This is a genomic window from Massilia sp. P2_C2 (assembly GCF_056404615.1).
Window position 1 is genome coordinate 1 of sequence record NZ_JBFUDR010000005.1, and the last position, 51,999, is coordinate 51,999.

Here is a 51,999-nt window from a genome sequence, read left to right on the forward strand (position 1 = left end):
GTCCAGGCGATGATCGTCGACACGCCCGTGCGCGCCGGCCAGCGCATCTACGCGCGCGGTACCGACCTGATCGTGACCGCCGTCGTGAACAATGGCGCCGAGCTCATCGCCGACGGCAGCATCCACGTGTATGCGCCGCTGCATGGGCGCGCACTGGCCGGGGCCTCGGGCAATGCGGGCGCGCGCATCTTCGCGCTGCAGTTGCAGCCCGAACTGGTGTCGATCGCGGGTGTTTATCGCACGTTCGACGAAGGTTTCCCGGCGGAAGTGGCGCGCCAGCCGGCACAAATCCGTTTGGTCGGCGACCGAATCGATATATCATCGCTGGGTTCGGCGACCCGCAACTAGAGCGCCTCCCGTACCAGCACTGACCAGATAGTGAAAAGGACACATATTTTTCTATGGCAAGAATTATCGTTGTAACGTCCGGCAAGGGCGGTGTGGGCAAGACCACTTCGAGCGCAAGCTTCTCGACTGGCCTCGCATTGCGCGGCCACAAGACCGTCGTCATCGACTTCGACGTCGGCCTGCGCAACCTCGACCTGATCATGGGCTGCGAACGCCGCGTCGTGTACGATCTGATCAACGTGATCAATGGCGAAGCGAGCCTGAACCAGGCCCTGATCAAGGACAAGCACTGCGACAACCTGTTCATCCTGCCGGCCTCGCAGACGCGCGACAAGGACGCGCTGACCGAGGAAGGCGTGGAAAACGTGTTGAACGAGCTCATCAAGATGGGCTTCGACTACATCATCTGCGACTCGCCGGCCGGCATCGAGCACGGCGCCCTGATGGCGCTGACCTTCGCCGACGAGGCGCTGATCGTCACCAATCCGGAAGTGTCGTCGGTGCGTGACTCCGACCGCATCCTCGGCATCCTGCAGGCCAAGTCGCGCCGCGCCCAGAGCGGTGGCGAGCCGGTCAGGGAGCACCTGTTGATCACCCGTTATTCGCCGCGCCGCGTGGAAAACGACGAGATGCTGTCGTTCCAGGACGTGCAGGAAATCCTGCGCATCCCCCTGCTCGGCATCATTCCGGAATCGGAAGCCGTGCTGCACGCGTCGAACCAGGGCAACCCTGCCATCCATTTCAAGGACACGGACGTGGCCCTGGCCTACCAGGACGTCGTCGCCCGCTTCCTCGGCGACGAAATCCCGCTGCGCTTTACCAACTACGAGAAGCCGGGCTTCCTGCAGCGTCTGTTCGGAGCAAAGTGATATGCCCTTGCTTTCATTCCTATTTCCCAAGAATCAGAAAAGTGCGACAGCGGCCAAGGAAAGGCTGCAGATCATCATCGCCCGCGAACGCGGCGGCCGCGCCGGTCCGGATTTCCTGCCGGCCCTGCACCGCGAGCTGATCGAAGTGATCTCCAAGTACACCAAGGTCAACGCCGAGGACATCAAGATTTCCCTCGACCGCCAGGGCAATCTGGAAGTGCTTGACGTCAACGTCGTTCTGCCGGACGCGTAGGGTGGGCGCCCTGTGCCCACGCGACGTTAGCGAACCGCATACGTTACGCGTGGGCTCGGGGAGCCCACCCGCTCACGCCGGCGCGGACGCCACCTCGCGCGCGACGCGCGTGCAGGCGTCGATATGCTGGTATCCCATCTGCCTGAATAGCGCGAAACCGATCACCGCCGAAGCGACCTGCCCCGCCAGCGGCACGATCTTCGCCGCCGACTTGGCCGCCAGCCTGGCGCCCGACTTCTGCAACAGTTTCAGGACGAGTTCCTTCGTCACGATTTTACCTACCAGCGTACCGCCCAACGCCGCCACGGCCTGATAGGCGGCGATGCGCATGCGCGGCTGCAGCCGGTCGATCTGGTCGGGCGACAGGCCGAACGCCTGGTTGATCTCTTCCACCATGACGGCAAAGCTGGACAGGTCGGCCACGACATCTACGCCCGGCAATGGAATCACAGACACGCCTGCCGAAATGGCCGCGCGCTTGCGCACGAGGGCGCGGCACCGGTCGCGTACGCGTTCGAGGTCCTCGCTGGAAACCGGCAGCATGGCCTGCACCTCGGCTTTCCCTCTCTTATTGAACATATTTACTCCTGAACCATGGGTTGGTCACAGTGTAACCGTGAGTTTGTCGTTGAGCCGCCACGACTATGACGTAATTACCCAACGAAAATGTGAATTTATCTGCAGCATTGATAGCTTTGCGTTTTAAAAGTCTGATATATTTAGTGACATTGTAGGAATGTTCCTACATCAACGTTTTACAGTCCCACAGCCCGAGACAGCGTGAACATCATGAGAATATCCATACTGGACAACGACACGACCCAGGCAGAACTCATCTGCCAAGTTCTGAACGGCGCTGGACATAGCTGTCAAGCTTATGACAGCGGTAAAGATCTACTGGGGCAATTGCGCAAAGACAGTACCGACCTCCTGATCGTCGACTGGCAAGTGACCGACGTTCCGGCGGCCGAGCTGCTGCGCCGTGCCAAGGAAAAGCTGGCGCCGAATACACCGACGATGTTCCTCGCGGGCAACGCGGCCGAGGATGATATCGTGGCTGGCGTCACGGCCGGCGCCGACGACTACCTCGTCAAGCCACTGCGTCGCGGCGAGTTGGTCGCACGCACGCAGGCCCTGCTGCGCCGAGCGTATCCATCGCAGAACGGCGCCGAACAGCTGCAATTCGGTCCGTACGTCTTCGAAACGCGTCCGGGACGCCTGTTGATGGACGGCGAGCAGATCGAGGTCACGCACAAGGAATTCAACCTGGCGTTGCTGTTTTTCCGCAACCTGGGCCGTCCGTTGTCGCGCGCATATATTCACGAATCGATCTGGGTACGCGAGACGGCCGTCCCGTCGCGCACGATGGACACCCACGTTTCGCGCGTACGCAACAAACTGCGCCTGCGTCCGGAAAACGGGTTCCGCCTCGTGCCGGTCTACAGCTACGGCTATCGGCTGGAAAAGCTGGGCGCGTGAAACCCTGCCCCGGTTGGGGTTATAATGGGAGCGCTGCCCATTTTTTGATCACCCATGCAACTGCTCGCCGTCGGCCTCAATCACACCACCGCACCGGTCTCGCTGCGCGAGCAACTGGCGTTGGCGCCCGAGCAGCTCGGGGCGGCGGTGCAGGCGGCACGCGGCTGGTTTGCAAGATTTGACACGCGCGGCGAAGACGAAGCCGCGCTGCTCTCGACGTGCAACCGCACCGAGATGTATGCGGCGAGCTGCGCGCCCGATCCGCTCGACGCGTCCGCGCGCTTTCTCGCGAATTATCACAACCTGAATTTCGCCGAGCTGCGTCCGCACCTGTACATGCTGCCGCAGCATGACGCCGTGCGCCATGCGTTCCGCGTCGCCTCCGGCCTCGATTCGATGGTGCTGGGCGAAGCGCAGATCCTGGGCCAGATGAAGGACGCCGTGCGCGTCGCCGACGAAGCGGGCGGCCTCGGCACCTATCTGCACCAGCTGTTCCAGCGCAGCTTCGCCGTGGCGAAGGAAGTGCGCACGACCACCGAGATCGGCGCACACAGCGTGTCGATGGCCGCCGCCGCGGTGCGTTTGTCCGAACGCATTTTTGACCGCGTCAGCGAGCAGAACGTGCTGTTCATCGGCGCCGGCGAGATGATCGAGCTGTGCGCCACGCACTTCGCCGCTCACAATCCGAAGTCGATCACGATCGCCAACCGTACGCTGGTGCGTGGCGAGATGCTGGCCGCGCGCTTCAACGGCCACGCGATCGGCCTCGCCGACCTGTCCGAGCGCCTGCCGCAATTCGACATCGTCATCTCGTCCACCGGATCCACGCTGCCGCTGATCGGCAAGGGCCTCGTCGAACGCGCCATCAAGGCACGCCGCCACCGTCCGATGTTCATGGTCGACCTGGCGGTCCCGCGCGACATCGAACCGGAAGTCGGCCGCCTGAACGACGTGTTCCTGTACACGGTCGACGACCTCGCCGAGGTGGTGAGAAGCGGCGTCGAAAGCCGCCAGGCCGCCGTCGCCCAGGCCGAGGCCATCATCGAGACGCGCGTGCAGTCGTTCATGCACTGGATCGGCGACCGCGCCGTCGTGCCCGTGATCCGCGACCTGCACGAATCGAGCGAAGCGATGCGCCTGGCCGAGCTGGAACGGGCCCGCAAGCTGCTCGCGAAAGGCGAAGACATCGACACGGTGCTCGACGCCCTGTCGAAGGGTCTCACCGCCAAATTCCTGCACGGCCCGCAACAGGCCCTGCACCGCGCCCAGGGCGACGAACGCGCGCGCCTGGCAAGCCTGCTGCCCCAGCTGTTCCGCGGCCGCCGTTAGCGGCCTGCTATCCTTCGTCTGCGCCGCCCGGCATGCTTGACGCCGCCGTGCGGCTTGTCCGTCGTTATTCCTGATAAGAACACTATGAAACCATCCATGCTGGCCAAGCTGGACCAACTGGCCAACCGCCTCGTCGAACTGGACGAACTCCTGATGTCCGAAGGCGCCACCGCGAACATGGACAGCTTTCGCAAGCTCAACCGCGAACATGCCGAGCTGAGTCCGCTGGTCGCCGTCTATCGCCAGTACCAGACGGCGCAGGGCGACATCGCCGCCGCGCAGGAAATGCTCGCCGACCCGGACATGAAGGATTTCGCCCAGGACGAGATCGACGCGGCCAGGGCGCGCATGGCCGAACTCGATCTCGAGCTGCAGAAGATGCTGCTGCCCAAGGACGAGAACGACGAACGCAACATCTTCCTCGAAATCCGCGCCGGCACGGGCGGCGACGAATCCGCGCTGTTCGCCGGTGACCTGCTGCGCATGTACACCCGCTACGCCGAACGCAACCGCTGGCAGGTCGAGATGGTGTCGGAATCGCCGTCCGACCTGGGCGGCTACCGCGAAGTCATCGTGCGCATCGTCGGCCAGGGCGCCTATTCGAAGCTGAAATTCGAATCGGGCGGCCACCGCGTGCAGCGCGTGCCGGCGACGGAAACGCAGGGCCGCATCCACACGTCGGCCTGCACCGTCGCCGTGATGCCGGAGGCGGACGAGGTCGAGGACGTGCAGATCAACCCGGCCGACCTGCGCATCGACACCTACCGCGCCTCGGGCGCCGGCGGCCAGCACATCAACAAGACCGATTCCGCCGTCCGCCTGACGCACTTGCCGACCGGCATCGTCGTGGAATGCCAGGACGACCGCAGCCAGCACAAGAACAAGGCGCAGGCGATGAAGGTCCTGGCCGCGCGCATCAAGGACGTGCAGTTGCGTGAGCAGCAGAGCAAGGAAGCGGCGACGCGTAAAAGCCTGATCGGCTCGGGCGACCGCAGCGAACGCATCCGCACTTATAACTTCCCGCAGGGACGCCTGACCGATCACCGCATCAACCTGACGCTGTATAAACTGGACATGATCATGGACGGCGACCTGGGCGAGCTGACGGGCGCCCTGTCGGCCGAGCACCAGGCGGAACAGCTGGCCGCGCTGGGCGACTGACAACCTGTAGGGTGGGCACCCCTGTGCCCACCAAACGCATGCCGGTCCGCAAACATTCGGGGTCAGAGCACGCTCTGACCCCGAATTAAGACGGTTATAAGTTGCTAGACTGAAAATAACTTTTTCGATAACGTCCACAGGAAGCCCATGTCCTCGTCCCGCAATCTCCTGCTCGCCATTGCCGCCGTCAGCCTCGCCCTGATCGGCGCCGCCCTGTACCTCCAGCACGTGAAGGACATGCTGCCCTGCCCGCTGTGCGTCATTCAGCGCTACCTGTTCCTCGGCATCGCCGTCTTCAGCCTGATCGGTGCGCTCGTGGGCAAGATCCGCGCCGGTGCCGGGCTTGCGCTGCTGTGCGGGCTGGGCGGCCTTGCCGTCGTCGGCAAGCATTTATATGTGCTCGCGCACCCGGGCTTTTCGTGCGGCATCGACCCGATGGAGACGACGCTCAACAAGATCCCGACCGCAACCATGCTGCCGTGGATGTTCCGCGCCGACGGCCTGTGCGAGGCGGCGCAGGAGACCGTGTTCGGCCTGAACGTGCCGCAGTGGTCGGCCGTCTGGTTCACGATCCTCACCCTGGCCCTCATCTGGACCCTCGTGCGGCGCGCGCGTTGATGACCATCCTGCCCGGCACCAGCATCGCGGCGGTGCAGGCCGGCCTGCCGCTCGATCCGCTGGAAAACCGCATCCTGCTGTGCCACGCGACGGGCCTGACCCGCGTCCAGCTGATCACGCAGGGCGACCGCCCGCTGTCGTCCGACGAGGCGGCACGCCTGGCCGACCTCGTGGCGCGCCGGCTGCGCGGCGAACCGATCGCCTACATCGTCGGCCGGCGTGAATTCTTCGGCCTCGATTTCCAGGTCGGCCCCGCCGTGCTGATTCCCCGTCCGGACACGGAACTGATCGTCGAACTGGCGCTGGCACGCCTCCCACAGGATGCACCCGGCCTGCTCGACATGGGCACCGGCAGCGGCGCGATCGCCGTCGCCGTCGCGCACACCCGGCCCGACGCCGCCGTCACCGCGCTGGACGTCAGCCCGGATGCGCTGGCTGTGGCGCAGGCCAATGCGGCCGCCAACGGCGCGCGCGTGCGCTTCCTGCACAGCAGCTGGTTCGATGCACTCGATGCGGGAGAAATCTTCGACGTCATCGCCTCCAACCCACCCTATATCGCGGCCGGCGACGATCATCTTGCCCAGGGCGACCTGCGCTTCGAGCCGGTCGGCGCGCTGACCGACCATGCGGACGGCCTGTCCGCGCTGCGCACCATCGTCAACGGCGGCCCGCGCCACCTGGTGCCCGGCGGCTGGCTGCTGCTCGAACACGGCTACGACCAGGCGGCGGACGTGCGCACGCTGCTGGCGGACGCCGGATTCACCGAGGTGCAGAGCTGGCAGKACCTGGCCGGCATCGAACGGGTCAGCGGCGGCCGGTTCGGGCATTGACGGTTCGGGATTGACAGCGCGGCGCGGCGTCCACGCTCGCTTTGTTACAATTCCGGGTCCACCACCCGGAGCCACATCATGCGTCGACTTTTCGCGACCCTGATCCTGCTGGGCCCCCTGGTTGCACTCGCGGCGGACGTGGCCGGAACGCCGGCCGGCGCCGCCGAACAGGCGCGTGCCCTGTTCGAGCGCGACTGGCAATGGCGCCTCAAGCACCAGCCCGAATTTGCCACCAGCGTCGGCGACGACCGCTACGCTGGACAACTGTCCGACACGTCGCTCGCCGCCAGCGCCGCCGTCGGCGACCACGCGCGCCGCATGCTCGACCTCGCGCGCCAGATCGACCGCGCGCAACTGACCGGCCAGGACCGGCTGTCCTGGGACGTGTTCACCGCCGACCAGGAACGCATCCTCGCGCGCGCCGCGTTCGTCGCCTTCGACCCGCAACCCATCAGCGCCCAGGATGGCCTGCAGATCCGCTTCCCGCAACTGGTCGCGCAGATGCCCTTCTTTACGGAAGACGACTACCGCAACTACATCGCGCGCATCAAAGCCCTGCCCAACCACGTCGACGGCATCATCGAACAGATGCGCGAAGGGATGCGCACCGGCTGGACGGCGCCGAAGGCCATCATGGCCGGCCTGCCCGCGCAGCTGCGCGCCATGCGCGAACACCTGCCGGACGGGGCGCTCGGCGCGCCGTTCCAGCRCCTGCCCGCCACCATCCCCGAAGAGACGCGCACGAAGCTCGCCGCGGACGGCGCCGCCGCCCTGCGCACGGCCGGCGCGGCGCTGCAAAAGCTGGACGACTTCGTGCGCACCGAATACCTGCCGGCCGCGCGCACGACCATCGGCGCCTCCAGCCTGCCCGACGGCGCGGCCTGGTATGGGTACCTCGTGAAGGCCGCGACGACGACGGCGCTGACGCCGGCCGAGATCCACGCGCTGGGGATGAAGGAAGTCGCGCGCATCCGCACCGAAATGGAGACGACGGCAACCCGTACCGGCTTCAAGGGCAGCTATCCGCAATTCATCGCCTTCGTGCGCAGCGATCCGCGCCTGTTCCCGACCAGCGCCGACGCGCTGCTGGAGCGCTACCGGCGCACGATCGCGCGCGTGGTTGCGCAGCTGCCGACGCTGTTCGGCGTCATTCCCGAGGAAGAGCTGGCCGTCAAACCCGTGCAGCAGGCAAGCGCCGATACGCAGGGCGGCGCCTATTACGAAGCCGGCACACAAGGACGCACCGCGGCCCTCGCCGTCAACACGAGCCGCCTGGACACACGGCCGCTGTGGGAAGTCGAGACGCTCGCCCTGCACGAGGGCGTCCCCGGCCACCACCTGCAGGTCGCGCGCGCCCACGCCATCGACGGCCTGCCGGCATTCCGCCGCCATGCCTGGTATCCCGCGTTCGGCGAGGGCTGGGCGTTGTACGCGGAGGGCCTGGGCGCGGAGCTGGGCCTGTTACGCGACCCGTTCTCGCAGTTCGGCCGCCTGGCCGACGAGCAGCTGCGCGCGGCCCGGCTCGTGGTCGACACGGGCATCCACGCGCTGAACTGGTCGCGCCAGCAGGCCATCGACTACCTGAACGCGAATACGGCCAATCCCCCGGCCGACAACGAGGTCGAAGTCGACCGCATGATCGCCCAGCCGGGCCAGGCACTGGCCTATAAAATCGGCCAGCTGCGCATCGTCGCGCTGCTGGCCCGGGCGCAGGCGGCACTGGGTGCGCGCTTCGACATACGTGCCTTCCACGACGCCATGCTGGAAAACGGCGCCCTGCCTCTGGACCTGCTGGAGCGGCGCGTCGACCGCTGGATCGTCGCGCAGAACGCGGCGCCGGCACCCGCTCCCGCTGCTGCTGCGGCGGAACCGGCCCTGTTCCAGTAACCGGAAAGTCATATTGCGGGGGGCCCGGCGCGCTTGGCCGTTTTCGGTTACTCTCTGCGTCTCAAGGCAGTATACGAAAGGAAATCTCGTGTCGAACCAACTGACCCGCCGCCTGGCCCTGCTGGACGACGATGCCCACCGCGGCCTGCTGCTGCAAGGCCTGCGCGGCATCGAGCGCGAGACTTTGCGCGTCGACAACCAGGGCCACCTGGCCCGGACGCCGCATCCGATCCGGCTCGGCTCGGCCCTGACCCATCCGCAGATCACGACGGATTACGCGGAAGCGCTGCTCGAATTCATCACGCCGGCCGAACACGACATCGCGCTGGCCCTGCACCGCCTGGACGCGGTCCACCGCTTCGCCTATGCAAAGCTGGACGGCGAGATGCTGTGGAGCCAGTCGATGCCCTGCGAGCTGCCGTCGGAGGAAGAGATCGAGATCGCCTGGTACGGCAAGTCGAACATCGGCATGCTCAAGCACGTGTACCGGCGCGGCCTGGCGCTGCGCTACGGCAAGGCCATGCAATGCATCGCGGGCATCCACTACAATTATTCGCTGCCGGAAGAACTCTGGAAGCTGCTGGCGCAGCACGAAGGCATCGCGGAAGAGCGCCGCAACGCCCTGCGCGACTTCCAGTCCGAAAGCTATATCGCGACGATCCGCAACTTCCGCCGCTACAGCTGGCTCCTGATGTATCTGTTCGGCGCCTCGCCCGCGCTGTCGAAAGGCTTCCTGCGCGGCCGCCCGCACAACCTCGAGACGCTGTCGGACGACACGTTGTATCTGCCGTATGCGACGAGCCTGCGCATGAGCGACCTCGGTTACCAGAACGATGCCCAGTCCGGCCTGCGCCCGCACGAGAACAGCCTGGAAAGCTATGTGACGTCGCTGATGGACGCCGTCCAGCGCCCGTATCCGCCGTATGCGGAAATCGGCACGAAGAAGGATGGCGAGTGGGTCCAGCTGTCCACCAACATCCTGCAGATCGAGAACGAATACTATTCAACGATCCGCCCGAAGCGCGTGATCCGCACGGGCGAGCGTCCGGTGCAGGCGCTGTGCAACCGCGGCGTGCAATACATCGAGGTGCGCTGCCTGGACGTCGATCCGTTCGAACCGGTCGGCATCGCGCTCGAGACGGGCCGCTTCCTGGACGCCTTCCTGCTGTTCTGCGCCCTCGAAGAGAGCCCCATGATCAACGCGATGGAAGGTCAGGTCCACGCGCGCAACTTCGCACGCACCGTGAAGGAAGGCCGCCGTCCGGACCTGACCCTCACGCGCAACGACCACGACGTGCTGCTCAAGGATTGGGCGGAAGACCTGCTGGAACGCATCCGCCCCGTCGCCGAACTGCTGGACCACGAACACAATTACAAGGGCGCGCACATCGACGCCCTGGACGCGCAAAAGGCCAAGGTGCTCGATCCGGACAAGACGCCGTCCGCGCGCGTGCTGCAGGAAGTGCGCACGCTCGGCTCCTTCGCGACATTCGGCCTGCGCCAGAGCGAGCTGCACGCGCAGGCCTTTCGCGCCGAGCCGCTGATGCCGGCCGAGACGGCGCTGTTCGACGAGATGGCCCAGGCGTCGCTGGCCGAGCAGGCGCAGATCGAGGCGACCGACACGGGGTCGTTCGACGATTTCGTGGCAGCGTACAACAGTAGTACACTGTGCCGTAACAGCTAACCCAGGCTTCGACATCGCCGGGCAAGCGGTTCGCACCGCCTGCCCGGGCGTCACGCCTCCGCCCGAGGCTCTCTTGCTCACCTTTTTCAACGAACACCATACGCAGCACGACGGCAGTTTCGCAAGCGATCCGGCATCGGAGCGGCCCGAGCGCATCGACGTCGTCGCGGACGAATTCACGCGGCGCGGACTCGGGCGCATCGTCACGCCGCACGGTGTGCCGCTGACGTCGCTGGAACGTATCCACACGCCGCGCTACCTGCACTTCCTGCGCAGTGCGTGGAGCGAGTGGCTCGCACTCGACCCGGCCAACGCCGAACGCGATCCGCTGCCATCCGCGTGGCCCGTGCAGGGCATGCGCCGCGACGTCGAACCGGACAGTTTTACGGGCCGCCTGGGCCTGTACGCCTTCGACGCCGACACGCCGCTGACGGCCGGAACGTGGACAGCGGCCAGGACGGGCGCCGACTGCGCGATCAATGCCGCGCACGCGCTGCGCCTGGGCGAACGCGGCACGTTCGCCCTCACGCGTCCACCCGGCCACCATGCGGGCGCCGATTATTTCGGCGGCTTCTGCTTCCTGAACAACGCGGCGCTGGCAGCCCAGCACCTGCTCGACGACGGCCTGCAGCGCGTGGCCATCCTCGATATCGACTACCACCACGGCAACGGCACGCAAGACATTTTTTATCAACGCCGGGACGTGTTGTTCATCTCCCTCCACGCCGATCCGCGCGCCGACTATCCCTATTACAGCGGCCACGCGGACGAGACGGGCGCCGGCGCGGGCACGGGCTGTAACCTGAACATACCCTTGCCGCGCGGGACCGGCGCGACACAGTGGTTCGCCGCGCTGGAGACCGCGTGCATCCGGATGGCCGCGTTCGCCCCGCAGGCGCTCGTCGTCTCGCTCGGCGTCGACGGTTTCAGCGGCGACCCGCGTTCGCACTTCGGCCTGTCGAGCGGCGATTTCCTGCGCATCGGCGAGCGCATCGGCTACCTCGGCCTGCCGACCGTTTTCGTGTTCGAAGGCGGCTCGGTCGTGCCCGAGCTGGGCATCAACGTGGTCAACGTGCTCGAAGGTTTCGAACCATGATCGAATGGCAGTGGAGCAGCTTCGCCGGCCTCGCGGTGGCGGACCTGTACGAGATGCTGGCGCTGCGCCAGCAGGTGTTCGTGCTGGAGCAGACGTGTCTGTACCCGGACATCGACGGCCTCGACCCGGACGCGCACCACCTGCTCGGCTGGCGCACCGTCGACGGCAAGCGGAAACTCGCGGCCACCCTGCGCTGCCTGGCGCCGGGCGTGAAATACGACGAGATGTCGCTGGGCCGCGTCGTCACGAGCCCCTCCGCGCGCGGCACGGGCCTGGGACGCGAACTGGTCGCGCAAGGCATCGCCTGCGCCGAGCGGCTGCACCCGGGCCACGCGATCCGCATCGGCGCACAGGCCCACCTGGAAGCCTTTTATGCCGGCTTCGGCTTTCGCACGGTGTCGGCACCGTACGACGAGGACGGCATCCCGCACATCGACATGCTGCGCCCGGCCGCCGTCATTTGAGCAGGCCGGATTTCGTCGGATCGGGCATGCGGATCGCGACGAGGCAGGCCAGCGCGCACATCACGCTCACGTACCAGTAGAAATACGGCTCGTGGCCGGCCTGCTTGAACCACAGCGCCACGTATTCCGCCGAACCGCCAAAGATCGCGTTGGCGACGGCGTACGACAGGCCCACGCCCAGCGCACGCACCTCGACGGGGAACATCTCCGCCTTGATCAGGCCGCCGATCGACGTGTACAGGCTGATGATCGCCAGCGCGCAGATGATCAGCGCGCCGGCCGTCAGCGGACTCGTCACGTTGCGCAGCGCCATCATGATCGGCGTCGTGAACACGGCGGAAAGCAGCCCGAACCAGATCATCGACGTGCGTCGTCCGATGCGATCGGACAGCGCACCGAACGCCGGCTGCAGCAGCATGTAGACCAGCAGGCAGACCGTCATGATCCGGCTCGCCGTCTCGGTGCTCATGCCGGCCGTATTGACGAGGTATTTCTGCATGTACGTGGTGAACGCATAGAAGATCAGCGAGCCGCCCGCCGTGAAACCGAGCACGGTGACGAAGGCGCGCCGGTGGTGGCGCAGCAGGGAAGCGACACTGCCCGCGGCCTCGCTCTTGCGCCCGGAGGCCGTCGTCGTCTCGTGCAGCGAGCGGCGCAGGTACAGCGACACGAGGGCAGCAAGCGCGCCGACGACGAACGGGATGCGCCAGCCCCAGGCTTTCAGTTCGTCGTGCGAAAGGAATAGTTGCAGGACGCCCAGCACGAGCAGGGCTGCCAGCTGGCCGCCGATCAGGGTCACGTACTGGAACGATGCAAAAAAACCCTTGCGGCCCGGCTCGGCCACCTCGCTCATGTAGGTGGCGCTGGTGCCGTATTCCCCGCCCACCGACAGGCCCTGGAACAGGCGCGCCACCAGCAGCAGCGCCGGCGCCGCCGTGCCGATGCTCGCATACGTCGGCAGCGCGGCGATCATCAGCGAGCCGCCGCACATCATGAGCACGGAAATCATCATCGCGTTGCGCCGGCCGTAGCGGTCGGCGACGCGGCCGAACAGCCAGCCGCCGATCGGCCGCATCAGGAAGCCGGCGGCGAAGATGCCGGCCGTGTTCAGCAGCTGGGTGGTGGGATTTCCTTTCGGGAAAAAGGCCGACGAAAAATACAGCGCGCAGAACGAATAGATGTAGAAGTCGAACCATTCGACCAGGTTGCCGGACGAGGCGCCCACGATGGCGAAGACGCGCTGACGCGGTGTAAGGTTCTCGATGGCGTGCGCGTCTGCCGTTTCCATCGTGGTCATGGCATTTCTCCGAGTCAGCGATGGCGAGGCCGCGGCTGGGCGAACCCGGACAGGTACGCAAGGCCCACCTGGCCGGCACAGCCGGAGACCCACAATAGCAGTTTCCCAGTTTTGCTGTCGCCACGGGTCAGGGACGTGCCCGCTGGCGGCGCCACAGCAGCACCGGCATGCCTGCCAGAAGCAGCAGGGCCGTCGACGGTTCCGGCACCGGCGTCAGCAGCACCGGTGCGCAATAACCGAATTTCGTTGCAACTGGAAGAACGGTTCAGAACGTGATGACGAAGCGCGCCCCGCGGCTCACCGGACGCGCGTAGCGCACCGTGCCACCATTGCCATGCACTAATTGACGCACCATCGCCAGGCCGATGCCACCGCCCAGTTTCCGCGTTGTAAAGAAGGGCGTGAAGATGTGCGCGACCAGCGCGTCCGGCACGCCGGGACCATCGTCGTCCACCTCGATGCGCAGGCGGGCGCCACGCGCCAGGCGGGCGCCGACGCGCGCGCGCCCGCCCGGCCCCGTGGCCTCGAACGCGTTCTTGAGCAGATTGATCAGGACCTGCTCGAGCTGTCCCGGATCGACCATCAGTTCCAGCGACGCCGGCTCCACCGCAAACTCCACCGCGCCGCCCCGCGCGCGCCAGGCCGGGCCCACCAGCGCATCCAGCCGCGCGAACACGGCGGCCAGCGCCACCCGTTCCGGCTGCGCCACCGGCACGTTCGACAGGCTGCGGTAACTGGCGACGAAATCGGCCAGGCTGTCGGCGCGGCGGCCGATGGCGTCGAGCGCCGTGGCCAGGTCAGCCGCCACGTCGGCCGGCAGCGCGGGACGCGCTTCCTCGACCAGGTCGCGTGCGGTGCGCGACAGCGACGCCACGGGTGTCAGCGAATTCATGATCTCGTGCGTGAGCACGTGCACCAGCTTGCGCCAGGCGTTCAGGGTCTCGGCTTCCAGTTCGCTCTCGACCGGCATCAGGGCGGCGAGTCGTTGCGGGCGGCCGTGCAGGGTCAGCACGGACACCGTCGCCAGCGCGCGCTCGGTGCCGCGCTCGGTCTCGAATTGCAGCAGCGTGCGGTCGCCATACGACTGGCCGGCCAGCTGGCGGTACAGGGCGGCGGCATCGCTGGCGCGGCCCGGGGCGACCAGCTTGCGGGCGCTCGCGTTCAACGGCAGCACGCGGCCGTACTCGTCCCCGTCGCCGCCTTCGATGCCGAACAGCGCGACCGGTGCGTGTTCCAGGCGCGCTTCCAGGGCCAGGGCATTGTCGACCAGTTTTTTCTGTTCGACGTTCAGCACGGCACGCGGCGCGGCCGCCGATACCTGGCGTGCCGTGGCCAGCGCTGTCATGCTGCGCCACAGGACCAGCGCCGGCACCAGCGCGGCCAGGCCGCACAGCACGACGACGCGCAGCCCATCGCCCGCGCGGCCGGCGGCGAACCCCAGCGCCGCCAGGCCCGCCGCCGCCAGCAGCCCAATGGCCTTCAGACGCGCTTCAGATGCCATGCTTGCCCAGCTTCCGGTACAACGCGGCACGGCTGACGCCCAGCATGCGCGCGGCCTGGCTGATGTTGCCCCTCGCCTTGTCGAGCGCGGCGGCGATGGTATCGCGCTCGAGCGCACCGAGCCTGAAGTCCAGGTCCGTCTCCACGCGCGCGGATGGAAGTGCCGATGGGAGCTCGGGCGCGGCCGGCGCGAGGCCGAAATCCTCGTAGCGGTACTCGGCGCCGACGCCGAGAATGACGGCGCGTTCGCATGCGTGGCGCAACGCGCGCACGTTGCCCGGCCACGCCCAGGCACACAGGCGCTCCAGCGCGGCCGGCGCCAGCTCGCGTACCGGTCGCTGATATTGGCCCTCATACAGCGACAGATAGTGGTGCAGCAGCCCGGCAATATCGTCGCGCCGCGCGCGCAGCGGCGGCACGCGGATCACGATGGTGTTCAGACGGAACAACAGGTCCGCACGGAACACGGCCGGATCGAACAGGCGGTCCTCCGCGAGATTGGTCGCGCTCACGATGCGCACGTCGACCGGCTCGGGGCGGTCGGCGCCGATCGGCGTGACTTCCCTGCGTTCGAGCGCCGTCAGCAGCTTGGCCTGCGCGGGCAGCGGCATGTTGCCGATCTCGTCGAGGAACAGTGTGCCGCCACGCGCCGACTGGAACCGGCCGGCGCGATCGCTTTTCGCGTCGGTGAACGCGCCCTTGCGATGGCCGAACAACTCGCTCTCGAACGTCGTTTCGGGCAGCGCGCCCATGTCCACGGCGAGGAAAGTGCCGGCGGCACGGCGCGACGCCTGGTGGATGGCACGCGCCACCAGCTCCTTGCCGACCCCGTTCTCGCCCAGCACCATGACGTTGGCCTCGGTTGGCGCCACGCCCGCGATCGTGGCCTTGACCTCGCGCATCGGCGCCGACTCGCCCATCAGGGCCGACGCGCCAGGTACGTTCGCGGCCGCGCGGCGTGCCAGCGCGGCATCGACGGCGGCGGCCAGGCGCGCGTTGTCCCAGGGCTTGGTGATGAAGTCGACGGCACCGCGCTTCAACGCCTCGACCGCGAGCGGCACGTCGGCATATGCGGTCAGCGCGATCACGGCCGGCGGCCGCGCCAGCGTGCGCAGGCGATCGAGCACGGCCAGGCCCTCGGCCCCATCGACGCGGCCCGGGGTGAAGTTCAGGTCGAGCAGGACGACATCCGGCATGCCGTCCGCCAGCAATGCCTCCAGCTGCGCCGGATCGTCGAGCGTGACGACCGCGCCATGGCGGCGGCGCAGCAGCATTTGCGCGGCACAGGCGACGTCGCGGTCGTCGTCGAGGATCAGGAGTCGGGCACTGGAATCGGCCATCGGGTATTGTCGGGATGGATCAGCGTGCCATTCTAGCAGTGCGCATGGCGGCCTTGCATTGCGCGGCGGTCACCTGTCCGGAAACGCACACCGGCACCTGTCCGGTTCCGGACAGTCTCGCGGCAAAACCCGCGCCGGAGCAGGCAAAACCCGCGTGGCACGGCGCTTGCAAAGCGTACCGGCATGACCAACCCCGACCCCACCATGGATCGCATCCCTCCCCAACTCGTCACCGGTGCCGCCATGGACGTGCGCGTACCCGTCCGGCGCGGCCGGTCGGCCGTACGCGCCGCCGCATTGCTGGCCGCCGTCACACTGGCGGCCAGCGCAGCCTGGCAGGCGTTGCCGCACGGGCTGCAGGTGGCCGCGCGTGACGTGCGCATCGCCCGTGTGGCGCCGGGCGTGTTCCGCGACGAGATCGTCGTGCGCGCCAGCGCCGAGCCGTTCAGCGCCATCGTGCTCGACTCGGTCGAATCCGGGCGCGTCGAGGAAGTGATCGCGCACGACGGCCAGCGCGTGGCGAAGGGCGACCTGCTGTTCCGCCTGTCGAACCCGCAGCGCCACCTGGAGCTGCTGGCGCGCCAGACCGAATACGCGCAGCAGATCTCGAACCTCGCCAACCTGCGCGTGGCCCAGGAAGCCAGTCGGACCGACCACCAGCGCCGGCTGGCGGACCTGGAATTCGCGCTGGAGCAGGCCCGCAAGCAGCATGCGCGCAACGCCGGCCTGGCGGCGCGCGGCTTTTTGTCGGCGTCCGCGCTGGAAGATTCCGCCGACAAGCYGGCGCAGCAGCGCCGCCTGCTGGATGACGAACGGCATGGCAGCGCCACCGAGGAACAGGTGCGCCGGCGCGTCCTGCAGCAGATCGAAGGCGTGATCGCGGGCTTGCAGGCAGGCCTGAAGCTCGTAAACGCGACCGTCGACGCCCTCAGCGTGCGCGCCCCGGCCGCCGGCGTGCTGACCGATTTCCGGTTGCTGGTGGGCGAAACGGTGCGCCCCGACCAGCGCATCGGCCGCATCGACGATCCCGTGCGCTTCAAGCTCTCCGCGCAGGTCGATGAGTTCTATCTCAGCCGGGTCGCGGTCGGGCGGCCGGGCCAGGTGGTCCAGGACGGCCACGCGTATCCGCTGCGCGTTTCCACGATCTACCCGCAGATCAAGGACGGCCGCTTCACCGTCGAAATGATCTTCACGGGCGGGCAGCCGCCCGTCATCAGCCCGGGCCAGAGCCTGGACGCGCGACTGACCCTGGGCGAGCCGGTCCGGGCCCTGCTGCTGCCCCAGGGCACCTACGCCAACGACGGGGGCGGCGCCTGGGTGTTCGTGATGGCGCCGGATGGCCGCCACGCGGGCCGGCGCACCGTGCGGCTCGGGCGCCGCAACGACACCCAGGTCGAGGTGCTGTCCGGCCTGGCTGCAGGGGAGGCCGTGGTCGTGTCCGGCTACACGGCATTCGGCAAGGCCGAGCGGCTGGAATTGACGAAGTGACCCAACACCCTCCAACATCCACATCAACCAACGGAACGACGACATGCTCAGACTATCAGGCGTCAGCAAGATCCATACCGCGGGCGAGGTCCGCACCACGGCCCTCGACCGCATCGACCTCGAGATCGCCGCCGGCGAATACGTGGCCATCACCGGGCCGTCCGGCTGCGGCAAGTCCACGCTGCTGTCGGTCCTCGGCCTGCTCGACGTGCCGACGTCCGGCGAATACTGGTTCGACGGCCGCGACGTGGCCGGCTGGAGCGAGGCGAAGCTGAATGCGCTGCGGCGCGGGAAAATCGGTTTCATCTTCCAGAGCTTCAACCTGATCGAGGAATTGAGCGTGTTCGAAAACGTCGAACTCGCGCTCGAATACACGGGCACGCGCGCGGCCGAGCGCCGCCGGCGCGTGCGCGACATGCTCGATCGGCTGGGCGTGGCGCACCGCGCGGGGCACCGGCCATCGCAGCTCTCGGGCGGGCAGCAGCAGCGCGTGGCGATCGCGCGTGCCCTGGTGGCCGGGCCGGCCATGCTGCTGGCCGACGAGCCGACCGGCAACCTCGACACGGCGCATGGCAATGAAGTCATGCGCCTGCTGCGCAACATCAATGCCGAGGGCACGACCGTCGTGATGGTCACGCACTCGCCCGCGCACGCGGCGCAGGCTTCGCGCACCTTGCGCCTGCTCGACGGCCGCATCGTCGTCGACGCGCTGCAGGCGGCATGAGGAGGCCGCGATGAACCTGCGCGATTTCCGCATCGGCTGGCGCCTTCTCGTCAAGGAGCCGGCGTATTCCGCGGTGGTGGTGCTCGGCCTGGCGGTCGGCATCGCCGTATGCTTCCTGCTCCTTGGCTTCGTCCGCCACTCGTTTTCCTACGACGAGCACGTGCCCGGGCGCGAGCGCGTGGTCCAGTTGCAGGAGCGCTGGAACCTGGCCCTGCTTGGCAACGGATGGGGCAGCACCGCCAGCCTGCCTGCACGCGACGCCGCGCTGGCGAGCGGCCAGCCGGTGCTCGCCACCGCCTTTCTCGACCGCGGCATCAATGTGCGCGTGGGCGACCGGGTCCATGCCTTCGGCGTCGCGCTGGTCGATCCCGACTTCGAGAAAATCTTCGCGCCGCGCGTCCTCGCGGGCGACCTGCGCGCCGCCCTCACCCGGCCGGAGGCGCTGGCGCTGACCGCGGACACCGCCCTGAAGGTGTTCGGGCGCATCGACGTGGTCGGCCGGACGCTGCAGGGTGACCACCGGACTTATGTGGTGGCGGCCATCCTCGCCAACCCGCCCGCCGCCACCACGATGCCGTTCGAGGCGCTGGCCGGCACGGGCAGCGTGATCATGCCTGACGATGCACGCAGGTTCGCCGCCGGCACCTGGGGCTTTTCGCCCGGCAGGGTCTACCTCAAGCTGCTGCCGGGCGCCGATCCCGGCGCAGTGGTAGACGCCCTGCGGCGCGGCCTGCGCGCATCGCCGTTCGTTCAGCGTGACTACGCCCAGCAGGTGGCGGCGCTGGGCGGGCGCGACCTGATCGATTATCGCCTCCAGCCGATCACCGACGTGTATCTCGCGCCCGATCTGAACGACGTCCTCGCACCGCACGGCAACCGCCAGGGCGTGATCGGCCTGGGGGCCGTGGCCGTGCTGGTACTGCTGCTGGCCGCGACCAACTACGTCAACCTGGCCACCGTGCGCACGCTGGCGCGCCAGCGCGAGATCGCCGTACGCAAGGTGCTGGGCGCCTCCGCGCAGGCCGTGGCACGCCAGTTCCTGGCCGAGTCGGTGCTGGTCTGCGTGCTCGCGAGCGTCCTCGGCCTGCTACTGGCCTGGCTGCTGCTGCCGATATTTTCCGACCTGGTGCAGCGCAAGCTGGACAGCATGTTCAGCCCAGCCACGCTGGCGGCAACGCTGGCGCTGGGCGTGCTGCTCGGCCTGGCCGCCGGCGCCTGGCCGACCTGGTCGGCGCTGCGCGTGCGCGCCACCGCCGCCCTGGCCGGACGCGGCGGCGCCGAGACCACGCGCGGGGTGTGGATCCGGCGCGCGCTGACCACGCTGCAGTTCGGGGTCGCCATCGGCCTGACCGCCACCACGCTCGCCGTCGCCTGGCAGACACGCTACGCCAGTACGCTCGATCCCGGCTTCGACGCCGCGCCGCTGCTGATGTTCCCGGCAGAGAATGACATGCGCGATCCGCGCACGCGCGCCCTGCGCGACGCCGTCGCGCGCCTGCCCGGCGTGGCCGGCGTGGCGGTGTCGCACCTGCCGTTCAGCGTCGGCCACAACATCGTCACGCTGCGCCGCGCCGGCGGCACGGCCACCGACCTCAACCTGTATGCCACCAGCCCCGAATTCTTCGACGTCTACGGGGTCAAGCCGGTGGCCGGACGCCTGTATTCACCCGCGCTCGACAAGTTCAACGATAACGACCGCGTGGTGATCAATGCGGCGGCCGCGCGCCAGCTCGGTTTTCCTTCGCCGCGCGAGGCGGTCGGGCAGATGCTGACCAACGGCGCGGGAGGCGACAAGCCGATGCGGATCGTGGGCGTGGCCCCGGACCTGCGCCAAAGGTCGGCGCGCGACGGCCAGCAGCCAAGCGTGTTCTTCCTGCGCGACCGCGTGGGCGGGTTCACGGTACGCTGCAGCGGCGACATCGATTCGGTCAGACGCGCCATCGAGGCCCTGTGGCCGCGCTACTTCCCCAACGAGTCCGTGGACGTCGTGCGCCTGTCGGCACTGGTCACCGACATCTTCTATGCCGACGACCTGCGCCTGGCCGGGCTGCTGGCGGCAGCGAGCGCGATCGCGACCGCGATCGCCGCCTTCGGCATCTACGTATTGGCGGCCTACAGCGTACGCCGGCGCGAGAAGGAAATCGTGCTGCGCAAGCTGTACGGGGCCGGCCACGCGGCGATCGCGCGGCTGGTGGCACGCGAGTTCGCGGCGCTGGTCGGCGCCGGCGCCCTGCTCGGCCTGCCGTTCGCGTGGGTGGCGATCCAGCGCTGGCTGGGTGGTTTCGCCGAGCGCGCGCCGATCGGAGGGTGGACGCTCGTCGCCGCCCTGCTGGTGGCGGCCGTGGTGGCGCTGGTGGCCACCCTGCGCCACGCGCTGGCGGCGGTGCGCATCCGCCCGGCTCTCGCGCTGCGCGAATGAATCAACTTCACACTAACAAGCGGACTTTCATGAAATTACTCAATCAGGCACTTTGTGCCCTTGCTCTACTCGTGGCACTCGAACCAGTTGTCCACGCAGGCGTCGTGGCAGACCACCCGGGTTACTGGATGGGGGATCTCGCCTTGCCCGACGGTCGGGTACTCAAAAGCGGGATGGAATTATTCAAGCGGGCAGACGGGTCCGCATGGGCAAGTTTTGCGAGTCCCGATCAAGGTGCTTATGACATCCCGGTCATACACATAAAGGAACAAGGCGACACAGCGCAGATCACGCTGCCCTTTGGCGACATGACCGTCACCTGGGCGGGGACATCGTTCAAGGCCGAGTGGCACCAGGGCGGCGCCAGCTTCCCTCTTGAACTCAAGCGGGTAAGCGCCTTTCCGCACAGGGCACGACCTCAGGATCCAGTCGGACCTTTCCCCTATACCGAACGGACGATTGCCATACCGGCCGCAGACAGCGTGATGCTCGGGGCGACTCTGTCGATTCCAAAGGGCGTCATCAAGCCGGACCTGGTCGTCCTGGTACATGGCTCGGGGCCCGAAACGCGCGACGAGGAGGTTGCCGGGCATCGTGTCTTTGCCGTACTGGCAGACCATTTGCTTCGCCAGGGCATCGCCGTGCTTCGCTACGACAAGCGAGGTATATCGCGCTCGACCGGGGATTATGAACATCATACCCAATCCCAGTTGCGTGATGACCTGGCCGCCGTGGTCGATGCATTGAAGGCACGCCATGAATTTGGCCGCCTGGGTCTGATTGGACATAGCGAAGGAGCGCAAATTGCGGCTGCCGTCACGGCATCAAAAAGCCGATCCATCGACTTTCTCGTATCGCTGGGCGGCGTCGGCCTGCCTGGTACGGATCTTATGCTGCTACAGGACGAGCAGGCGGCAAAAGACCGAAACGCCTCGCCGGAAGACATCACAAGGCTGATGCGCTATGTGCGCGGCTTTTATCAAACCGTGATTGCCGAGCCAGATAACGTAGCCCGTGTCGCTGCGCTGAAGGCATATCAGGATGCTTTGCCGGAGACGGACAAGAACTTAATTGCGAAATATGAAATGAACAGGGGAACGCTGTCGCTGGACATGGCAGCGCAGCCGTTCCTGCGCGTTATCCTGATGGCTGATCCTCGACCAGACTGGCGTCGGGTGCGCTGTCCAGTCCTGGCGCTGAATGGTAGCCTGGACCACCAGGTTCCGGTGCAGAGTTTGTCAGGAATTGCCGTCGCGTTATCCGAAGGCGGAAACAAACGTGTCGAGTCTGCAGTCGTTCCTTCAGCGAATCACCTGTTCCAGACGGCGAAGACGGGCAGCGATGCCGAATATGGAGATATTGAAGAGACGATCGCTCCGACCGTGCTGAACAAGATTTCCACATTTATTCGCAAGCCATGAATCCACACATCATGCAGCCGCCGTCAGGCAGCGACCGTATTGACGAAAGACCCCGACATCCGCCAACATCGACGTCTATCGACAGGAACAGCGCATGCTCAGACTATCAGGCGTCAGCAAGATCCACACGGCGGGCGAGGTCCGCACCACGGCCCTCGACCGCATCGACCTCGAGATCGCCGCCGGCGAATACGTGGCCATCACCGGGCCGTCCGGCTGCGGCAAGTCCACGCTGCTGTCGGTCCTCGGCCTGCTCGACGTGCCGACGTCCGGCGAATACTGGTTCGAAGGGCGCAACGTGGCCGGCTGGAGCGAGGCGAAGCTGAATGCCCTGCGGCGCGGGAAGATCGGCTTCATCTTCCAGAGCTTCAACCTGATCGAGGAATTGAGCGTGTTCGAGAACGTCGAACTCGCGCTCGAATACACCGGCACGCCCGCGGCCGAGCGCCGCCGGCGCGTGCGCGACATGCTCGAGCGGCTGGGCGTGGCGCACCGCGCCGGGCACCGGCCGTCGCAGCTCTCGGGCGGCCAGCAGCAGCGCGTGGCGATCGCGCGCGCCCTCGTGGCCGGACCCGCCATGTTGCTGGCCGACGAACCGACCGGCAACCTCGACACGGCGCACGGCAACGACGTGATGCGCCTGCTGCGCACCATCAATGCCGAGGGCACGACCGTCGTGATGGTCACGCACTCGCCCACGCACGCGGCGCAGGCGACGCGCACCCTGCGCCTGCTCGACGGCCGCGTCGTCGTCGACGCGCTGCAGGCGGCGTGAGACGGCCGCGATGAACCTGCGCGATTTCCGCATCGGCTGGCGCTTTCTCGTCAAGGAGCCGGCGTATTCCACGGTGGTGGTGCTCGGCCTGGCGGTCGGCATCGCCGTGTGCTTCCTGCTGCTCGGTTTCGTGCGCCATTCGTTTTCGTACGACGAGCACGTGCCCGAACGCGAACGCGTGTTCCAGCTGGAGGAACGGTGGAACGTGGCCCTGCGCGGCAACGCATGGGACAGCGCCGCCAGCATGCCCGCACGCGACGCGGTGCTGGCGAGCGGCCAGCCGGTGCTCGCCACCGCCTTCCTCTACCGGAACCCCAGTGTGCGCGTGGGCGACCGGGTCCTGGGGATCGGCGTCGCGCTGGTCGATCCCGACTTCGAAAAGATGTTCGCGCCGCGCGTCCTGGCGGGCAACCTGCATGCCGCCCTCACCCGGCGGGAGGCGCTGGCGCTAAGCGCGGACACCGCCCTGAAGCTGTTCGGGCGCCTCGACGTGGTCGACCGGACACTGCAGGGCGACCACCAGACTTATGTGGTGGCGGCTGTCCTGGCCAACCCACCCGCTACCACGATGCCGTTCCACGCCCTGGCCGGCATGGGCAGCGCGGTCCTGCCGCCCGGTGCGAGCGACTACTCCGCCGCTAACTGGGGCTTCACGCCCGGCCGCATCTACGTCAAGCTGCTGCCCGGTGCCGATCCCGGCGCGGTACTGGACGCGGTGCGCCGTGGCCTGCGCGCGTCGCCGCTCGTGCAGCGTGACCATGCCCAGCAGGTGGCGGCACTGGGCGGGCGTGACCTGATCGATTATCGCCTCCAGCCGATTGCCGACGTGTATCTGGCGCCCGACCTGAACGTCATCTTCGGGCCGCACGGCGACCGGCAAAGCGTGATCGGCCTGGGCGCCGTGGCCGTGCTGGTACTGTTGCTGGCCGCGACCAACTACGTCAACCTGGCCACCGTGCGCACACTGGCGCGCCAGCGCGAGATCGCCGTGCGCAAGGTGCTGGGCGCGTCCGCGCAGGCCGTGGCGCGCCAGTTCCTGGCCGAGTCGGTGCTGGTCTGCGTGGTTGCGACGACGCTGGGCCTGCTGCTGGCCTGGCTGCTGTTGCCGGTATTTTCCGACCTGGTACGGCGCAGGCTGGACGGCATGTTCAGCCCGGCCGCACTGGCGACGACGCTGGCACTGGGCGTGCTGCTCGGCCTGGCCACCGGTGCCTGGCCGACCTGGTCCGCGCTGCGCGTGCGCGCCAGCGCCGCCCTGGCCGGGCGCGGCAGCGGAGAAACCGCGCGCGGCCTATGGCTGCGGCGTGCGCTGACCACGCTGCAGTTCGGTGTCGCCATCGGCCTGACCGCCACCACGCTCGCCGTCGCCTGGCAGACGCATTACGCCAGTACGCTCGATCCGGGCTTCGATCCCGCGCCGCTGCTGTTGTTCGCTGTCGATAACGACCTGAGCGATCCGCGCACGCGCGCCCTGCGCGATGCCATCGCGCGCCTGCCGGGCGTGGCCGGCGTGGCGGCTTCACTCGTGCCATTCAGCGTCGGTCACAGTACCGTGACCCTGCGCCGCGCCGGCGGCACGACCACCGACATCAACTCGTACAACGTCACCCCGGAATTCTTCGACGTCTACGGCGTCAAGTCGGTGGCCGGTCGCCTGTACTCGGCGGAGCTCGACAGGATCAATGACGACGACCGCATGGTGATCAATGCGGCGGCGGCGCGCCAGCTYGGCTTTCCCACGGCGCGTGACGCGGTCGGGCAGATGGTGACCAACTACGCGAACGGCCGGCCGACGCAGGTCGTGGGCGTGGCGCCCGACCTGCGCCAGCGCTCGGCGCGCGACGGCCAGCAGCCGAGCGTGTTCTTCCTGAATGACCACGTCGGCGCATTCACGGTACGCTGCAGCGGCGACGTCGACACGGTCAGGCGCGCCATCCTGGCGCTGTGGCCCCGCTACTTCCCCAACGAGGAGTTGGACGTCACGCGCGTGTCGACGGTGATGTCCAATATCTTCTATGCCGGCGACCTGCGTCTGGCCGGGCTGCTGGCGGCAGCGAGCACGATCGCGACGGCGATCGCCGCCTTCGGGATCTACGTGCTGGCCGCGTACAGCGTGCGGCGACGCGAGAAGGAAATCGTGCTGCGCAAGCTGTACGGAGCCGGCCACCCGGCAATCGCGCGGCTCGTCGTACGCGAGTTCGCGGCGCTGGTCGGTGCCGGGGCCCTGCTCGGACTGCCGTTCGCGTGGATGTCGATCCAGCGCTGGCTGGGCGGGTTCGCCGAGCGCGCGCCGATCGGCCCCTGGACGCTCCTCGCCGCCCTGCTGGTGGCGGCCGTGGTGGCGCTGGTGGCCACGCTGCGCCACGCCCTGGCGGCCGTGCGCATCCGCCCCGCTGCCGCGCTGCAGGAGTGAATCAGCAGGCCGCGCTGCCGCAGACTTTCACGAGCTCGACTTCGAACACGAGACCGTTGTTGCCCGGGATCGCACCCGGCACGCCGCCCGCGCCATAGGCCAGGCTGCTGGGAATGAGGACGGTGCGCTTGCCGCCGACCTTCATGCCCGTCACGCCCTGGCCGAAGCCGGGGATCACGGACTCGTTGGTGCCGACGGCGCCGATGACGAAGGTGAAGGGCTTGCCCGGCTGGGACGCGTCGAACTTGCTGCCCTTGAAATCGGCGGCGGCCGCGCTGTACAGCCAGCCCGTGTAATTGACCTGCACGCGCGCGCCGTTCACGGCTTCGGTGCCGGTACCGATCGAGATGTCGGTCTTCGTCAGCGCGGCGGGATTGTTGACGACGGACGAGCCACCCGATCCACCGCCGCCGCAGGCGGACAGGTTCAGGATGGCGACGAAGGCGGCGGCCAGCGGGAAGGACAGTTTCATGGGACTCCTACAGGACAGGTTGGGTTAACGGATGAGAAAACCGAACCTTACCAACCCGTCCTGCAAGCGTCTGTCGAGGCTCTGTCGAGGATTTGTACCCCTTTGTATTTAGATCTCGACCTGCGTACCAAGCTCGATCACGCGGTTGGCCGGAATCTGGTAATAGTCGGCGGCCGTGCGGGCATTGCGTTGCATCGCCACGTACAGGTGCTCGCGCCATGGCGCCATGCCCGTGCCCGGCACCGAGATCACGGTCTGGCGCGCGATGAAGAACGACGTCTCCATCATCTCGAATTCGAGGCCCTTGACGGCGCACAGGCGCAGGATGTCCGGGATGTTGGCTTCGTCCTTGAAGCCATAGGTCACGTTGAGCTGGAAGCAGTTGTGGCCCAGCGGGACGACCTCGACCTGCTCGCTTTGCGGCACGTACGGCTCCTCGCGGATGTGCACCGTGAGGAAGGCCACGCGCTCGTGCAGCACCTTGTTGTGCAGCAGGTTGTGCAGCAGCGCGTGCGGCACGCCGTCGGTCTCGCCGCGCAGGAAGATGGCGGTGCCGGCCACGCGGTCGGGCGGCGCCACGAACAGCGACTGCAGGAAGTCGTCGAGCGGGATCGCATGTTTTTCCAGGTTCTCGAACACCAGTTCGCGGCCGCGCTTCCACGTCAGCATCGTCGTCAGCAGGATCGCGCCGAGCAGCAGCGGGAACCAGCCGCCGTGCAGCAGTTTCAGCGTGCTGGCCGAGAACAACATGACGTCCATCGCCATGAAGAAGCCGGTGGCGCCGAAGCACAGCCACAGCGGCAGGTGCCAGCGGTAGCGGATCACGAAGAACGTCAGGATCGTCGTCGCGAACATGGTCGCCGTCACCGCGATGCCGTAGGCACCGGCCAGCTTGTCCGACGAACCGAAGCCCACCACGGCCAGCAGCACGACGATCAGCTGCAGCCAGTTCACGGCCGGAATGTAGATCTGGCCGATCTCGCTTTCCGACGTGTGCATCACGCGCATGCGCGGCAGCAGCCCCAGTGCGATGGCCTGGCGCGTCATCGAGAACGTGCCCGAGATCGTGGCCTGCGACGCGATCACGGTCGCCATCGTCGACAGCAGTACGAGCGGCAGCACGCTCCAGCTGCCCAGCTGGTGGAAGAACGGGTTCTCGAGCGCTTCCGGATGCGTGATCAACAGGCCGCCCTGGCCCAGGTAGTTCAAGGCCAGCGCGGGGAACACGACCATGAACCAGGCGAAGCGGATCGGCTTCTTGCCGAAGTGGCCCATGTCCGCGTACAGCGCCTCGGCGCCGGTAAAGGCCAGCACGACGGCGCCCAGCGCGATGAAGGCGATCAGGCGCTCGCGCAGCATGAACTCGAACGCATGCAGCGGGTTCAGGGCCTGCAGGATCACGGGCGCCTGCACGATATTGATGACGCCCATGACGGCCAGCACGACGAACCACACGACCATGACCGGGCCGAACCAGCGGCCGATGCCGGCCGTGCCGTGGCGCTGCACGCTGTACAGCCCGACCAGCACCACGATCGTCAGCGGCACGACGTATTTTTCCAGGCCGGGCGTGGCGACTTCCAGGCCCTCGATCGCGCCCAGCACGGAGATCGCCGGCGTGATCACGCTGTCGCCGTAGAACATGGTGGCGCCGAACACGCCCAGCACCATCAGCACGTAGTGCCAGCGCGACGTGCGCGTGACGGAGTTCAGCGCGAGCGCCATCAGGGCCATGATGCCGCCCTCGCCGCGGTTGTCCGCGCGCAGCACCAGCGTGACGTACTTGAGCGAGACGATCATCGTCAGGCCCCAGAAGATCAGGGAGACGATGCCGAGGAGGTTCGGCGTGGACAGGGCCAGGCCGTGGACGGGATCGAAGATGGTCTTGAGTGTGTACAGCGGGCTCGTGCCGATGTCGCCGTAGACGATACCGACTGCGGCCAGCGTCAGCGCCGCGAGGCTGCTTTTCTTGTGTTGCGACGTCAAGGTTTCACCGTTTTGTTGTTCTGGTGCGTTGCACCATAGAATAATTGACAAGGAAAGACAAGCCGCAACTTTACAGACGGGATGCTATTTTCTCAAAGTTTTTTGCCGGCATTGGATTACAACGTGCGCAGTCTGCATCAATGCGGATCGCCCGAGCGCACGCGTGGCCGTTACCGAGGGAAACTGGAGTGCCGCCGCTGCAGATCCTCGCGCACCGCATGGTGTGGTCGCTGCTCTTCCTCGTGATCGTGCTCGCCGTGCGCCGCCAGTGGGCCTGGCTGAACCTCGTGCGCCAGCCGCGCGTGTTCGGCAGCTTCGTCGCGTCGGCCCTGCTGCTCAGCATCAACTGGCTGATCTATATCTGGGCCGTCAACAACGGCCACGTCATCGAGTCCAGCCTGGGCTATTTCATCAATCCGCTCGTCAACATCATGTTCGGCTCGATGCTGCTGAAGGAACGCCTGCGGCGCACGCAATGGATGGCGATCGCCGTCGCGGCGCTGGGCGTGGCGTGGCTGACGTGGCAGGCCGGCAGCGTCCCGTGGATCGCGCTGGCGCTGGCCGTGTCGTTCGGCGGCTACGGCCTGCTGCGCAAGACGGCCGCGCTGGGCGCACTGGAAGGCCTGTCGTTCGAGACGATGGTCTTGTTCCCGCTCGCGGCCGGTTACGTCGCCTGGCTCAGCATGCACGGCCAGAACGCGTTCCTCAACACGGACTCGAACACCACGCGCCTGCTGCTCGTCGCGGCCGGGCCGATCACGGCGATCCCGCTGCTGCTGTTCGCGGCGGGCGCGCGCAAGATTCCGCTGTCGATCGTCGGGTTGCTGCAGTACATGTCGCCCACGCTGCAATTCCTGCTGGGCATCTGGCTGTTCCACGAAGCCTTTACGCCGGACCGCCTCGTCGGCTTCGTGCTGATCTGGCTCGCACTGGCCCTGTTCGCGGCCGAAGGCCTGCTGAACCGGCCGCAACCAGTTGCCAAACAAGCCTGAAAATTCGGGGTCAGAGCACATTTCCGGAAAAATTCGGGGTCAGAGCAAATTTTGGAACAATTGCCCAACAGGTTGATAGATCCTGTCGGCCTTAGTTCCACACACCGAGGTACGATGTCGTGCCGCCCGATTTTGCTGCTTGAGCAATTGCCCGAAAAAGGGCTCTGACCCCGAATTTGGCGAAAAACCTGCTCTGACCCCGAATTTTCAGTATCCTGTCGTCCTCATTCAATCGAAGCACAATACCTAATGGCCAATTACGTCTACACCATGAACCGCGTGGGCAAGATCGTCCCACCGAAACGCCAGATCCTGAAGGACATTTCGCTGTCGTTCTTCCCGGGCGCGAAGATCGGCGTGCTGGGCCTGAACGGCTCCGGCAAGTCGACGCTGCTGAAGATCATGGCCGGCATCGACACCGACATCCAGGGCGAAGCCCGTCCGATGCCGGGCCTGAACATCGGCTACCTGCCGCAGGAACCGCAACTCGATCCGGAAAAAACCGTGCGCCAGGAAGTGGAAAGCGGCCTGGGCGAAGCGTTCGAGGCGCAGGCGAAGTTGGAAGCCGTGTATGCCGCCTATGCCGAACCGGACGCCGATTTCGATGCGCTGGCCAAGGAGCAGGAGCGCCTGGAATCGATCATCGCCGCATCCGACGGCGGCAACCTGAACCTGCAGCTGGAGATGGCTGCGGACGCGCTGCGCCTGCCGCCGTGGGATGCGAAGGTCGGCGTGCTGTCCGGCGGCGAGAAACGCCGCGTGGCGCTGTGCAAGCTGCTGCTCTCCAAGCCGGACATGCTGCTGCTCGATGAACCGACCAACCACCTGGACGCCGAATCCGTCGAGTGGCTGGAGCAGTTCCTGCTGCGCTTCCCGGGCACCGTCGTCGGCATCACCCACGACCGCTACTTCCTCGACAACGCCGCCGAATGGATCCTGGAACTGGACCGCGGCCACGGCATCCCCTGGAAGGGCAATTACTCGTCCTGGCTGGAACAGAAGGAAGCCCGCCTGAAGCAGGAAGAAGCGACAGAATCGGCACGGCAGAAGGCGCTGGCGAAAGAGCTCGAATGGGCGCGCCAGAATCCGAAGGCACGCCAGGCCAAGTCGAAGGCGCGCCTGGCCCGCTTCAACGAACTGTCCGAATACGAATACCAGAAGCGCAACGAGACGCAGGAGATCTTCATCCCCGTCGCGGAACGCCTGGGCAACGAAGTCATCGAGTTCAAGAACGTCTCGAAAGCCTTCGGCGACCGCCTGCTGATCGACAACCTGTCGTTCACCGTGCCGCCGGGCGCGATCGTCGGCATCATCGGCCCGAACGGCGCCGGTAAGTCGACCTTGTTCCGCATGATCGCCGGCACCGAGCAGCCGGACAGCGGCGAAGTCGTCATCGGCAAGACGGCAAAGGTCTCGCTGGTCGACCAGTCGCGCGACAGCCTGGCAGCCGGCAAGACCGTGTTCGAGGACGTCAGCGGCGGTGCCGACATGCTGTCCGTCGGCCGCTTCGAGATGCCGTCGCGCGCCTATCTCGGCCGCTTCAACTTCAAGGGCGCCGACCAGCAGAAGCTCGTCGGCAACCTGTCCGGTGGTGAACGCGGCCGCCTGCACCTGGCCAAGACGCTGCTCAAGGGCGGCAACGTGCTGCTGCTGGACGAACCGTCGAACGACCTGGACGTCGAGACCCTGCGCGCGCTGGAAGACGCGCTGCTGGAATTCGCGGGCAGCGTGATGGTCATCTCGCACGACCGCTGGTTCCTCGACCGCATCGCCACCCACATCCTCGCGTTCGAAGGCGAATCGCAGGTCACCTTCTTCAACGGTAACTACCAGGAGTACGAAGCCGACAAGAAGAAACGCCTGGGCGAGGAAGGCGCCAAGCCGAAGCGGATCCGTTACAAGCCGCTCACTAGCTGATTACAGCTGATCCACGCTATCCCTCCAGGTAGCGCAAGGCATCCAGCGCCGCCATGCACCCGGTGGCGGCGCTGGTGATGGCCTGCCGGTAGACGTGGTCCTGCACGTCGCCGGCGGCGAACACGCCGGGAATGCTGGTGGCCGTTGCCAGGCCGTGGCGTCCGGCGCGCGTAACGATGTAGCCGTTTTCCATCTCCAGCTGGTCCGCGAAGATGGCCGTGTTGGGCTGGTGGCCGATCGCCACGAACATGCCGTGCACGGGCAGCACGCGCATACCCGCACTGCCGCGCAGGCGCAGCGCCTGCACACCCGCCGTATCGCCCAACACTTCCTCCACCTCGTGGTTCCACAGGATGTCCACCTTGCGCTCGTCCACCCGCGCCAGCAGGCGCTCGACGAGGATCGCCTCGGCGCGCAACTGGTCGCGGCGATGCACCAGCGTCACGCGCGCCGCGATGTTCGACAAGTACAGCGCCTCTTCCACGGCCGTGTTGCCGCCGCCGATCACGGCCACGTCCCGGCCGCGATAAAAGAAGCCGTCGCAGGTGGCGCAGGCCGAGACGCCGCGGCCCATGAACGCCTGTTCCGACGGCAGGCCCAGGTAGCGCGCCGACGCGCCGGTGGCGATGATCAGCGCGTCGCACGTGTAGTCGCCCAGGTCGCCGGACAGACGCAACGGCCGCTCGCGCAGGTGCGCCGTGTGGATGTGGTCGAAGACGATCTGCGTGTCGAAGCGCTTCGCGTGCAACTCGAAGCGGCGCATCAACGCCGGTCCTTCCACGCCGTCCGGGTCGGCGGGCCAGTTCTCGACGTCGGTCGTGGTCATCAGCTGCCCGCCCTGCGCGATGCCGGTGACGAGCATGGGGTTCAGGTTGGCGCGCGCCGCGTACACGGCGGCGGAATAGCCCGCCGGGCCGGAACCCAGGATCAGGACGTTGGCATGTCGGTTCATCATGTCAGGAAGCGATGTGGTTCGAAAGATGACGGGAGAACCGGTCGGGCGCCATGAAGCCGATCACGCGGCCGTCCGGCACCTCCTTGCCCTGCTTGAACAGGATGATGCCGGGCGGCCCGAACAGGCCGAATTTCTTCATCAGCGCGCGGTCCTCGTCGTTGTTGGCGGTGACGTCGACCTGCAGCAGGCGCACCTGCTTCATCTGCGCCTCCACCTTCGGTTCGGAAAACGTGAAGCGTTCCATCTCCTTGCACGACACGCACCAGTCGGCATAGAAATCCAGCATCACGGGCGTGGTGGACGCCGCGAGCACGCGATCCAGTTCGGTCAGGGTGCGGATGCGCTCGAACTTCTGCGCCTTGTTCTCCTGTGCCGCGGCGACCGGTGTCCCGCGCAGGTGCGCGAGCGGCTGCAGCACGTCCCGGCCCGCGCTGGCGGCACCCAGCAGTTCGAACAGGCCGGCCGTCAGCAGCACGAGACCCAGCGTCTTGCCCGCATACGCGCCCAGTCCCGCGCCCGCGCCGATCGGCTCGAACACGCGCAGGAACACGGCGCACAGCACGGCGAACGCGCCCCACAACAGCATCGCAACGGTCACCGGGAACACGGGCGTCACCATCCAGATGGCGACCGCCAGCAGCAGCAGGCCGAACACGCGCTTGACGTGGTTCATCCACGCGCCGGCGCGCGGCAGCAGGCTGCCCGCCGAGACGCCCGTCAGCAGCAGCGGCACGCTCATCCCCGCCGCCATCGAGAACAGCGCCCAGCCACCCGTCCACACGTTTTTCGTCTGGCTGATGTACAGCAGCGCGCCCGCCAGCGGACCGGCCACGCAGGGCCCCACGATCAGCGCCGACAGCGCGCCCATGACGAACACGCCGGCGAAGCGGCCACCGCTCATGCGCCCGCTCGTCGCGGACAGGCGGCTCTGCAGGCCGCTCGGCAGTTGCAGCTGGTAGACGTCGAACATCGACAACGCCAGCGTTACGAGCAGCGCGCCGAACGTCAGCAGCACCCACGGTTTTTGCAGCGCGCCGGCCAGGCCCTCTCCCGCCAGGCCGGCGGCGACGCCGAGCGCCGTGTAGACGAGCGCCATGCCCAGGCTGTACGCCAGCGCCAGAATCAAACCTTTGCTGCGCGAGACATTGCCTTCGCCGACGATGATCGACGACAGGATCGGCACCATCGGCAGCACGCATGGCGTGAACGACAGCAGCAGGCCGAACGCGAGGAAGGCGAGGCCGATGCGCCAGGCGCTGCCCGATTGCAGCGTGCGTTGGGCCAGCGAGCTGTCGTCTTCCTGCGCGGGCGGCGGCGCGGCCGCGGGTACGGCTGCGGGTGAGACCGCATCCGCCGTCGCGGGCTGCAATGCGCCCGGCACGGCCGGATCGACATTGAACGCCACCTCGGCGGGCGGATAGCACAATCCTTCGTCCGCGCAGCCCTGGTAGCCGACGCGCAGCACGAACGGCGTCTTCGCCTCCGCCTTCAACGGCAGGTCGGCCGCCAGCTGGCCCGCATAGGTCTCCATCTCCTTGTTGAAATTGCTGTCGAACTTGCGCACGCCGTCCGGCAAGGCCGGCTGGCCGACCTGCGGCGCGGTGAACACGAGGCGGTCGCGGTACAGGTGGTAGCGGGGCGCGATGGTCCAGGCCAGGTGCACGATGCCGCCCGGGCGCAATTCGGCGCTCAGCTGGAACGCCTGTTCGGGCGGCAGGAAGTCGTCGTCGGCACGCGCCGGCTGCGCGGCCGCGCAGGCCAGCAGGACGAGCGCGGTCATCCATCGAAAGAAGTGCTTCATGATGCGTAATCTCCTGAAATGCTGTGGTGATGCACGTTTCCCGCGCTGTCGATGGCGAAGTACGCCAGTCCGCTGGCGGAAAGGAATGCCAGCGCGTCGGCCTCCTTCAGCATGGCGATGGTCGACACGCTGCCCCCGAGCGCGGCCAGCGGCGCCAGCACGCTCACCGAACGCCAATGCGACACCGGCATGCCGGTGCGCGGATCGAGCACRTGGCAATAGCGCTTGCCGTCGAGGTCGAAGCAGCGTTCGTAGTCGCCGCTCGTCGTCAGCGCGCCCTGGCTGACGGCGATGCTGGCGACGATGCCGCCGGCCTTGCGCGGGTCCTGGATGCCGATGCTCCACGGCCGGCCATCCGGCTGCGGCCCGATGAAGCGCATGTCGCCACCGAGGTTCACGTAGCCGTGCCGCACGCCGCGTTGCGCCAGCTGCGCACACGCGCGGTCGGCCGCGTATTCCTTGCCGAAGCCGCCGAAGTCGATCTCCATGCCGGCACGCGGCAGGAAGATCGCGCCGTCCTCGCGCCGCACGGCCGCCCAGTCCACCAGTGCCAGCAGCGGCGCCAGTTCGTCCGGGCCGGGCACGCGCGGTTTGCGGAAATCCCAGGCGCGGCGCAGCACGCCGGACGTGATGTCGAACAGGCCACCGCTGGCACCATATAAATGGTCGGCGTAGGCAAGCAGCTGCCACGTCTCGTCGTCGCATTCCACGCGATAGCGCCCCGCCGCCGCGTTGATGCGGCTGACGATGCTGTCGGCGCGGTAGCGGGAGTAGATGCGCTCGATGCGCCGCACTTCCGCGATCGCCGCCTGCGCCAGTTGTTCCGCCGTGCCGTGATCGGGCGCGGCCAGCCGGATCTCGCAGCGGCTGGCCATCGCCTCGAACGGAACGCGGTGGACCGCCTCTACCATCGCCGCGTCAATCCGATCTGGAGGATGCGGGCACGCAGCGGCGCCAGCCCCGGACTGCCGTCGTGGAACAATCGCCAGCTGGCGCGCTGTTCGTAGCCTTCGACCTTGACGTCCACCGTCCACAGCTTGCCGATCTCGCGCGCCACCTTCAGCCCGACCGTCACGGCGCCGAAGCCGGACAGGCGCTGGTCCGGTGACGACAACCGGTTCGGGTCCGCGCCGCTCGAGAAGCCCGGCGGGAACGGCGCGCCGAGTGTCGCGTCGTACACGGGGTCGTAGTAGAAATATGCCGCGCTCTGCGTGTACAGGCGCAGTTCCGGCACGATGGTCCACCCGTTACCCAGCGGCTGCACGTATTCGCCGGACAGCGTATGGGCACGGATGCGGAACGAATCGCTGTAGTAGCGGTAGCCCAGGCGCGTCGTGCCGCCCGTGGCATCGACGTAGTGGTTCCAGCGCAGCAGCACGGTGTTATCGCGCCGCGACCGCGGCCGGTTGTCGAACAGTTTATACGGGTCGTTGTAATAGCCGCTGCCGTTGGTGCGCGTGAGCGTGAGCTGGGCGATGTCGTTCGGCGTCAACGCCCGCGTCACGCCGGCGAGCACGCTGACCGTGCGCTTGTGCTCGTCGACGACGACGTTGTTGACGGGGTTGATGCTGTCGAGGCTGCCCGCGAGACCGAATGCCCACGTCGTGTTGTTGTCCTCGCTGGACAAGGTCCCGTTCAGCGACAGCACGCGCGACACATAGTCGTGCTCCGTCGAATACGCCGCGCCGGCCGTCAGCGTGCCGCGCCGGAAGTAGCGCGTGACGGCAAAATCGCCCGCCTTCCTCTCGTCCTGCATGTGCGAGGCACCGGAGATGGCGGTGTGGTAGCGCGGCGATGCACCGGACACGTCGTCGGCCGTCAGCGTGCCTTCGACCGACCAGTCGCTTGCCATGGGCGCCGTCACCGACACCGACGGCGAATGCGCGTGGATGCGGTCCAGGCCGGGCTGACGGTCGGCGTAGTCGAGATAGCGCAGGCTGATGCTGCCGTTCTGAGGGGGTTCGTCGGCCTGCGCCTGCACGCCGGGCAGCAGCAGCGCCGCGGCGAGCAGCGCGGCCGCCAGTTCCTGTGGGGATTGTTTGGAAGTCGTCATCATGCTCCTCAGTTGCAGCCGCAGCCGCCGCCACCCACGCCCGCGCCGCCGGATGCGGCTTCGCGGCTCGTGTAGATATGATCGGCGTAGCGGGTCTCGAGCCTGTCGCCGCCGAAGGTCATCTGCGGCTTCGCCAGATTTCCCTTTTCCCAAGGCTGCACGGTGGTGCAGCCGGCCAGCGCCAGCAGCGCCGGCGCAATCAGTCGAACAACCTTCATTTCGCGCCTCCCAACGCTTTCTGGATCACCTGTTCGAGGGCCGTGCGGTCGGCTTCCTTGAAACCCGCGTGCTCGTACAACACCTTGCCGTCCGGCCCGATCAGGACGCTGCTGGGCATGCCCCTGATGCCGTAGGCGCGCGGCGTCGCGCCGGCCGGATCGAACGCGATCGTGAAGCGGGCCGGCGTCTCGGACAGGAAGCGGCGCGCGTCGTCGCTCTTCGCGTCGAGGTTGACGCCGACCACCTGCAGCCCGCGCGCGCCGTAGCGCGCCTGCATCTCGTTCATCCACGGGAACGACTGGCGGCACGGGCCGCACCACGACGCCCAGAAATCCACGTACACGAGCCGGCCCTGCAGCTTCGCCAGCTGCACCGCGGCGCCATCCTTGCCGGGCAGCTCGAACTGCGGCGCCGGGACACCGCGGTCGAGCGCAGAGGCGCCGCTCGCCTGCAGCGCCGCCGCGAGGACGATCGCCATGCGCAACACGCGCGTCGTACGGGCGCTCATCATTTCACCTCCTTGCGGACGAAGCGACGCCAGCCGAGCACACCGAACGACAACACGACCAGCAGCGCGAGCACGGGGTCGTTGCCGCTGGTCGCGGCCGAACAACCACCGCCGCCGGCATTCTGCGGCGTGGCCGCGGTCGGCCCGGACGGCGCAACCGCCGCATTGCCCTTGCCGCTCAACGCGACGGTCCACGCGCCGCCGCCGTCGGCCGCCAGCGCCATGCTGCCGCTGGCATCACCGGCACCGACCGGCGTGAAGCGCACGACGAGGTCGCAGCTGGCGCCCGGTTGCAGGGTGAACGGCACGGCCGCGCAGCCGGTGCTATCGGCCTGCAGTGCGAACGGGCCCGTGAACGTGGCGGCCGTCACCGTGGCGGCGCTGGCGCCCGTGTTGGTCAGGGTGATGCGGTGCGTGGGCGCGGTGCCGTTGACGTCCGCGCTGCCGAAGTCGAACGATTGCGGATTCACCGTCAGCATCGGCACGGGCACGGCGACGCCGGTACCGCCCAGGTTCACGTTGAGCTGGCTGCCCGCATCCGTCATCAGCACGAAGGCCGCGGCACGCTGGCCGGCGGCCGTCGGCTTGAAGCTCACGTCGATGGTGCAGCTGGCCGACGGCGCGACGGTCACGTTGGCCGCGCAGGTACCGCCCAGCACGAAGTCGGTCGCCTGCGCGCCGTCCAGCACGAGCGATGCGACCTTGAGGGACGCCGTACCGCTGTTCGACAGCGTGACGGTGTGGGCGGCGGAACTCTTGCCGACCTGCGCGTCCGCGAACGCGACCGGTCCCGCTTCGGACAGGGCCGGCTGCGCGGCCGGTGCCGCGGTACCGGTGCCGCTGATGGCGACCTGCAGCGGCGCGGCGTTCGACGTCACGGCCAGGGTGGCCGCCGCCGCGCCCACCGTCGTCGGTGCGAAGGCGAGGGTCACGGTGCAGTTGGCACCCACCGCCAGCGTCGTGCCGCACGTTTTGCTGGCGATGCTGACGCTGGCCGCGCCCGAGACGGCGATGCCGTTCAGCGTGAGCGCCACGTTGCCGGTGTTGGACAGCGTGACGGTCTGCGTGGCGGCCGTGGCGCCGATCGTCTGCGTGCCGAAGGCAACGGCGGATGGATTCGCGCCGACGGCAGGCGCCGGCGCGGCGACGGTGCCGGTGAGCGCCACCGACACGGCGCCGTTGGACGCGTTCGAGGCCAGCGCGAGATTGCCGCTGAACGTGCCGCTGCCGGAGGCATTCGCGCTGACGGTCACGGTGCAGCTGCCGCCGGCCGGTACCGGCGTCGCCGTGCTGCAGGTGCCGCCCAGCGTGAACACGCCGGCATTGGCGCCGCCGACGGCGATACTGCTGAAGGTCAGCGCCGCCTGCCCCGTGTTATTGACCGTGATGCTGCGCGCAGGCGATGCACTGCCGGCGACGAGGGCACCGAAGTCGATGGCATTGGCCGACAGCGCGACGGTCGCCTGCGGCACGGCATTACCGGTACCGGAGAGGCTCACGGTGCTGGAACCGCCCGTGGCATTGTGCGCGATGACGAGCGACGCGCCGCGCGTGCCGGCGGCCGTGGGGTTGAAGCCGATCTGCACGGTGCAGCTGGCGCTCGCCGCCAGCGTGGTGCCGTTGGCGCAGGTGCCGCCGCTGATCGTGTAGTCGCCGGCAGCCGCGCCGGTGAGCGACAGCGTGCCCACGGTCAGCGTGGCATTGCCCGTGTTGGACAGGGTGGTGGCGAGCGGCGACGCCGCCTGGCCGATGGTGGTGGCGGCAAAGCTCAGCGACGCCGGGTTGACGGAAGCGGCCGGTGCCGCTGTCACGTTCGGGTTGCCGATGAAGGCCGCCAGGTCCGCAAGTTCCGCCGTGCTGAAGCGGCCACTGAACATGCCCATGCCGCCCTTGTTGGTGCTGATGGCGTTGCTGATGACGCTCGGCTTGTCGGCTGCGGCCTGGATGTTGTTGACGTTGGAGGCCGGCGAAGCGCCGTGGCAGGCCTGGCAGGCGGTGCCGCCGCCGACCGGGCCGTTCAGGTAAAGGCTCTTGCCGTTCAGCGCATCGGCCGCGTGCGCGGCCGGAACGAAGACGCACAAGGCGAGGACAGGCCAGGCGCGGCGCAAGCGCCCCGGCAGGGAAGAGAGACGTCGATGCAGCCCGATCATAGGGACTCCCAGATTCGTTCAAAGGACACAGCCACCCAAGGCCAGTGCGTTCATCCCGCAGTGCAGCAGCGCGCACAGGCGCCAGTCACGGCTGCGCTGGTACAGCAACGCCAGCACCGCTCCCGGGGCCAGCACCAGCAGCACCGCGCGCCAGCCGGAGCCCAGGTGCAGCAGCGCGAACGCGGCCGCCGACAGCGCCACCGATAGTCCCGCCGGGCCACCGCGTCGTATCAGCCATTCCTGCAACCCGGCGCGTACCACCCATTCCTCCAGCACGGGCGCCAGCAACAGCAGGCGCACCAGCGCGGCGGCATCGGGTGCGGCGACCTGGCCGGTACAGACCAGGTGCGACGACAACAGGGCAATGGACGGCATGATCGGCACAGGGCAACCCGAACGGCTCCGGTAGCGGGTGCTACTGCGGAAATCGTCCGGTTAATACCGAACAAACAAGAAAGGTTCAGTCCGCCTGGAAAAAAATTTCGTGCGGGCACGCGAACGGCGCCCAACTGGTGTCAAAACGACATGATTGCCATATCCACCACATCGTTTAATGCGCGGAAATGGATCGGGGTCAAACAGATATCGTGGGTAGAATCGACGTGATTGAGGTTCTTCAAAGCGTGCGCGTTTGCGCCAGATCGACACGAATTGGCTGCGCCGCTTGGCAGACTATGTTCATGACACATTACCGCGACAACCGGGTCCCGGGCGGGACGTTCTTTTTCACGGTGCACCTGCTGGATCGAGACAGCACCTTACTGACAGACCATTTCTCGGCCTTTGGCGAAGCGATGCGGCAGGCGCGCATCCGCAAGCCCTTCCACGTCGATGCGTGGGTCGTGCTACCGAACCATGCCCATGCGATCTGGACTTTGCCGCCGGGCGACCACGACTGCGCAACGCGCTGGCGCGCCGTCAAGATCGCGTTTTCGAAAGCGCTGAACAAGGCCTGCACGCCGGGCGGCGCCAGGCCGAAGGGAGAGTCCGGCACGGGCGACGGCACCATCTGGGAACGCCATTACCGTGCCTACCGGATCATCAGCGACGAGGAATACGCCAGCCTGATCGACTACGTGCACGGCAACCCGGTACGCCACGGCTTTTGCCAGCATGCGGCCGACTGGCCGTGGTCGTCGCTGCACCGCTTCGTCGCGGCAGGTTTCACGGCCCCCGCGCAGCCGCTCGCGCTACCGCCGTGGATGCGAACGCCGAGCCAGCCCGCACAGATCGTGTATCCCTGACAATCTGGAGCAAATTCGGGGTCAGAGCACTTTTTCGAGACATTGCTCAGATGGCAAAAGGCTGTCGAACATCGCGGCATGGCCTAGCCTACGACGAAGTCCGAGCTTGCGGCCCTTCCCTCTTGAGACATTGTTCAAAAATGTGCTCTGACCCCGAATTTTGGGCAAAAAGAAAAAGGGCCCGCTGGCCCTTTTTCCCCCAGGAGTAAAACGACTACGCTCAGAAGCTGTAGCGCGCCCCCACGGTCCAGGCGTCGGCCTTGGCGCCGAAAGCCTTGCTTTTGCCGTAACGCTCATACTCGGCGGTCAGCGCAACCTGCTGGTTGATGTTGTACTGCAGACCGACGGCGCCATAGGCACCCGTATCGGTGTCCTTCAGGTTCAGGGCAGCGCTTTCCAGCTTGCGCTCGCTGTGCTGCAGGCCCAGCTTGCCGTACACGGAGAACTGGTCGTTGACCGGGACATTGTACTTGCCGGCGACATAGTAACCATAGCCCTTGGTGTGGCCGCCCGCGCTGGTGCCGTCAGCATTGCTGTAGCTGAAGTCCGAGTTGCGGATGTCCGTGTAACCGGCTTCCACGCCCCAGTTCTGGTCGAATTCATAGCCGCCAAAGATCTTGGCCGAGGCTTTATAACCGTCGCTGTTGAAATTGGTCAGGCCACCGACCGACGAATCTTTATGGTCCGCCGTGGCAACGCCGACACCGACATAGGCGCGCGGTTGGGTAGTTTGGGCCTGGGCCGCGCTCATGGCGGCGGCGCCCGCGATCAGTGCAACGATGAGTTTTTTCATGTTCGGATTCCCTTTGCGTTGTTTGACTGGTTCGCAATTCTTTTGAATCGCGATGTGGTCAAGATAGCACCGCAAAGTGGTGAAAGTCCCGGCTGAACTCGTAAGAGCTGTAAGCAAATGTAAGTAAGTGACTCCAAATTCAGTAATTCTTTAATGAAAATTGAGGCAAGATAACACCAGTTTAGCTCACGTAACGAAAAGTTAGGTTGATCCTTGGTCCAACCACTTTAGCGGTCCGATGGATGCCGTGGAGCCAGTTGGCTTGCAGGCAACCGCCCATCAGGAGCAGGCTGCCATCGGTCAGGTCGAGTTTCACGGTGCGGCCGCTGGCCTTGTGGCGCAAGATGAATGTGCGGGTGGCACCATAGCTGAGCGAGGCAATGACGGGTTGCCGGCCCAGTTCCGGCTCGTCGTCGCTGTGCATGCCCATGCGGTCGGCGCCGTCGCGGTAAAGGTTCAGCAGCACGCTGTTGTAGCGCCGCCCTGTGACGTGCTCGACGGCCGCGCGCAGTGCTTCCAGCAGCGGCGTCAATGGGAGGGGCTGCAGGGTCAGTCCAGAATACGTGTAGCTGGCCTCGCCATACCAGGCCGTCAGGCGCGGCTGCAGGTAGCGCTTGCCGTACACGACGACGCTGTCGGCGCGCCACGGCGTTTCACCCAGCAGGCGCGCGAGGATCTCGGCATTGGCAAGCGGCATGGGAAGCTGGGGAAGCATGGCCAGCTCGCCATCCTCGATGGGGATAGTCTGCAGTTCCATGCCTGTGGAAAACAAATCCATTAGACAATATTGCTATGATGGCGGGATCCATCGACCGAGACATTTTCTCATGAACAAACGCCAATTCCTCGGCGCCGCGGCCGTCGCGGGCGCCTTTCCCGTTGCCGGCCATGCGGCCCAGCCGTCCGGACGGGGCCCTGCCCTGCTGACGGYCACCGGCGCCATCGCGCGCGGCAACCGCGGTCCGCTCGACCCGGCGCTGGACCAGATGATGCACAAGCACCAGGTCACGTTCACGCAAGCGTGGGCATTCGATTACGCCAGCCTGCTGGCGCTGGCGCCGCAGACGATCCGCCCGACGCTGGAATACGACGGCAAGCCGCATACCCTGCGCGGTCCGCTGCTGGTGGACGTGCTGGCACACGCCGGCGCCACCTTGAACGACAGGACGGTGCTGGTGCTGCGCGCGGTGGATGGCTACAACGTCGAGCTGCCGGTCGCCCAGGCACGGGCGCGCCGCTTCATCGTCGCCACGCATATCGACGGCAACCCGATGCCGCTGGGCGGCCTGGGCCCGTTATGGGCCGTGTACGACGCCGACCGGGTGGCGGAAATGGCGGCACTCCCGGTCGCCCAGCGCTTTGCCGCCTGCCCCTGGGCGTTGTATCACGTCGAAGTCAATCACGCGTAGGCTTCGGCCAGGCTCATCACGCGGGGCGTGACCTTGATGCCGACGTTGCCGAACAGCGTATCGAGCGCGGCCAGGTTGGCCGCGCATTCCTCGGTCTTCCAGCCTTTGAACAAATCGGTGCCATCCTTGTGGAAATGCAGGTCGAGTACCTTGCCCTTGTCCTTGTGGATATAGCTCTGCTGATAGGTACTCTGGAAACCCAGTTCCGCCAATGCCGTCAGCACGGCACGCGGTGGATTGTCGGGGTCGGTGGCCATGAAAACGCCGAACGTCTTGCCGGGTGGCTTGGCCGCCACGTCGACTTCGTAGATGCCCGGCGCCTTGGTCACGCTGGTGCTTTTCAGGAACAGCATGTTGTCTTCCTCCTGCGCGGATAGCGACAACGTGGCCACCATCCTGTTAATTGAAACCAGACACAGCTTATTGCAGTACGGGAAGTTTGTCGACGTGTCGTTTCCGAGATTTTGCTCTACTGCAACAGCTTATTGTGACAGCAGTCCGATCACGCTGGCCGCGACGAGCGCACCGCAAGCGAGCATGCCGATGACGAAACCCACCTCGCGCTTCGCCGGATCGCGGTAATAACCCAGTGCGTACAGGATACGCCCGATGCACCACAGCAGGCCACCGGCAGCCGCCCAGGCATCGCCCAGATAGTGGCCGCACAACCACAACGGTCCCAGCACGAGCGGCAGCTGCTCCAGCGTATTCGCCTGTACCCGCTGCGCGCTCTGGAACGGCAGCGGACCGTCCATTAACGGCGCCGGCACCTTGTATCTGGCTCTCGCCCAGCCGGCCATCATGCCGGTCCAGAAATAAACGCCGAGCACGGCCAACGTGGCCCATGCGGTCAATACCATCATTTCTCCCTTCGCTTTGCAAGATCCCATGTCGCCATGGCAAGGGCGTCGTACAAATCTCCCGTCAGGGGATCCCACGTGCTGACGGCCGCGTGCTGGCGCGCCACCGTCGCGCCGTCGCCGCGCGCGATCGGGCCGGACAGTGCCGCTTCCGGCCCGAGCCGCAGCACGTTGGCGAGGGTCTCGGTGGCGAGCGGCCGCGCCAGTTCGCGCGCCACGTCGGCCGGGATGCCCGCCGCCTGATAAGCGCGCAGCGCCGCATCCATAACGGTCACGAGGTAGTTCGACGCGAACACGGCCGCCGCATGATAGACGGTCTTCGCGGCCGCATCTATCCGTACCGGACGCGCGCCGATCGCCTCGAACGCGGGCAGCAGGATTGCCAGCGCAGCGGCATCGCCCTCGACGCCGCAGAACGTGCCGTCGAACGAGGCCACGACCGTCTCCGGATCGGCGAAACTGCGCACCGGATGCACGCTGGCGACGCACGCGCCCGCGCGGCGCAGCGCATCCAGTTCGTCCGAAGCCTTGGCGCCGCTGCAGTGGAACACGACCGCCCCCGCCAGCGTCGCCGACTGCGCCAGCGCGGCGGCGACGGGTCCGATGGCATCGTCGGCCACGGCCAGCATCCACACGTCGGCCGGGCGCAGCGCCGCGGTATCGTCGACCGGGGTGCCGGCACCGATGAAGGCGACGCCGGCGCGCGCACTGGCGCTGCTCCGTGTGTGCACGTCCTGCACGGCGAACACGCCGCGTGCCGCGAACAGGCGGCCGAGGGCGCGGCCCACGTGGCCGGCGCCGACGATGTTCAACGTCGCCGTCATCAGAACCGCGAGCCGGGCTGGCGCAGGAACCCGGTTTCTTCAGGCGTCGACGCGCGGCCGAGGATGGCATTCCGGTGTGGGAAGCGGCCGAAGCGCGCGATCACGCCGCGGTGGCGGTGCGCGTAATCGAGCATCTCGTCGAAACCCGGGTGCTCGGCGGCGAGTATGCCGAACAGCTCGACGGCGCGCTCCTGCATGTACGCGTCCTCGGCATGTTCGAACGGCATGTAGACGAAGGCGCGCTGCAGCGGCGGCAACTGGCGATCGGCGCCGCTGTCGACGAGCCGGCGCGCGGCCGCCAGCGCCAGCGCGTCGCCGGCGAACGCCCTGGGCGTGTCGCGGTGGGCGTTGCGGGTGAACTGGTCGAGCACGAGGATGCGCGCGAGCGCGCCTTGCGGCCCCTCGTCGTCCCACTCGCGCAGGCCGCCGGCCAATGCCTGTTCGATCGTGGCGCCGAAGCGCCCGCGGACAATGGCGTCGAATGCGTCCTGCTTGACGAACCATTCGCGGCGCGGCTTGCCGGCATCGAGGCTGCCGGGTGCGCCGAACCAGAAATCGAGAACTTCCTGCGATGTCATCGTGCTCCTTCTTGATTGCGTTTCAGTTGCGTGCATGCGAAAGCTGGAAGCCGTCCACGCCGTCGAACGTCGCCAGCTCGGTGGCGAGCAGCGACAGCGGCGCACCCGGCTTGCCGGCCAGTTCCAGCGCGACGAAATGCCATTCCTGGCAACCGTTCACGCTGGAGATCGTCAGCGAGCCGCCGGCGATCTCGTAGCCGCGCTCCAGCGCCGCCTTGCGCAGCATGTCTTCCTGTGGATAGACGCCGTTCTTGAAGTGCAGCGTCACGGCCACCGCATGGCGCGACGGCAGCAGCCCGACCGCCTTGTTCAGGTAGATCATGATCATCGCCGAAAAGAACGCAAGGCCCATCGCGGCCATATAAAACCCGAGGCCGACGAGGATGCCGATCACGGATGACGACCAGATCGAGGCCGCCGTCGTCAGGCCGCTGATGTTGAAGCCCGAGCGCATGATGACGCCGGCGCCGAGGAAGCCGATGCCGGTCACGACGCCCTGGATCACGCGCGTGGGATCGACGAACGGCACCGAGGCGCCCAGTCCGCCGAACCAGTGGCTCGGATAGCCGCCGACGACGGTCAGCGCGCACGACGCCATGCACACGAGACCATACGTGCGCATGCCGGCCGCGCGGCCATGGTACGAACGCTCATAGCCCACCATCAGGCCCAGCAGCAGCGCGCCGAGCAGGTTCAGGAGGATCAGGCCATTCGTGGCCAGTTCCGAGTGCGACCAGTACGCGCCGATCAGGCTGGGCAAGGTCAGGCCCAGGTCAGGTGTAGCCGGGACACTCAAGGTTTTTTCCTGACCAGCTGTTTTTCGAATTCGACGTCGTGCTTGCTGACGCGTTTGACCTCTTGCGGACCGAGGCCGTTGACGAATGCCACGAAGTCGTCCAGCTCGAGCGGTGCGCACAGCGGCGGCGCGCCCGGTTTCTCGGACAGGAAGAAATGCCCGTCGCCGGTGCGCGCCATCGAGTACGACGTCACGCCGGTGCGCCTCTTGAGCCGCTCGACGGCGGCACTGGCGCGGGTAGAACGTGCACCTGCCATTCAGATCTCCTTCGTGCGCAGTTCGAGCCAGTCGCGCGCGGGGCCGCTCACGTGCGGCAGCAGGCGCGCGCGCACGCTGCGGTGGTAATCGTTCAGCCACGCCGCTTCGTCGCCGCGCAGCAGCGACAGGTCGAGGCAGCGCGTGTCGATCGGGCACAGGGTCAGCGTCTCGAAGCCGAGGAACTCACCAAATTCGCCCTTGTCGACGACGCGCGTCAGCACGAGGTTCTCGATGCGGATGCCCCAGTGGCCGGGGCGGTAGATGCCCGGTTCGTTCGACGTGATCATGCCCGGCTCCATGGCCGTATGCGGCTCCGGCGGCGCCGATGGCGAGATCACCTGCGGGCCTTCGTGCACGTTGAGGAAGTAGCCGACGCCGTGGCCGGTACCGTGGCCGTAATCGATGCCGGCCGCCCAGATCGGCGCACGCGCCAGCGCATCGAGCATCGGGCCTTTCGTACCGCGCGGGAAGCGTGCCATGGACAGCGCGATCATCCCTTTCAGGACCAGCGTGAAGTCCCGCTTCTGCGCGGCGGACGGCGTGCCGACCGGGATGACGCGCGTGATGTCGGTCGTGCCACCCAGGTACTGGCCGCCCGAATCGATCAGCAGCAGGCCGTCGCCCTCGATCACGGCGCACTGGCCGGGCGTGGCGCGGTAGTGCATGATCGCGCCGTTCGCATTGAAGCCGGCGATGGTGCCGAAGCTGGGGCTGACGAAGCCGGGACGGCGTGCGCGCACCGCGGTGATCTGCTCGTCGATGTGGACTTCGTTCAGCGGCGCGCGGTTGGCGTCGGCCAGGGTCGCTTCGAGCCAGGCGAAGAATTCGCASAGCGCGGCGCCATCGTGTTCCATCGTGTCGCGCACGTGGTCCATCTCGGCATCGAGCTTGCGCGACTTGGCGAGCGTCGTCGGATTGATGGCTTCCACGACGCGCACGCCCTGCGGCACGGCGGCGCGCATGCCGGCGGTGACGCGGCGCGGGTCGATCAGCAGCGAGCTGTCGGCCGGGAGCGCCGCCAGCGCATGCTGCGCCTGGTCGTACGGGGCCACGCGCACCCCATCCTCCTGCAGCCGCGCACGGAGAGTGTCATCGATCTTGCCGTCGGCGACGAACAGCGTGGCCCCCGTCGATTCGACCAGCGCATGCGCGAGGAACACGGGATTGAAGCTGACGTCGGCACCGCGCAGGTTGAACAGGTAGGCGATATCGTCGAGGGTCGAGATGAAATGGCGTTCGCCGCCAACGCGCGCCATCGCGTTGCGCGTCGCGTGCAGTTTGTCGGCGCGATCGAGCACGGCATACGGCGCCACGTGCTCATACACGGGCTCCGGCGGCAGGCCGGGGCGGTCCGTCCAGATCTCGTCCAGCAGGTCGAGGTCGGTGCGCAGTTGGATACCGCGCGCGGCCAGCGCATCGCCCAGCAGGCGCGCGACGGCCAGGCCCAGCACGCGGGCGTCGACGGCGACCGTCTGCCCCTCGTCCATGTTGTCGGCCAACCAATCGATGTGCAGCAGGCTTGCGCCGGACGGGGTCTTCATCAGGTTGATGTCGGTGCCCGCCAGTTCCTGCCCGGCCTGCGTGTAATAGCGGCCATCCGTCCAGACGCCGGCGAAGTCGCGCGTCGCGATGAAGGTGCCGACCGAGCCCGTGAACCCGGACAGCCACTCGCGGCCTTTCCAGCGGCCGGGCAGGTATTCGGACAGATGCGGATCGGCGGACGGCACGATGAAGGCATCGACCTGGTGACGCGCCATCGCGGCGCGCAGCTGGGCTAGGCGCTCGGCGCGCACATGGGTGGTGTCGGATGCTGGCATGGGCGGTGTCGTGATTCGGGTTTATCAAATCGGTATGATACGCCGCCCGGAACGCCACATGAACCCAATCTGACGCATAATCGCACACCCGGGGATGCTCCGAATCCTGTAACCGACTCTACATGAACATGCAAGACTTCCATTACACCCGTGCTCGCGCATTGCTGGCCAACGCCGAGGAAATCGTCAGCGCAGACCAGGTCCACGCGGCCGTACGCCACGTCGCCGACGTGCTGAACCAGCGTTTCGACAAGGACGAGGCGGGCGAATTCCCCCTGGTGCTGGGGGTGATGGGTGGCGCGGTGGTGTTCACCGGCCACCTGCTGCCCCAACTGACCTTCCCCCTCGAATTCGATTACATCCACGTCACCCGCTACGGCGACCTGGACCGCGGCGGCGAAGTCGTCTGGAAAGTCATCCCGCGCCAGGACGTCAAGGGCCGCACCATCATCATCGTCGACGACATCCTCGACGAAGGAGAAACGCTGGCCCACGTGAAGCAGCGCCTGCTCGACATGGGCGCGGCCGAGGTGATCCTGGCCGTGTTTGCCGACAAGGAACTCAGCAAAGTGAAACCGGTGTATGCGGACATCGTCGGTCTGACGGTGCCGAACCAGTTCGTCGTCGGGTTCGGCATGGACGCGCACGGCTACTGGCGCAACCTGCCCGGTTTGTGGGTGATCCGCGACGCAGACAAGGTAATGCAGGCGTAGGGTGGGCACCCCTGTGCCCACGCGTAACGTTCGCGTCACGTTGACGTTCTGTGCCCACGCGTAACGTTCGCGTCACGTTGACGTTCTGTGCCCACCCTACAGTCCCAGCCGCTCGCGGGCGGCCTGGTACTGCTGCTTCAGGCGTTCCACCATTTCGGCGACGGTCGGCACGTCGTCCATCAGGCCCACGCCCTGGCCCGCGCCCCAGATATCGCGCCACGCCTTGGCGCTGCCCGAACCGAAACTCATCTTGCTCTTGTCCGACACCGGCAGGTTGTCCGGATCGAGCCCGGCCGCCATGATCGATTTCTTCAGGTAATTGCCGTGCACGCCCGTGAACAAATTCGTATAGACGACGTCCGCCGCCGACGATTCCACGATCGCGCTGCGGTAGGCATCGGTGACGTTCGATTCGCGCGTGGCCAGGAAGCGCGAGCCGATGTAGGCGAAGTCGGCGCCCATCGCCTGCGCGGCGAGGATGGCGTCGCCCGTGGCGATCGAGCCGGACAGCGCGATCGGCCCGTCGAAGAATTTGCGCACCTCACCCACCAGCGCGAACGGCGACAGCGCGCCCGCATGGCCGCCGGCGCCGGCCGCGACGAGGATCAGGCCGTCGACACCCGCTTCCAGTGCCTTTTCGGCATGACGGATCGAGATCACGTCGTGCAGCACGATGCCGCCATAAGCGTGCACGGCATCCAGCATTTCCGGCGGCGGCGCGCGCAGCGACGAGATGATGATGGGCACCTGGTGTCTTACGCACACGGCCACGTCGTGCTCCAGGCGGTCGTTCGACTGGTGCACGATCTGGTTGACGGCGATCGGCCCGACCTTCTGGTCCGGATGCGCTTCCTGGTAGTCGGCCAATTCGCGCTGGAGGTCCGTCAGCCACGTGTCGAGCAGCTCGGCCGGACGTGCGTTGAGCGCCGGAAAGGAACCGACGATGCCCGCCTTGCATTGCGCGGCCACGAGCGCGGGACCGCTGGCGATGAACATCGGCGACGCGATGACGGGAAGAGACAGGTCTTGCAGGACGGGAGGCAGCGCCATGGGTTTCTCGCGATTAGTTGATCGGACCCGAGCGATTATGAATCAGAAAAGCACGACCGTACTAGATTTTTGTTTCTAAATTTATTGTCAGTCGAAAGCGATGTCCGCCTCGCGCCGGCGGATCGCTGCCCATACGGTGCGTTTATAGGCGTCGTCGGCACGGCCCCAGGCGACGATCTCGTCGATGGTGCGCAAACACCCCTCGCACAGGCCGGTTACGGGCGACATCTTGCACACGTTGATGCAGGGAGAAGGTACCGGGGTTTGTTGTTCCGGTCGAAGACGTACGTCGTTCATTCCGTTCCCTGCGCGATCTTGATTACAAGCATGTCGGGGTGAAATGTGGCATCGTGGTAAAGCTGCGGCACGATTGCGTGCGCGAGTACCGTGTAGCGCCACTGGAAGCGTGGGCCGGGCTGGAATGTAGGACACATGGGCGGCAGATTACCGTATCCGGACGAATCGCGCTTGACCGACAAACCCATCCGCGTAGACTTTGACTCGTCCGTTGGGTGCGTTGCACGTACCGCAAATGTAAGGTTGGCGCAAGCTTAGCCATCAAGACTGAACTCGATCGATGCCTCAGCCACGCGCAACCGGCATTGCCGACACACCCCACAAGGAGTGCCGATGTCCCTGAATCAAAAATTCCTGGCGCAAGTGCGCGCCGCCACACGATCCCTGTTGCGCCGCGGGCCTGCCGTCGCGCGCACCGTCATGGAGGAGTCCGTCAAGAATGTCAACGCCATGCAGGCCGCGGCCGTCGAAAGCGCGGAGAGCCTGACGCCGCCGCCACCGCCGCCGCCACCACCCGCGTCGAACCAGTCCAGCTACGACGCCGTGTCCGACATGCTGGCCGACCTGTCCCGCGTCAGCCTGGAAAACAATCCGTTCATTGCGACACCCCTGTCGACCGGCTCGGCCACCGTCGACCTGTCCGGCCACTTCGTCGACGCGAGCTATACGAACGAGGCCGGCACCCGCGACTACAAGCTCTATGTTCCCGGCAGCTATGCCGGCCAGGCGGTGCCGCTGGTCGTGATGCTGCACGGCTGCACCCAGCATCCCGAGGACTTCGCGCTCGGCACCGGCATGAACCAGCTGGCCGAGGAATACGGCTGCCTCGTCGCGTATCCGGCCCAGTCGCAGCTGGCGAATGCGTCGCGCTGCTGGAACTGGTTCAGCGCGGCGGACCAGCAGCGCGACCAGGGCGAACCTTCCATCATCGCGGGACTCACGCGCGATATCATGGCGCGCCATGCGATCGATCCGGCCCGGGTGTTCGTCGCGGGCCTGTCGGCCGGCGGCGCCATGGCCGCCATCATGGGCACGCTGTATCCGGACCTGTACGCGGCCGTCGGCGTCCACTCCGGCCTGCCGTTCGCGGCAGCCAACGACCTGCCGTCAGCGCTGGCCGCGATGAAGGGCGATTTCCGCTCGCACCACAAGCCGGGCAAGTCGCTGCCGATCATCGTCTTCCACGGCGACCGCGACACGACCGTGCACCCGGCCAATGGCGACGAGTTGATCAAGCGGCGCCGGCGTCATCCTGCCGAAGACATCGTGGTCGAACCGGGTACCGTGCCGGATGGCCACGCCTATACGCGCACGGTGCACCGCAAGCCTGACGGCAGCATCCACGCGGAACACTGGGTGATCCATGGTTCCGGTCACGCCTGGTCCGGTGGCGATACGCGCGGCACTTATACGGACGGCAGAGGGCCGAACGCGAGCCGCGAAATGATGCGCTTCTTCCGCACGGCGCGCTGACCGCGGTCACGCGGGCGGCGTGTCGTCGTCGGGGCCGGCCGGCGTGGGAGGCGCCGCCACGGGTTGTTGCGCGATATGCTGCGCCAGGCAGGCCGGGCACCAGCATCCGGCCGCCTCGTCCGCCGGCGGCAGCGCGACCACGGGCGGCAGGCGCGTGCACCAGCACGGTGCACCATCGTTGCCGTCGACCATGGCGCAGCCGAACGCGGCGCCGCAGCGTGTGCAGAGACTCATGCGCTGCCTCCGGCGCCGGGTTGGCAGATGAAAGATTGCCGTCGTGTATCCATATGTCTAACCTTAACGGCGAGCACCAGAAAATACAACATGAAGCCTCTATAATGCTCACTGCGGCGGGCTATTGCCTGTAAAATCTCGCAAATTCTTTTCCGGACCCCCAATGAACGCTACGCTGACCACTTTGACGGGCGAAGACCAGAACAATGACCTGACTGCGGTCTCGCCGCAGATCAAGGCGCAGATCCTGGCCGAAGCACTTCCCTACATCCGCAATTTCCACGGCAAGACCATCGTCATCAAGTACGGCGGCAATGCGATGACCGACGAACGCCTGAAGCACGGCTTCGCGCGCGACGTCATCCTGCTGAAGCTGGTCGGCATGAACCCGGTCGTGGTGCACGGCGGCGGTCCGCAGATCGACAACGCGCTGAAGAAGATCGGCAAGCAGGGCACGTTCGTGCAGGGCATGCGCATCACCGACGAAGAAACCATGGAAGTGGTGGAGTGGGTGCTGGGCGGCGAAGTCCAGCAGGACATCGTCATGCTGATCAACCACTACGGTGGCCAGGCCGTGGGCCTGACCGGCAAGGACGGCGGCCTGATCCGCGCACGCAAGATGGCGATGCCGGACAAGGACAAGCCGGGCGAATTCCTCGACATCGGTTTCGTCGGCGAGATCGAAGCGATCAACCCGGCCGTCGTGAAAGCCCTGCAGGATGACGCCTTCATCCCGATCATTTCGCCGATCGGTTTCGGCCAGGACGGCCAGGCCTACAACATCAATGCCGACGTCGTCGCCGGCAAGATCGCGGAAATCCTGAAGGCCGAAAAGCTGATCATGATGACCAATATCGCCGGCGTGCAGGACAAGAACGGCAACCTCGTGACCGACCTGTCGGCGCGCGAGATCGACGAGATGTTCGCGGACGGCACGATCTCGGGCGGCATGCTGCCGAAGATCTCGTCGGCGCTGGACGCCGCCAAGTCGGGCGTGAACACCGTGCACATCATCGATGGCCGCATCGAGCACTCGTTGTTGCTGGAAGTCTTGACCGAACAGGCTTTTGGCACTATGATCCGGTCGCACTGAAATTCTGTGGCGTCTTACGGCGCCACTGAAATCACTGCCCTTGTAGCTCAGTGGTAGAGCACTCCCTTGGTAAGGGAGAGGCCACGTGTTCAATCCACGTCAAGGGCACCAG

Annotated in this window: 52 protein-coding genes and 1 tRNA gene; 26 read left to right on the plus strand and 27 right to left on the minus strand. The window is 66.7% G+C overall.

Annotated features, from left to right (window positions below; genetic code table 11):
- The 3 genes from minC to minE all read left to right on the plus strand — a co-directional run.
- Window positions 1–348, plus strand: a 348-nt coding sequence (minC, locus tag AC1DYX_RS01220; protein WP_477255465.1) for a septum site-determining protein MinC, incomplete at its 5' end; no start/stop codon positions are given.
- Window positions 349–401: 53 nt separating this feature from the next.
- Window positions 402–1,217 carry a septum site-determining protein MinD gene (minD, locus tag AC1DYX_RS01225; protein WP_477255467.1) on the plus strand — a complete coding sequence of 272 codons (816 nt, stop codon included), beginning with the start codon at window positions 402–404 and terminating at the stop codon, window positions 1,215–1,217.
- Window position 1,218: 1 nt separating this feature from the next.
- A complete protein-coding gene (minE, locus tag AC1DYX_RS01230) occupies window positions 1,219–1,470 on the plus strand; it encodes a cell division topological specificity factor MinE (protein ID WP_477255469.1) in 252 nt (83 codons plus the stop codon).
- Between the two features lie 72 nt (window positions 1,471–1,542).
- On the opposite strand, the gene AC1DYX_RS01235 is transcribed toward minE, so the two are convergent.
- Window positions 1,543–2,049 carry a DUF697 domain-containing protein gene (locus tag AC1DYX_RS01235; RefSeq protein WP_477255471.1) on the minus strand — a complete coding sequence of 169 codons (507 nt, stop codon included), beginning with the start codon at window positions 2,047–2,049 and terminating at the stop codon, window positions 1,543–1,545.
- A gap of 210 nt (window positions 2,050–2,259) precedes the next feature.
- On the opposite strand from AC1DYX_RS01235, the gene AC1DYX_RS01240 reads away from it, so the two are divergent.
- The 9 genes from AC1DYX_RS01240 (at window position 2,260) to AC1DYX_RS01280 (ending at window position 12,018) form a co-directional block, all read left to right on the plus strand.
- The gene (locus tag AC1DYX_RS01240) at window positions 2,260–2,949 is read left to right on the plus strand and encodes a response regulator transcription factor (RefSeq protein ID WP_477255473.1); all 690 of its coding nucleotides are present in this window, start codon (window positions 2,260–2,262) and stop codon (window positions 2,947–2,949) included.
- 54 nt (window positions 2,950–3,003) lie between these two features.
- Entirely contained in the window at window positions 3,004–4,278 is a 1,275-nt protein-coding gene (gene hemA, locus AC1DYX_RS01245; RefSeq protein ID WP_477255475.1) for a glutamyl-tRNA reductase, read from the plus strand.
- Window positions 4,279–4,362: 84 nt separating this feature from the next.
- A complete protein-coding gene (gene prfA / locus AC1DYX_RS01250) occupies window positions 4,363–5,439 on the plus strand; it encodes a peptide chain release factor 1 (protein WP_477255477.1) in 1,077 nt (358 codons plus the stop codon).
- Between the two features lie 147 nt (window positions 5,440–5,586).
- The gene (locus AC1DYX_RS01255; RefSeq protein ID WP_477255479.1) at window positions 5,587–6,057 is read left to right on the plus strand and encodes a disulfide bond formation protein B; all 471 of its coding nucleotides are present in this window, start codon (window positions 5,587–5,589) and stop codon (window positions 6,055–6,057) included.
- A complete protein-coding gene (prmC, locus tag AC1DYX_RS01260; protein ID WP_477255481.1) occupies window positions 6,057–6,887 on the plus strand; it encodes a peptide chain release factor N(5)-glutamine methyltransferase in 831 nt (276 codons plus the stop codon). Before AC1DYX_RS01255 ends, prmC begins: the two co-directional genes overlap by 1 nt.
- A gap of 78 nt (window positions 6,888–6,965) precedes the next feature.
- Window positions 6,966–8,774 carry a DUF885 domain-containing protein gene (locus AC1DYX_RS01265; RefSeq protein ID WP_477255483.1) on the plus strand — a complete coding sequence of 603 codons (1,809 nt, stop codon included), beginning with the start codon at window positions 6,966–6,968 and terminating at the stop codon, window positions 8,772–8,774.
- Between the two features lie 88 nt (window positions 8,775–8,862).
- Entirely contained in the window at window positions 8,863–10,458 is a 1,596-nt protein-coding gene (gene gshA, locus AC1DYX_RS01270; RefSeq protein ID WP_477255485.1) for a glutamate--cysteine ligase, read from the plus strand.
- A gap of 73 nt (window positions 10,459–10,531) precedes the next feature.
- Window positions 10,532–11,554 carry a histone deacetylase family protein gene (locus tag AC1DYX_RS01275; protein ID WP_477255487.1) on the plus strand — a complete coding sequence of 341 codons (1,023 nt, stop codon included), beginning with the start codon at window positions 10,532–10,534 and terminating at the stop codon, window positions 11,552–11,554.
- Complete coding sequence (locus tag AC1DYX_RS01280; RefSeq protein WP_477255489.1) at window positions 11,551–12,018, plus strand: GNAT family N-acetyltransferase; 468 nt, start codon at window positions 11,551–11,553, stop codon at window positions 12,016–12,018. The genes AC1DYX_RS01275 and AC1DYX_RS01280 overlap by 4 nt, the downstream gene beginning before the upstream one ends.
- Here AC1DYX_RS01280 and AC1DYX_RS01285 read toward each other — a convergent pair.
- The 4 genes from AC1DYX_RS01285 to AC1DYX_RS01300 form a co-directional block, all read right to left on the minus strand.
- Window positions 12,011–13,306, minus strand: coding sequence for an MFS family transporter (locus AC1DYX_RS01285; RefSeq protein WP_477255564.1), 1,296 nt, complete (start codon window positions 13,304–13,306; stop codon window positions 12,011–12,013). The genes AC1DYX_RS01280 and AC1DYX_RS01285 overlap by 8 nt on opposite strands.
- 136 nt (window positions 13,307–13,442) lie before the next feature.
- A complete protein-coding gene (locus AC1DYX_RS01290) occupies window positions 13,443–13,538 on the minus strand; it encodes a PEP-CTERM sorting domain-containing protein (protein WP_477255491.1) in 96 nt (31 codons plus the stop codon).
- A gap of 42 nt (window positions 13,539–13,580) precedes the next feature.
- Window positions 13,581–14,816 carry a sensor histidine kinase gene (locus tag AC1DYX_RS01295; protein ID WP_477255493.1) on the minus strand — a complete coding sequence of 412 codons (1,236 nt, stop codon included), beginning with the start codon at window positions 14,814–14,816 and terminating at the stop codon, window positions 13,581–13,583.
- Window positions 14,806–16,155, minus strand: a complete 1,350-nt coding sequence (locus AC1DYX_RS01300; RefSeq protein WP_477255495.1) for a sigma-54-dependent transcriptional regulator — start codon at window positions 16,153–16,155, stop codon at window positions 14,806–14,808. Before AC1DYX_RS01300 ends, AC1DYX_RS01295 begins: the two co-directional genes overlap by 11 nt.
- Before the next feature lie 204 nt (window positions 16,156–16,359).
- Between AC1DYX_RS01300 and AC1DYX_RS01305 the strand changes: the two genes are divergently transcribed.
- From AC1DYX_RS01305 to AC1DYX_RS01330, 6 genes are all read left to right on the plus strand, one after another.
- Window positions 16,360–17,643 (plus strand): efflux RND transporter periplasmic adaptor subunit, encoded by a 1,284-nt coding sequence (locus tag AC1DYX_RS01305; protein ID WP_477255497.1) that lies wholly within the window; start codon window positions 16,360–16,362, stop codon window positions 17,641–17,643.
- A 43-nt stretch (window positions 17,644–17,686) separates the two neighbouring features.
- Window positions 17,687–18,367, plus strand: a complete 681-nt coding sequence (locus tag AC1DYX_RS01310; RefSeq protein WP_477255499.1) for an ABC transporter ATP-binding protein — start codon at window positions 17,687–17,689, stop codon at window positions 18,365–18,367.
- 10 nt (window positions 18,368–18,377) lie between these two features.
- Complete coding sequence (locus AC1DYX_RS01315; RefSeq protein ID WP_477255501.1) at window positions 18,378–20,786, plus strand: ABC transporter permease; 2,409 nt, start codon at window positions 18,378–18,380, stop codon at window positions 20,784–20,786.
- Window positions 20,787–20,815: 29 nt separating this feature from the next.
- Window positions 20,816–22,207: an alpha/beta hydrolase family protein gene (locus tag AC1DYX_RS01320; RefSeq protein ID WP_477255503.1), complete on the plus strand. Its 1,392-nt coding sequence runs from the start codon at window positions 20,816–20,818 to the stop codon at window positions 22,205–22,207.
- Between the two features lie 94 nt (window positions 22,208–22,301).
- Window positions 22,302–22,982: an ABC transporter ATP-binding protein gene (locus tag AC1DYX_RS01325; protein ID WP_477255505.1), complete on the plus strand. Its 681-nt coding sequence runs from the start codon at window positions 22,302–22,304 to the stop codon at window positions 22,980–22,982.
- Window positions 22,983–22,992: 10 nt separating this feature from the next.
- The gene (locus AC1DYX_RS01330; protein ID WP_477255507.1) at window positions 22,993–25,395 is read left to right on the plus strand and encodes an ABC transporter permease; all 2,403 of its coding nucleotides are present in this window, start codon (window positions 22,993–22,995) and stop codon (window positions 25,393–25,395) included.
- Between the two features lies 1 nt (window position 25,396).
- On the opposite strand, the gene AC1DYX_RS01335 is transcribed toward AC1DYX_RS01330, so the two are convergent.
- Window positions 25,397–25,867 carry an FKBP-type peptidyl-prolyl cis-trans isomerase gene (locus AC1DYX_RS01335; RefSeq protein ID WP_477255509.1) on the minus strand — a complete coding sequence of 157 codons (471 nt, stop codon included), beginning with the start codon at window positions 25,865–25,867 and terminating at the stop codon, window positions 25,397–25,399.
- Window positions 25,868–25,975: 108 nt separating this feature from the next.
- On the minus strand, window positions 25,976–27,853 hold the full coding sequence (locus AC1DYX_RS01340; RefSeq protein WP_477255511.1) for a potassium transporter Kup: 1,878 nt from the start codon (window positions 27,851–27,853) through the stop codon (window positions 25,976–25,978).
- 140 nt (window positions 27,854–27,993) lie between these two features.
- Between AC1DYX_RS01340 and rarD the strand changes: the two genes are divergently transcribed.
- Entirely contained in the window at window positions 27,994–28,845 is an 852-nt protein-coding gene (rarD, locus tag AC1DYX_RS01345) for an EamA family transporter RarD (protein ID WP_477255513.1), read from the plus strand.
- Window positions 28,846–29,094: 249 nt separating this feature from the next.
- Window positions 29,095–30,762 (plus strand): energy-dependent translational throttle protein EttA, encoded by a 1,668-nt coding sequence (ettA, locus tag AC1DYX_RS01350; protein WP_477255515.1) that lies wholly within the window; start codon window positions 29,095–29,097, stop codon window positions 30,760–30,762.
- 16 nt (window positions 30,763–30,778) lie between these two features.
- On the opposite strand, the gene trxB is transcribed toward ettA, so the two are convergent.
- The 8 genes from trxB to mrtJ are packed head-to-tail and all read right to left on the minus strand — an operon-like array spanning window position 30,779 to window position 38,823.
- Entirely contained in the window at window positions 30,779–31,717 is a 939-nt protein-coding gene (gene trxB / locus AC1DYX_RS01355) for a thioredoxin-disulfide reductase (RefSeq protein WP_477255517.1), read from the minus strand.
- 1 nt (window position 31,718) lies between these two features.
- A complete protein-coding gene (dsbD, locus tag AC1DYX_RS01360) occupies window positions 31,719–33,518 on the minus strand; it encodes a protein-disulfide reductase DsbD (protein ID WP_477255520.1) in 1,800 nt (599 codons plus the stop codon).
- A complete protein-coding gene (locus tag AC1DYX_RS01365; protein ID WP_477255522.1) occupies window positions 33,515–34,429 on the minus strand; it encodes an FAD:protein FMN transferase in 915 nt (304 codons plus the stop codon). The genes dsbD and AC1DYX_RS01365 overlap by 4 nt, the downstream gene beginning before the upstream one ends.
- On the minus strand, window positions 34,423–35,571 hold the full coding sequence (locus AC1DYX_RS01370; protein ID WP_477255524.1) for a DUF3570 domain-containing protein: 1,149 nt from the start codon (window positions 35,569–35,571) through the stop codon (window positions 34,423–34,425). Before AC1DYX_RS01370 ends, AC1DYX_RS01365 begins: the two co-directional genes overlap by 7 nt.
- Window positions 35,572–35,579: 8 nt before the next feature.
- Window positions 35,580–35,789, minus strand: coding sequence for a DUF4266 domain-containing protein (locus AC1DYX_RS01375; RefSeq protein ID WP_477255526.1), 210 nt, complete (start codon window positions 35,787–35,789; stop codon window positions 35,580–35,582).
- Complete coding sequence (locus tag AC1DYX_RS01380; RefSeq protein ID WP_477255528.1) at window positions 35,786–36,301, minus strand: TlpA family protein disulfide reductase; 516 nt, start codon at window positions 36,299–36,301, stop codon at window positions 35,786–35,788. Before AC1DYX_RS01380 ends, AC1DYX_RS01375 begins: the two co-directional genes overlap by 4 nt.
- Window positions 36,298–38,448 (minus strand): choice-of-anchor D domain-containing protein, encoded by a 2,151-nt coding sequence (locus AC1DYX_RS01385; protein ID WP_477255530.1) that lies wholly within the window; start codon window positions 38,446–38,448, stop codon window positions 36,298–36,300. Before AC1DYX_RS01385 ends, AC1DYX_RS01380 begins: the two co-directional genes overlap by 4 nt.
- Before the next feature lie 18 nt (window positions 38,449–38,466).
- The gene (gene mrtJ / locus AC1DYX_RS01390; RefSeq protein ID WP_477255532.1) at window positions 38,467–38,823 is read right to left on the minus strand and encodes a JDVT-CTERM system glutamic-type intramembrane protease MrtJ; all 357 of its coding nucleotides are present in this window, start codon (window positions 38,821–38,823) and stop codon (window positions 38,467–38,469) included.
- 305 nt (window positions 38,824–39,128) lie between these two features.
- Here mrtJ and AC1DYX_RS01395 point away from each other — a divergent pair, with 305 nt between their 5' ends.
- Entirely contained in the window at window positions 39,129–39,692 is a 564-nt protein-coding gene (locus AC1DYX_RS01395; RefSeq protein WP_477255534.1) for an REP-associated tyrosine transposase, read from the plus strand.
- A 220-nt stretch (window positions 39,693–39,912) separates the two neighbouring features.
- On the opposite strand, the gene AC1DYX_RS01400 is transcribed toward AC1DYX_RS01395, so the two are convergent.
- On the minus strand, window positions 39,913–40,485 hold the full coding sequence (locus AC1DYX_RS01400) for a porin family protein (RefSeq protein WP_477255536.1): 573 nt from the start codon (window positions 40,483–40,485) through the stop codon (window positions 39,913–39,915).
- A gap of 181 nt (window positions 40,486–40,666) precedes the next feature.
- Window positions 40,667–41,242, minus strand: a complete 576-nt coding sequence (locus tag AC1DYX_RS01405) for an alpha-ketoglutarate-dependent dioxygenase AlkB family protein (RefSeq protein ID WP_477255538.1) — start codon at window positions 41,240–41,242, stop codon at window positions 40,667–40,669.
- Window positions 41,243–41,312: 70 nt separating this feature from the next.
- On the opposite strand from AC1DYX_RS01405, the gene AC1DYX_RS01410 reads away from it, so the two are divergent.
- Window positions 41,313–41,894, plus strand: a complete 582-nt coding sequence (locus tag AC1DYX_RS01410; RefSeq protein ID WP_477255541.1) for a putative pterin-binding protein — start codon at window positions 41,313–41,315, stop codon at window positions 41,892–41,894.
- On the opposite strand, the gene AC1DYX_RS01415 is transcribed toward AC1DYX_RS01410, so the two are convergent.
- The 7 genes from AC1DYX_RS01415 to AC1DYX_RS01445 all read right to left on the minus strand — a co-directional run bounded on the left by AC1DYX_RS01415 (window position 41,885) and on the right by AC1DYX_RS01445 (window position 47,027).
- Window positions 41,885–42,247, minus strand: coding sequence for a hypothetical protein (locus AC1DYX_RS01415; protein WP_477255543.1), 363 nt, complete (start codon window positions 42,245–42,247; stop codon window positions 41,885–41,887). The two genes, AC1DYX_RS01410 and AC1DYX_RS01415, sit on opposite strands and share 10 nt — an antisense overlap.
- 129 nt (window positions 42,248–42,376) lie before the next feature.
- Window positions 42,377–42,757, minus strand: coding sequence for an MAPEG family protein (locus AC1DYX_RS01420; protein ID WP_477255545.1), 381 nt, complete (start codon window positions 42,755–42,757; stop codon window positions 42,377–42,379).
- On the minus strand, window positions 42,754–43,578 hold the full coding sequence (locus AC1DYX_RS01425; protein WP_477255547.1) for a Rossmann-like and DUF2520 domain-containing protein: 825 nt from the start codon (window positions 43,576–43,578) through the stop codon (window positions 42,754–42,756). Before AC1DYX_RS01425 ends, AC1DYX_RS01420 begins: the two co-directional genes overlap by 4 nt.
- Entirely contained in the window at window positions 43,578–44,156 is a 579-nt protein-coding gene (locus tag AC1DYX_RS01430; RefSeq protein ID WP_477255549.1) for a DUF924 family protein, read from the minus strand. Before AC1DYX_RS01430 ends, AC1DYX_RS01425 begins: the two co-directional genes overlap by 1 nt.
- A 22-nt stretch (window positions 44,157–44,178) precedes the next feature.
- Window positions 44,179–44,916: an MgtC/SapB family protein gene (locus tag AC1DYX_RS01435; protein ID WP_477255566.1), complete on the minus strand. Its 738-nt coding sequence runs from the start codon at window positions 44,914–44,916 to the stop codon at window positions 44,179–44,181.
- Between the two features lie 32 nt (window positions 44,917–44,948).
- Complete coding sequence (locus AC1DYX_RS01440; protein ID WP_198118640.1) at window positions 44,949–45,209, minus strand: hypothetical protein; 261 nt, start codon at window positions 45,207–45,209, stop codon at window positions 44,949–44,951.
- A complete protein-coding gene (locus AC1DYX_RS01445; RefSeq protein WP_477255552.1) occupies window positions 45,210–47,027 on the minus strand; it encodes an aminopeptidase P family protein in 1,818 nt (605 codons plus the stop codon). It abuts the gene before it with no gap.
- Window positions 47,028–47,155: 128 nt separating this feature from the next.
- On the opposite strand from AC1DYX_RS01445, the gene AC1DYX_RS01450 reads away from it, so the two are divergent.
- Window positions 47,156–47,740: a hypoxanthine-guanine phosphoribosyltransferase gene (locus tag AC1DYX_RS01450; protein WP_477255568.1), complete on the plus strand. Its 585-nt coding sequence runs from the start codon at window positions 47,156–47,158 to the stop codon at window positions 47,738–47,740.
- Window positions 47,741–47,836: 96 nt separating this feature from the next.
- On the opposite strand, the gene AC1DYX_RS01455 is transcribed toward AC1DYX_RS01450, so the two are convergent.
- Both AC1DYX_RS01455 and AC1DYX_RS01460 read right to left on the minus strand, forming a co-directional pair.
- A complete protein-coding gene (locus AC1DYX_RS01455; protein WP_477255554.1) occupies window positions 47,837–48,790 on the minus strand; it encodes an NAD(P)H-dependent flavin oxidoreductase in 954 nt (317 codons plus the stop codon).
- An 87-nt stretch (window positions 48,791–48,877) separates the two neighbouring features.
- Window positions 48,878–49,087, minus strand: a complete 210-nt coding sequence (locus AC1DYX_RS01460) for a DUF1289 domain-containing protein (protein ID WP_477255556.1) — start codon at window positions 49,085–49,087, stop codon at window positions 48,878–48,880.
- A 333-nt stretch (window positions 49,088–49,420) separates the two neighbouring features.
- Here AC1DYX_RS01460 and AC1DYX_RS01465 point away from each other — a divergent pair, with 333 nt between their 5' ends.
- Window positions 49,421–50,560: an extracellular catalytic domain type 1 short-chain-length polyhydroxyalkanoate depolymerase gene (locus tag AC1DYX_RS01465; protein WP_477255558.1), complete on the plus strand. Its 1,140-nt coding sequence runs from the start codon at window positions 49,421–49,423 to the stop codon at window positions 50,558–50,560.
- 6 nt (window positions 50,561–50,566) lie between these two features.
- On the opposite strand, the gene AC1DYX_RS01470 is transcribed toward AC1DYX_RS01465, so the two are convergent.
- Complete coding sequence (locus AC1DYX_RS01470; RefSeq protein WP_477255560.1) at window positions 50,567–50,794, minus strand: cysteine-rich CWC family protein; 228 nt, start codon at window positions 50,792–50,794, stop codon at window positions 50,567–50,569.
- Window positions 50,795–50,957: 163 nt separating this feature from the next.
- Between AC1DYX_RS01470 and argB the strand changes: the two genes are divergently transcribed.
- A complete protein-coding gene (gene argB / locus AC1DYX_RS01475) occupies window positions 50,958–51,887 on the plus strand; it encodes an acetylglutamate kinase (RefSeq protein WP_477255562.1) in 930 nt (309 codons plus the stop codon).
- A 36-nt stretch (window positions 51,888–51,923) separates the two neighbouring features.
- Window positions 51,924–51,998, plus strand: a tRNA-Thr gene (locus AC1DYX_RS01480).
- Window position 51,999 lies beyond the last annotated feature (1 nt).

What these genes read in the sequence shown, in the direction of transcription:
- minD (WP_477255467.1), top strand. Translation starts at nt 402, where the DNA reads ATGGCAAGAATTATCGTTGTAACGTCCGGCAAGGGCGGTGTGGGCAAG.
- minE (WP_477255469.1), top strand. Translation starts at nt 1,219, where the DNA reads ATGCCCTTGCTTTCATTCCTATTTCCCAAGAATCAGAAAAGTGCGACA.
- AC1DYX_RS01235 (WP_477255471.1), bottom strand. Translation starts at nt 2,049, where the DNA reads ATGTTCAATAAGAGAGGGAAAGCCGAGGTGCAGGCCATGCTGCCGGTT.
- AC1DYX_RS01240 (WP_477255473.1), top strand. Translation starts at nt 2,260, where the DNA reads ATGAGAATATCCATACTGGACAACGACACGACCCAGGCAGAACTCATC.
- hemA (WP_477255475.1), top strand. Translation starts at nt 3,004, where the DNA reads ATGCAACTGCTCGCCGTCGGCCTCAATCACACCACCGCACCGGTCTCG.
- prfA (WP_477255477.1), top strand. Translation starts at nt 4,363, where the DNA reads ATGAAACCATCCATGCTGGCCAAGCTGGACCAACTGGCCAACCGCCTC.
- AC1DYX_RS01255 (WP_477255479.1), top strand. Translation starts at nt 5,587, where the DNA reads ATGTCCTCGTCCCGCAATCTCCTGCTCGCCATTGCCGCCGTCAGCCTC.
- AC1DYX_RS01280 (WP_477255489.1), top strand. Translation starts at nt 11,551, where the DNA reads ATGATCGAATGGCAGTGGAGCAGCTTCGCCGGCCTCGCGGTGGCGGAC.
- AC1DYX_RS01285 (WP_477255564.1), bottom strand. Translation starts at nt 13,306, where the DNA reads ATGGAAACGGCAGACGCGCACGCCATCGAGAACCTTACACCGCGTCAG.
- AC1DYX_RS01295 (WP_477255493.1), bottom strand. Translation starts at nt 14,816, where the DNA reads ATGGCATCTGAAGCGCGTCTGAAGGCCATTGGGCTGCTGGCGGCGGCG.
- AC1DYX_RS01300 (WP_477255495.1), bottom strand. Translation starts at nt 16,155, where the DNA reads ATGGCCGATTCCAGTGCCCGACTCCTGATCCTCGACGACGACCGCGAC.
- AC1DYX_RS01310 (WP_477255499.1), top strand. Translation starts at nt 17,687, where the DNA reads ATGCTCAGACTATCAGGCGTCAGCAAGATCCATACCGCGGGCGAGGTC.
- AC1DYX_RS01315 (WP_477255501.1), top strand. Translation starts at nt 18,378, where the DNA reads ATGAACCTGCGCGATTTCCGCATCGGCTGGCGCCTTCTCGTCAAGGAG.
- AC1DYX_RS01320 (WP_477255503.1), top strand. Translation starts at nt 20,816, where the DNA reads ATGAAATTACTCAATCAGGCACTTTGTGCCCTTGCTCTACTCGTGGCA.
- AC1DYX_RS01325 (WP_477255505.1), top strand. Translation starts at nt 22,302, where the DNA reads ATGCTCAGACTATCAGGCGTCAGCAAGATCCACACGGCGGGCGAGGTC.
- AC1DYX_RS01335 (WP_477255509.1), bottom strand. Translation starts at nt 25,867, where the DNA reads ATGAAACTGTCCTTCCCGCTGGCCGCCGCCTTCGTCGCCATCCTGAAC.
- rarD (WP_477255513.1), top strand. Translation starts at nt 27,994, where the DNA reads ATGCGGATCGCCCGAGCGCACGCGTGGCCGTTACCGAGGGAAACTGGA.
- ettA (WP_477255515.1), top strand. Translation starts at nt 29,095, where the DNA reads ATGGCCAATTACGTCTACACCATGAACCGCGTGGGCAAGATCGTCCCA.
- trxB (WP_477255517.1), bottom strand. Translation starts at nt 31,717, where the DNA reads ATGATGAACCGACATGCCAACGTCCTGATCCTGGGTTCCGGCCCGGCG.
- dsbD (WP_477255520.1), bottom strand. Translation starts at nt 33,518, where the DNA reads ATGAAGCACTTCTTTCGATGGATGACCGCGCTCGTCCTGCTGGCCTGC.
- AC1DYX_RS01370 (WP_477255524.1), bottom strand. Translation starts at nt 35,571, where the DNA reads ATGACGACTTCCAAACAATCCCCACAGGAACTGGCGGCCGCGCTGCTC.
- AC1DYX_RS01375 (WP_477255526.1), bottom strand. Translation starts at nt 35,789, where the DNA reads ATGAAGGTTGTTCGACTGATTGCGCCGGCGCTGCTGGCGCTGGCCGGC.
- AC1DYX_RS01380 (WP_477255528.1), bottom strand. Translation starts at nt 36,301, where the DNA reads ATGATGAGCGCCCGTACGACGCGCGTGTTGCGCATGGCGATCGTCCTC.
- AC1DYX_RS01385 (WP_477255530.1), bottom strand. Translation starts at nt 38,448, where the DNA reads ATGATCGGGCTGCATCGACGTCTCTCTTCCCTGCCGGGGCGCTTGCGC.
- mrtJ (WP_477255532.1), bottom strand. Translation starts at nt 38,823, where the DNA reads ATGCCGTCCATTGCCCTGTTGTCGTCGCACCTGGTCTGTACCGGCCAG.
- AC1DYX_RS01395 (WP_477255534.1), top strand. Translation starts at nt 39,129, where the DNA reads ATGACACATTACCGCGACAACCGGGTCCCGGGCGGGACGTTCTTTTTC.
- AC1DYX_RS01400 (WP_477255536.1), bottom strand. Translation starts at nt 40,485, where the DNA reads ATGAAAAAACTCATCGTTGCACTGATCGCGGGCGCCGCCGCCATGAGC.
- AC1DYX_RS01405 (WP_477255538.1), bottom strand. Translation starts at nt 41,242, where the DNA reads ATGGAACTGCAGACTATCCCCATCGAGGATGGCGAGCTGGCCATGCTT.
- AC1DYX_RS01415 (WP_477255543.1), bottom strand. Translation starts at nt 42,247, where the DNA reads ATGCTGTTCCTGAAAAGCACCAGCGTGACCAAGGCGCCGGGCATCTAC.
- AC1DYX_RS01420 (WP_477255545.1), bottom strand. Translation starts at nt 42,757, where the DNA reads ATGATGGTATTGACCGCATGGGCCACGTTGGCCGTGCTCGGCGTTTAT.
- AC1DYX_RS01425 (WP_477255547.1), bottom strand. Translation starts at nt 43,578, where the DNA reads ATGACGGCGACGTTGAACATCGTCGGCGCCGGCCACGTGGGCCGCGCC.
- AC1DYX_RS01430 (WP_477255549.1), bottom strand. Translation starts at nt 44,156, where the DNA reads ATGACATCGCAGGAAGTTCTCGATTTCTGGTTCGGCGCACCCGGCAGC.
- AC1DYX_RS01440 (WP_198118640.1), bottom strand. Translation starts at nt 45,209, where the DNA reads ATGGCAGGTGCACGTTCTACCCGCGCCAGTGCCGCCGTCGAGCGGCTC.
- AC1DYX_RS01450 (WP_477255568.1), top strand. Translation starts at nt 47,156, where the DNA reads ATGCAAGACTTCCATTACACCCGTGCTCGCGCATTGCTGGCCAACGCC.
- AC1DYX_RS01455 (WP_477255554.1), bottom strand. Translation starts at nt 48,790, where the DNA reads ATGGCGCTGCCTCCCGTCCTGCAAGACCTGTCTCTTCCCGTCATCGCG.
- AC1DYX_RS01460 (WP_477255556.1), bottom strand. Translation starts at nt 49,087, where the DNA reads ATGAACGACGTACGTCTTCGACCGGAACAACAAACCCCGGTACCTTCT.
- AC1DYX_RS01465 (WP_477255558.1), top strand. Translation starts at nt 49,421, where the DNA reads ATGTCCCTGAATCAAAAATTCCTGGCGCAAGTGCGCGCCGCCACACGA.
- AC1DYX_RS01470 (WP_477255560.1), bottom strand. Translation starts at nt 50,794, where the DNA reads ATGAGTCTCTGCACACGCTGCGGCGCCGCGTTCGGCTGCGCCATGGTC.
- argB (WP_477255562.1), top strand. Translation starts at nt 50,958, where the DNA reads ATGAACGCTACGCTGACCACTTTGACGGGCGAAGACCAGAACAATGAC.